Below are 48926 nucleotides of genomic sequence, written 5' to 3' on the forward strand. Positions count from 1 at the left end.
GTTTTTGACTTCACTGCCGGCAGCGGTTGCGGTCTTGCTTGGCACGTTTGTCGTCTATTTATTCTACTATATTTGGCAAGTCAGTCAGTTGATGTCGACACTTCGTGCAATCGGGCTCTTGTTGATTCAAGCGATGATGTGGGCGATTCTTTTAAGTGGGCTCGTCTGGGCGCTCCTCAGGCTGTTTAACTCGGTCGGGGATATCATCTTATGAACGGCCCTCACATAAAACTAGCCGCTTCAGAAGCTGTGATCAGCGAATGGATCAAGTCGTTTATGCCTGCTCATGATTTGTACTTTATCGATGAGCGGCTACTATCGCGGCTCGACCATTCTCCAGGCATGTTGCTCATACCAAGAGAAGAGTTCAGTCAGCATCCGACATATCGGGATATTAGCGTCGCCAACAGCTATACATACTGGACGGTCGATCCGGTCGCGACGCACGTCGTCCATGCGCCTAGGGGGTGGATAGCATCGTTACCGGACGCGTTGAGAAGCGATGTGCTCACATTTCAGGCCACGGTCGGCCGAGGTCTTGTCTTTCGGTTAACGAACGACGAATCCAGACGAGAGTGGATGCCTTATATCATCAACGTGGACGGGGCGAGATACCTCGTCTTGCAACAAAATGTATGGGCGCTGATGACGAACTTCGAGCGCCGTCAGCTAGTGCTGAACTACGCGAAAGAATGGGATGTATGGGACGCACATGATTTACCACTTGAAGCACCAAGTCATTTGAAGAGATACGCCAACATGTTCTCGACGGTGGCGGGGAGCAACTGCTTAGCGGCAACACTGTTTGCTGTGACGGGGGAAGACTGGTTGATCACGCAATGGGTCCATCCGAAGACGTTTCTACAGACACTGGCTCATGCGTCTTATACTCAAGTCGATGCGGCAGCTGAGGCAGGGGACGTTCTCACTTTTTGGGACGACGCCGGACGTTTGCAGCACGCGACGTATCGTATAGACGATGAGCTGTTCTTCAACAAGAACGGCCAGACGATGTTTAATCCGTGGAAAGTGATTGACGAAACCGAACTACGCGTAGCTTGGAGCGCATTTACCGTCAAAATATACAGACAGACGAAACAAGGCTAGAGGATGCGTCCTCTAGCCTTGTTGTTTTTTAACGGTGCGCTTCTGTCCAAATGATGGCCGGGTACGCCCGGTTGGCAAGCTCCGGGAACGGACGCGGCGTGTCGGCACCGAGCCAGATCGCCGTGATCGTTTGATCGGTCAAGCCGACATACCACATGTCCTTATGCGAGTTGGTCGTGCCGGTCTTGCCTCCGACGTAAGGGCGCTTGATCTGGCCGGCGTAACGTCCCGTTCCGTACGTTGTGACGGCAGATAACGCTTCTTGCATCGCCGAGGCCGTCTCGTCCGACCAGACGGCTTGTTTCATCATGCCCGGGCTGATTGTCGGGGCACCCGAAGCAAAGCGGATTTCTTTAATCGTCTGACCAGATACGTACACACCTTTATTGAGAAAAGGCGTATACGCGGCAGCGAGTTCCTTCGGAGATACTCCTTGTGTCAGACCGCCGAGCGCGCTCGCGAGATTGCTGTCTTTGTCGGGATCCCACTGACTGAACATCATGTCGGCCGTCTCGTACGCTCGCTCTTGGTCGATCGCCGTGAATGCGGCGAGTGCCGGGGTGTTATACGAGTAAGCGACCGTATCTTGGAGCGTGACGTCGCCCAGGACACGGTTGCCACTGTTCGTCGGGCAATACGTCCCGTAACAGACAGGTCGTCCGTCAAGCACCGTATCGAGCTTCGCTCCGGTCTCTTCGATGTAAGGCGCAAACACAAGGACAGGTTTTATAGCCGAGCCCGGCTGCCGGTACGCTTGGGTGGCCCGGTTGAATTCACCACTCTGCTTCATCTCAGAATCGACGAGGGCGACGATGCGCCCGTTCGGCGTCAATTCGGCATAGCCGCCGTTCAAGCCGTTCGGTAAGCGGCTCATCACTTGTTTCGCTTGGTTTTGACGTTCGACGGACAAATACGTTTCGACTGTCGCTTTATTGCTCGCCAAGTAGTTTTTGGCCGCCTCTTCATCGAGGTCATAACGTGTACGGACGAGGCGGACCGCGTCTTTCATGACCGTGTCCATATAGTCTGGATAGCGGACTTTGTGGCTGCGATAAGAGGCCTTGAGTTTGACGCCGTGAAACGCATCATATGCTTGCTTCGATAGGACACCCGCATCTCTCAATTGCGTTAGGATGCGATCTTTACGCTCGTAAAAGGCAGGAGATGGGTCAAGCGGATCGTAAAGGGACGGATTGTTCGGTACAGTCAGCAAGAAAGAAATCTGGTTCCAATTTAAATCGTCTAGTGGACGGGAAAAGTACGTATCGGCTGCCGACTGGATACCATAGATGTTATGACCGAAGAAAATAACATTACTGTAAGCGGTCATAATTTCTTTTTTACTATAATTTTTTTCAAGCGCTCGCGCGATCATTAATTCCTTTACTTTGCGCTCATACGTCCGTTCGTGCGTTAAATATTCATTCCGGGCCAGTTGTTGGGTAATCGTGCTCCCGCCTTGGACCGACGATTCGTTCGCGTTGTTGATGAACGCTCGGGCAATCCCTCCGAGGTCATAGCCGGGATGGGCGTTGAACTTCCGATCCTCAATGACGATGATTGCTTCACGGATGTGATTCGGAAGCCCATCGACGGAGACATCGTTGCGGCGACCGTTCAAATACAACTGTTCCGTCCCTCCTTTATAAGTCAGCATGACAGCATGTTTCGATGAGAGCGGAGCGGAGCGGACGGCCTCCTCGCCCCACGCGACAATCGTTTTCGCTTGGTCAATCTCTTCTTTTAAAGCTCCGCTGACTGTGAAGCCGACGGCAACCAATCCAGCAATAAACACAACCCCGAGCCATGCTCTCATCGTCTCACCTCTTTCTCTATTCATTATATCGTCAATCTTTCGATAAAATTCAAAATGTAAACGCTATCATATAATAATTTAAGCAGGAATACATTAGGAAACAGCGAAAAAGGGTAATAGAGGATTATATTATGAATTTAGGAGGCAGTACTATGAAGCAAGAAATGGTTGCGATGCTCCTCGCTGGCGGGGAAGGCAAGAGACTTGGGCCTCTCACACGGAAGACGGCGAAACCTGCCGTCAACTTTGGAGGGAAGTACCGGATTATCGATTTCCCACTATCGAACTGTACGAATTCGGGAATCACGACAGTCGGTGTGTTGACACAATATGAGCCGTTAGAATTAAACCGTTACCTCGGCATCGGGTCTGCCTGGGATTTGGATCGCCGCAATGGCGGATTAGCTATCCTGCCGCCATACCAAGCTCAGTCGGGGAAAAACTGGTACGAAGGTACTGCGAATGCGATTTATCGGAACTTAAGTTATATCGATGCCTACGATCCGGAGTACGTGTTGATCTTGTCGGGAGACCACATTTACAAAATGGATTACGAGAAAATGCTCGATTTCCATAAAGAAAAACAAGCCGATGTGACGATTTCAGTCATGGCCGTACCATGGGATGAAGCACCGCGTTTCGGCATCTTGAATACGGGCGATGATTTACGGATCCAAGAATTCGATGAGAAACCTGAGAAGCCGAAGAGCAACTTGGCGTCGATGGGGATCTATATCTTCAACTGGAAAGTGTTGCGGGAACACTTAATTCAAGACGCAGAAGACGAGACGTCAAGCTTTGACTTCGGGAAGAACATCATTCCAAACACGCTCCTCGACGGATTGAATGTCTTTGCCTATAAATTCAAAGGCTACTGGAAAGACGTCGGTACGATCCAGTCGCTATGGGAAGCGAACATGGACCTACTCGAAGAAGATCCACCGTTCGATTTATATGACCCAGACTTTAAAATTTACTCGGTCAACCCGAACCAAACGCCGCAATTCATCGGAAAAGATGCTTGTGTCGAGCAGTCGGTCATCAATGAAGGGTGCCGGATCGAAGGAGAAGTCCAACATTCGGTCTTGTTCTATGACGTGCGTGTCGGCGAAGGGTCGCTCGTGAAAGACTCCGTCATCATGCCAGGGGCCCGCATCGGGAAAGACGTTACAATTCATCGAGCCATTGTTGCCAGCTGTGCCGTCATTGAAGATGGCGCGACAGTTGGTGAGCCGGGGGGCGACATCGTTGTCATCGAGCCGCATGAAAATATCGAAAGTGGAACAGTCTTCAAGCAACGTGCTTGATTATAAAATAGACCGACGCAAGGAGGCGTTATTGTTGACGAATGATTTGTTAGGAATCATCAACTTAGGTACCGAAGAGGGGTTATTCCCGGAGTTAACGGGACATCGCAACTTAGCAGCTGTCCCGTTCTCGGGGCGTTATCGTCTCATCGACTTTACATTGACGAATATGATTACCCAAGGTATCGATCAAGTTGGAATTTTTACACTTGATAAGTATCGTTCTTTAATGGACCATGTGGGATCAGGAAAAGAGTGGGATCTTGACCGCTCACAAGGCGGATTGCATATCTTCCCGCCGGCGCTTAAACCGGATGGCGAAGCCTATCTCGGAGATTTAGCGAACTTCTCGATGCACAGGGAACACTTCGTGCGTAGCAAACAAGCCTACGTTGTCATCACCGGCTCGAACGTGTTGACGACAATCGATTATCAAAACATGCTCGAACATCATAAATCGATGGGGGCGGACATCACGCTCGCCTATACGGAGCATGAACAAAAATGCGGCTACTGTCGTCCGATTCGACTCGGGGAGAATGACCGTGTCGTCGGAATCGGGGAGCGCGGCTTTAGTCCGGACGATGAGCATGCATATACGGAAACAATCGTCATGTCGAAAAACTTATTCCTTCGCCTCGTCGATGAAGCGACGTCAAAAGGGGAGTATGACTTGTTAGATGGAGTTATTCTTCCCCAGCTCCACCGTCTCCACGTTCATGGATATCACTATACGGGTAAAATGCAGGTGATTCATTCGGTGCTTTCGTACTATAATGAAAGTATGCGCTTACTTCGCCAAGAAGGAATCATCTACGACTTCCCTCATATTTACACGAAGATCAAACATGAGCCGCCGACTCGCTACTTGAAAGGGTCGAAAGTGAATGAAGCGCTAGTCGCCAATGGATGTAAAATCAGTGGAGAAGTTCAAAATAGTATTTTGTTCCGAGGTGTGGTCATCAGTGAACATGCGCGCGTCAAAAATTCAATCATTTTATCCAAGTCGATCATCGAAGAAGGAGCTGTCGTCGAGAACGCCATTTTAGACAAAGAAGTGGTCGTGAAACGTGGACAGGTCATTCGTGGAACGGTCGATGAACCGATCGTCATCAGAAAACGGACAACGGTTTAAAGGAGGATATTATGAAAATATGGTATGTCGCTTCAGAAGCGGCACCGTTCATGAAAACGGGGGGGCTTGCCGATGTGATTGGCTCGCTCCCTCAAGCGGTGTCTAGCCTCGGTGAAGATGTCAGTGTCGTAATGCCGAAGTACGGCTCGATTGCGCAAGAATATGTCGATGAGATGGAATATTTATTCGATTTGATCGTCCCGGTCGGCTGGCGTAAGCAGTTCGGGGCCGTCTTGAAGTTAGAGCGCGACGGGATCACGTATTACTTTATCGATAACGAGTACTATTTTAATCGCGAAGGCGTGCTCTACGGTCATTACGATGATGCAGAACGATTCGCCTTTTTCTCCCGGGCCGTCCTTGAGATGATCGGACAGATTGAAGAAGTGCCGGACGTGTTGCACTGCCACGATTGGCAGACGGGTGTCGTTCCGGCGTTTCTACGAATCCATTATCAACACATCGAAGCGTACCAAAAGATTCGAACGGTCTTTACTATCCATAACCTGCAATACCAAGGGATTTTCCCAGAAGCTGTGCTCGGTGAACTGCTGCAGTTTGGGCACGAGCATTTCACGGCAGATGGCATCCAACATAACGGCCTCGTCAATTACATGAAGGCCGGCATCGTCCATTCCGACCAAATCACGACGGTGAGTCCGTCTTATCGCGATGAGATCATGGAACCTTACTACGGCGAAGGTTTAGATGCGGCACTACGCCACCGTGCCGTCGACGTCCGCGGCATCTTGAACGGTCTCGATTTGGCGACGAACGACCCGAGCACGGACAAACGAATCGCACAAACGTATGATCTCGACACTTTCAAAGAAGGAAAGCTTGCCAACAAACGCATGCTTCAAGAACGGTACGGTCTCGAAGTGCGTGATGATATCATGTTGATCGGATTTGTGAGTCGTCTCGTCGAGCAAAAAGGTCTCGATTTGATTCATGCGGTGAACCATGAGTTGGGGAATTTGGACTGTCAGTTCGTCTTCCTTGGATCGGGTCAACCTGAATATGAGGCGATTGTCCATGAGATGACGGCAGCCCACCCTGGGAAAATCGGTTCTTACATTGGGTTCGATATCGAACTGGCCCACTTGATTTATGCGGGATCAGACGCCTTCTTGATGCCATCTCGATTCGAACCGTGCGGCCTTAGCCAATTGATTTCGATGCGCTATGGAACACTTCCGATCGTTCGTGAGACAGGCGGACTTCGAGACACGGTCAAACCTTACAATGATTACACGCAAGAAGGGACTGGATTCGGTTTCTTGAACTACAACGCTCACGAGATGCTCGCGACGATTGAAAAATCAATTCGTGTTTTCTACGAGGATAACACTTGGAATGCGCTCGTCCATCAAGCGATGACTTCGGACTTCAGCTGGAAACAATCCGCTAAGCAATACCGTGAGTTATATCACCTATTCGCATGACTGGAAGGAGATTTACACATATATGTTTACAGATAAACAGAGCTTCGTCACTTCGTTTCAAGAAAGATTCGTCGCCTTAAATGGGAAATCGTTCGATGAAGGGACCGAGCAGGAAGTGTATCAAACGTTGGCAACGATGGTGCGTGAACAAGCGATTCCGAAATGGATCAACACACGCGACAAGCAAGAAGCCAAACAGAGCAAGCAAGTCATTTATTTCTCGCTCGAGTTTTTGTTAGGCCGTTTCCTCTATAACAACTTACTCAGTATGGACGTTTTAGAAGTTGTCCAAGAAGGGCTTGAAGAACTCGGTTTTGATTTCACGGAAATCACGGAGTTCGAGCCGGAACCTGGACTCGGTAACGGCGGCCTCGGCCGTCTAGCCGCTTGTTTCCTCGATTCACTTGCCGCGCTCAGTCTGCCCGGTCACGGTAACGGGATTCGTTATCGTTATGGTTTGTTCAAACAAAAAATCGTCGATGGCTATCAAGTCGAGTTGCCGGATAACTGGCTCCGTAATGGGAATATGTGGGAGACGCGTCGCGCCGATCGTGCCGTTGACGTTAATTTTGGGGGCTGGATCGAGATGAAGCAGATCGGAGACCGTCTCCGTGTCGTTCATCACCCAGACGAAGTCGTCCGCGCCGTTCCATACGATATGCCGGTCATCGGTTACAAGAACGACGTCGTGAACACGCTCCGGCTTTGGAACGCGGAGTCGCCATTTGATGACGAAGAGTATATGGAACGCACGAAAGGGTCGTACAAAGACTTGTTGAAACACAAACAGTCGATTGCGACAATTTCAGAGTTCCTCTATCCGGATGACACGACGTATGAAGGTAAAGTGCTCCGTTTGAAACAACAGTACTTCTTCGTGTCAGCGGGTGTCCAATCGATGATTGCGTCTTACTTGCGACACAACAAATCACTCAAACATTTAGGTGACTACTACGCAGTCCACATTAACGATACCCACCCGGTCGTCGCGATCCCTGAACTGATGCGGATTTTGATGGATGATCACGGGTATAGCTGGGATGAGGCGTGGCGCGTGACGAAGAGTGTCATGTCGTTCACAAACCATACACTTCTCGCCGAGGCGCTTGAAAAGTGGCCGGTCGAGATGTACGAGCGTCTATTACCACGAATCTATCAAATCATTAATGAGATTAATACCCGGTTCTGTAAAGACGTGCTCGTCAATTATCCACACCTTGAACCGCATATGGGTGAGATTGCAATCGTCTCGAACAATTACATTAATATGGCAAACCTTGCCGTCGTCGGATCACATTCGACGAACGGGGTCGCCCGTATTCATACAGATATTTTAAAACAACGCGAGATGCGCCACTTGTACGAAATGTTCCCGCTTCGTTTCAATAACAAGACGAACGGCATCACGCATCGACGTTGGCTCTTGAAATCAAACCCGCGGCTGTCGAACTTGATCACGGACGCAATCGGTCCGTCATGGATCGAGCACCCGAACGATCTTGAGAAGTTGATGGACGTCTCGAAAGATACGAGCTTCCAGGAGCAAGTGATGGAAGTGAAACAACAAAATAAACTCGACTTAGCGGCTTACATTCAAGATGAGACGGGGATCAGTGTCGACCCGAACTCGATTTTCGATGTTCAAGTCAAACGTCTGCATGCGTATAAGCGTCAGCTCATGAACGCGATGCATATTCACGCGCTCTATCAAAAGATTCAAACAGACCCGACGTTCACGATGGTTCCACGGACGTTCATCTTCGGAGCGAAAGCGGCGCCAGGTTATTATTACGCGAAAGAAGTCATTCGCTACATCAATGCCCTCGCGTCGATGATTAACAACGATAAACGGGCGAGTCAGTTCATCAAGATCGTGTTCCTTGAGAACTACCGCGTCTCGATGGCAGAACGGATCTTCCCGGGCTCGGATGTTAGTGAACAGATTTCGACGGCGAGCTACGAGGCGTCAGGAACCGGAAACATGAAGTTCATGATGAACGGAGCGCTCACAATCGGTACGCTTGACGGGGCGAACATCGAGATTCGCGATGCGGTCGGTGACGACCATATCTTCATTTTCGGATTGACGCCGCAAGAAGTCATGAACTATAAAAAATTCGGCGGGTATCATGCGGCCGATATTTATCATGCCAACACCGAAGTACGTAACGTCGTCGACGGTCTCGTCAATGGGACGTTCGATAAAGTCGGAGAATATCAGTTCCAAGCGATCTTTGATTCGCTTCTCGTCTATAACGATGATTTCCTCGTCTTGAAAGACTTTATGTCCTATATGCAGGCACAGCGACGCGTCGATGAAGTGTTCGCAGATAAGGCGCGTTGGGCGGAAAGTTCAATCGTCAATACGGCCAAGTCTGGTATTTTCTCGAGCGATCGCACAATCACGGAATATGCGAACGCGGTTTGGAACATCAAGCCGACGAGTGTGAAATAAAAAAATCCACCCGTTATGGGTGGACCTTATTTTCTGGATAACTGATCCAGTCAGAGTATGAGCCGGGATAGAGACGGACATCGTCTTTACCGAGCGCATGTAATGCCAAAATGTTCACGCAGGCGGTGACACCGCTGCCGCAATAAAAGATTGGGTTCGGGACATCGAGCACGTTGGCGTAAAGTTCGCGCAAATCGTGAAAGTCTTGAAGCGTCCCGAGCTCCGTGACGGCGTCTACGTATGGGCAAAGCAGGGCGTTCGGGATATGCCCGGCTTTTTTATCGATCGGTTCGTGGCTTCCGTCGTAACGGTCGGCCGTCCTTGAGTCATACAGGCCACCTGTTGTCGTTGCGGCGCGCACGTCTTCGATTGTGGCGATCATATCGTCGTTGAAATCAGGGACGTATGTCGAAGCAGGATACGTCGAAATCTCGGTCGTTGTCTCACCACAGTAAGTGATGCCGGCCTGGATTCCACCTTCGAGCACGATGACGCGCTCATGGCCGGCCCACTTGAATAACCACCAAGCGCGTGCGGCGTATGGGAAACCGTCGTCGTAAATAATGATCAAGTCGTCTTTTTGGATACCGATGCGTCGGAGCGTTTCCGTCCACGCTTCTTTTGACGGGAGCGGGTGACGTCCGCCGTGAACGGACACAGGGCCTGACAAGTCTTCCATCAAGTCGAGATGGACGGCATTCGGGAGATGTCCTTGACGATAAACGTATTTTCCGTATGAAGCGTCGTTCAATGAATAGCGGCAATCAATAAATCGGATTGAGTCCGTATGGACGATTTGTTTCAATTCTTGGGCACGCATAGTTGGAAACATAGTATCACCTCGAAGTTTCGTTACTCCCATCGTATACAAGATGGAACAAATTGGCGAGTACTTCGATTGAATTTGAACGTCGAAAGGGGAATTGACCATGGCATGGCAACAAACATATGAGCGTTGGAATCAATATGAGGAACTTGAACCTTATCTTCGGACCGAATTAGACGAGATGTCACAAAACGAGACGACACTCGAGGAGGCGTTTTATAAGACGCTTGAATTCGGGACGGGTGGTATGCGCGGTGAAATCGGACCAGGTGCCAATCGAATGAACGTCTATACGATTCGTAAAGCGGCGCAAGGATTTGCCGACTTTATTTCGGCGTCAGGCGAGGAAGCGAAACGGCACGGAGTCGTCATCGCCCATGATCCACGTCACTATTCACCTGAATTCGCGCTCGAGTCGGCACGGACGTTTGCATCGAACGGGATCAAGACTTACTTGTTCCCGAGCTTACGGGCAACGCCAGAACTGTCATTCGCCGTCAGACACCTAGGCGCGTTTGGAGGAGTCGTCATCACGGCGAGTCATAACCCGCCTGAATATAACGGCTTCAAAGTGTATGGCGCCGACGGCGGGCAATTACCGCCGGCCGAGGCGGACGAGCTCGTGTCTTACGTCAACGCGATCGAGGACGAGTTAAGCATCCCGGTCCAAGACGAAGCAACGCTCCGCGCCGACGGGACGCTCGTCAACGTCGATGCGTCTGTCGATGCGGCTTACATGGAAGCTCTTCAATCGATTCGAATCCATAAGGACGTCCAAGCAGACGCCCTCAAAATCGTCTTCTCGCCACTTCACGGGACGGGTCGCCGACCGGTCATGGAAGGGCTCAAGGCGTATGGGTTTGACCATGTCACGATCGTCGAAGAGCAAGCCGAACCTGACGGCGCTTTCCCGACGGTCAGTTCTCCGAACCCGGAAGAGCGGGCGGCGTTCAAGCTGGCGATGGAGTACGGTGACCGGGTTGATGCCGATTTGCTCATGGCGACCGACCCGGACGCTGACCGCGTCGGCTTCACCGTGCGTGACCGCGATGGGGAATGGTTCGTCTTGACCGGGAACCAGACCGGAGCGCTCTTGATGGACTACATCCTATCGCAAAAAGTCGAGACCGGCACGATGCCAGCGAACGGATTCGTCGCGAAAACAATCGTCACGTCCGAGCTCGGGGCGGCCATCGCTAAAGCGTATGGCGTGCATCTCGAAAACACGCTCACCGGCTTTAAATTCATCGGTGAGAAGATCAAACAGTACGAGGAGTCAGGCGAGTACGAGTTCTTGTTCGGCTACGAAGAGAGCTACGGCTATTTGATTGGTGACTTCTGCCGTGATAAAGACGCTGTCCAGGCGTGCGTGCTCGGCGCCGAGATGGCAGCTTTCCATAAGGAGCAGGGACGAACGTTGTATGACGCGCTCCAAGCGATTTATGAGAAGTATGGCTTTTATGAGGAATCGCTTCAATCGATGACGTTGAAAGGGAAAGCCGGGCTTGAACAGATCGGCCGGATGATGGAATCGTTCCGTGCCAACCCGCCGCAAGAAGTTGCCGGCTATGAAGTCGTCCGCTTCGAGGATTACAAGCTGCAAGTCGCGACCGACCTTCGTCAAAATACGACCGATGACATCGACTTGCCATCTTCGAACGTGCTCAAATTCGTCTTCGAGGACGGGTCGTGGTTCTGCCTCCGCCCGTCTGGCACAGAGCCGAAGATCAAGTTCTACTTCAGCGTTCACGCGGATAGTGCCGAGACGACGACGGCGAAACGTGAAGCGATTGAACGAGACGTTATGAAGCAAGCAAAAGCAATCGACTGACTAGTGTACCACCGCTCAACTGGGAGCGGTGGTTTTTGTTTGACTTCTTTTAACCTCGTCAGTATGATGAGTATATTGCTCAAAACCATGTAATCATATAAGGATTATCAGGAAGGCGGAAATCACATGAAAAAATCATTAACGGCAGTTCTCGCAATCGGCGCATCGTTCGGGGTGCTCGCAGCTTGCGGTACAGAGACGGACAGTGGATCTGAAGAAACAGTCATCACAGTCGGGACGGAAGCGACATACCCGCCATTCACATACAAAGATAAAGGTGAAATCACAGGGTATGACATCGACGTGTTGAACGAAGCGGCAGAGCGTGCCGGCTATACGGTCGAGTATGAGCCGATGGACTTCAAAGGACTTGTCCCGGCACTCGACGCGGAACGCATCGATATGATCGCGAACCAAATGAGTATCACACCGGAGCGTGAAGAGAAGTATGCGTTCTCGGATACGTACGCGGTATCAGGTGCACAAGTCATCGTCGCTTCAGATAACGAAGACATCCAAGGCATCGACGACCTTGACGGTAAAGTTGTCGGTTCGACACAAGGATCGGTTTACGCCCAGATGGCTGAAGAAGCTGGTGCTGAAGTGAAGTTCTATAAAGGCGCGAACCAAGTGCTGCAAGACCTTCAAGTCGGACGTCTCGACGCAGCACTCAACGACCGTCTCTTCATCTTGACGGAGCTCGAGAAGACAGGCTACGACGTGAAAGCGGTCGGTGACGTCTTCAACAAGAGCGAGGCGGGTTACATGACACGCCAAGACAGCGACGTGCTCGATCAGTTGAACGAGGCGCTTGCTGAAATGAAAGAAGACGGAACGATGGCTGAAATCGGTGATAAGTACTTCGGTGAGGACATCAGTCAATGAATGAACTGATCACGACCGTCATCGAGAACCGTTCGGCCTATATCGAAGCCGTACAATTGACGTTGATCGCCAGTATCCTGTCGATTATCCTCGCCTTGGTGCTCGGTCTGATCATCGCGTTACTTTACAGCAGTCCAATCAAAGTGTTGCGGTTGTTCACTCGGACGTATACCTCGTTCTTCCGGGGCACGCCACTGCTCTTGCAACTGCTCATCTTGTACGTCGGCTTGACCGGATTCGTCCAATTGAGTGGGATGCAGGCGCTCATCTTCGGATTGGGTCTGCACTTTGCGGCTTATATCTCGGAGGCGTTCCGGGCAGCCATCAATTCGGTCGATCGCGGACAAGTCGAGGCGAGTGTCGCCCTCGGGATTCCGCGGGCGAAGCGCTTTAAAGACATTATCTTCCCACAAGCGTTATCACGGGCCATCCCACCGGTGTCGAACTCGGTGATTGATATCATCAAGTCGACGTCGCTCGGGTCGGTCATCGCCGTGCAGGAGTTGACGTACGTCTCAGACCAGATTGCAGCGACGACCTATTTGGTCATGCCGCTCCTCTTGTTCTCGGCCTCGATCTATTGGATCTTGTCGACACTTATCCAAGCGGGGCAGCATCGGCTCGAACGTCGCTATGCGACCCGCTAAACGAAAAATCCCCTCGATTCCAAGAATCGAGGGGATTTTGTATTAACGGATGACGAGCTCTGTCTCAGAGTCGAAGAAGTGTGCTTTCGTCATGTCGAGCGCGAGTTCTACGTCGTCACCCATGCGGATGTTCGAGCGGCCGTCGATGCGGGCCGTGAACTGGTGTCCACCGAGCTCGGCGTAAAGGTAAGACTCGGCACCCATGAGTTCAGATACATCGATGTGTGTTTGGAACGTGTGTGTCGTCGGAGAGTCGATGTAGATCGGCTCATCGTGGATCGATTCTGGACGAATCCCGAGGATGAGTTCTTTACCGATGTAACCGCGGTCGCGAAGACCTTTCATCTTGCCTTCAGGCACGTTGATTTCTTCGCCGTTCACGACGAACTTGCCGTCTGCGAGTGTTCCGCGGAAGAAGTTCATCGAAGGCGAACCGATGAAGCCGGCAACGAAGATGTTATCTGGGTTGTCGTATACTTCTTTCGGTGAACCAACTTGTTGGATGATCCCGTCTTTCATGATGACGATACGAGTCGCGAGTGTCATCGCTTCTGTTTGGTCATGGGTAACGTAGATCGTCGTCGTATCGAGACGGTTGTGCAACTGGATGATCTCTTTACGCATTTGTACGCGAAGTTTTGCATCCAAGTTTGAGAGCGGCTCATCCATCAAGAACACTTTTGCATCACGGACGATGGCACGACCGATGGCGACACGTTGGCGCTGACCACCTGAGAGTGCCTTCGGTTTACGTTGGAGGTATTCTTCAAGTCCGAGGATACGAGCCGCATCTTGGACGCGACGGTCGATCTCTTCTTTCGGGAACTTCCGAAGCTTCAAACCGAATGCCATGTTGTCATAGACGCTCATGTGCGGGTAGAGGGCATAGTTTTGGAAGACCATCGCGATGTCGCGGTCTTTCGGCGCCACGTCGTTCATGCGTTTGCCGTCGATGATGAAGTCGCCGCTCGAGATTTCTTCGAGTCCTGCGATCATGCGAAGTGTTGTCGATTTACCGCAACCAGACGGTCCGACGAAAACGATGAACTCCCGGTCTTTAATGTGCAAGTTGAAGTCGCTGACGGCTTTCCCGTCACCACCGTCGTATATTTTATCAATATGATTCAATTGAATTTCTGCCATTGTCGTTAGCCTCCTGAGAATGTGTTCTTGTATAATAGCGCTTACAAGATTGATTATACGATGAAACCGCTTGCACGAGATATGTACACGTTGCACAAAAACAGTTACTCAGATTTGTGCAACGTGACAATCAGTTGGAGTAAACTCGCATCATAAAACTGACGAGCGTCATATCCTGTCAGTTCATAGAGCCGATCGAGCCGGTAATTGAGCGTGTTCCGATGCATGAACAGCGCCTTCGCCGTATGGGACACGTTCAGCGAGTTTGCGAACAGCGCCTCTAACAATTCGACGCTCGTCTTATCGAGTATCGAATACGCCGCCTCGGTCAATTGGAGACGTGTGGCAAAAGTCTCATGGTCTTGTAGCAAGTAATGGTATAATAATTGACTAGCAGGGTAAGTTTTAGTAGGGAGTTTCGCGAACGGGCGCAACGTCATGTGTTGATGGTAAAGCGTCCCCAACACACCGAGCGGCCGCTCACTAAAGATGACGTGCGCTTCGACGTAGCAGTCGCTCGCGCCGGCACGCAATACATCCTCGAAATCAGACAAGTCGACGAGTTGGTTCATCTCAATGATTTCAACGTGATGTCGCGTCATGACGACAATCTCCGCTTCTGGCATGAAGTCGTGTAATATCTCTAAAAATTGCTCGAGCGATTCCCTCTCTTGATAGTGGAGCGATAGCGACAACAGACGGAACGGTTGCGCGATCCGATATGAATCGGTGAGCAGGCGGTTTTGCCATTTTTCTTGACGGGGGTCGGCGGTCGTCAAAAACGGTGTCGCCGACCATTCGAGCAGTTGCCGTTCACGCTCGTTCAACTCGCTTTTTGGCAAGCCGAACACGGTCCCGTCATGTGCTTGATACCAAGCATAGTCTCCGGATGCGTCTTCCGACCGATGGACAACGGTCGGGAAAATCGATTTAATACGATCAAACGTAGTCAACACAATCACCTCTTCAACAATGTATCATATTTCAGAACGGGGGCAGGCAGTTTGGATAGTCTACTAAAAATATTCATCATGATCGCCATTGGGGCGACAATCGGGGGAGTGACGAACTTCCTCGCCATCAAAATGTTATTTCGGCCCCACGAGCCAAAGTACATCGGAAAAGTCCGAGTACCGTTCACACCGGGGTTGATTCCGAAACGCCGCGACGAATTGGCGACGAGTCTCGGCAAGACGGTCGTGAAACACTTGTTGACGCCTGAAGGGATGCGGAAGCGCCTGCTCGACGAACAAGTGAGCGGCCACATCACCTATTTCGTCCAAGAGGAAGTACGGACGATGCTCCGTTCGGACAAGACGATCCGTACACTAGTCGAACCGCTTTATCCGGACGCCGAGTCGCGTGTGTTGACGGAAGCGGACACGAAACTCCGTCAAGAGCTCCGGCTCGTACTTGCTGACGTCAAGTCACGCAAGCTGTACGAACTGCTCGGTGAGGACGGGATGGACCGTGTCCGTGACGTGATCCCGGAAATCGTCGATGCGATGCTCGTCAAATCAGAAGAGTATTTCTATTCGGCGGAAGGAGAGGCTCAGCTGCGGTATATGGTCGACTCGTTCGTCCAACGCCGGCTCGGGTTTATCGCCGGGTTCATTCAAAATATGAACTTCGTCGAGATGATTCGCCCGGAGATTGTCAACATTTTACGTGGCGGGTCGACTCGGTCTGGAATGGCGACGATGATCACGCGCGAGTTCGAACGGTTCAGTGAGCGTACGGTCGACACACTCTTAGATGAGCGATTAGAAGACCGATTGATCGATGGGGTGACGACAGAAGTCATCACCCGTCTCCCGATCGGCGAATTGCTCGACCGGACCGTCTATTCGTATACACGAGACGTCGAGACGCGCATCGTCGACGATCTCGTCCCGAACGGGGTTCAGCTCGTCATCGAGCGGTTCACCAATCAAATGGAGACGGTGATGGACCGTCTGAAAATCGATCAAATCGTGCAAGAGCAAGTCCAATCGCTCGATACGTCGTACCTCGAGGAGATCGTCTTATCGATCTCGAAACGGGAGTTCCGGGCAATAACATGGCTTGGGGCGCTGTTAGGTGGTATGATTGGTTTGATTCAAGGGTTGATTGCCATCGTTTGATCGGCCACGGCCCTAATAGTATTTAGGAGGACGTCACATGTCACAAACAAACTTGTACGATCATGCTAACCAATTGGAAAAAGCACTTCGCGAATCTGAGGAGTTCACAAATCTCTCTTCATTATACGATCGTGTCAATGCGGATGCAGAAGCGAACCAGTTGTTCGCTGACTTCCGTGATATCCAAATGACGCTTCAGCAAAAGCAAATGCAAGGCGAAGAAATCTCAGAACAAGAGATGATGGATGCTCAAACGAAAATGATGAGCGTTCAACAGAACGAATTGATCATGGAGCTCATGCAAGAAGAGCAACGCATGCATCAACTGGTCACAGAAGTGACAAAAATTATCATGAAACCACTTGAAGAGCTATACGCTCCGATGGTTAATGAAAACGAAGTTCAATAACACCTGTGCGGATGGCTTTCGAGCCATCCGTTTTTTTTGTTGACCGACTTGTCAAATTCATTATGATAGCGCTTACATATTATGGGGTATAATAACCTTGTACATCAATTCACAAGAGAGGGTGGACGTCATGGTCACCTTGTTCATATTAGCGGTCATGATCATCTTTTTCATCGGGGGCTGGTTGCGGGCCGATCTCGTCGCACTCGTCGGGCTAGTCGCGCTCGTATTGACACAGCAACTGTCGCCTGTCGAAGCGATGGCGGGTTTCTCGAATCCGGTCGTCTTGATGATCGCCGGACTATTCATCGTCGGAGCGGGCCTGTTTCATACAGGGCTCGCCGAACGGCTTGGCGCTGGGCTCATTCCTTATGCGAAAGGGAGTGAGGTGCGTCTATTTCTCGTTCTGATGGTCACCGTGACGTTTCTATCGAGTCTCATGTCGAACACGGGGACGGTCGCGCTCTTGATCCCGGTCGTTCTCGCCATGTCGAGACAAACGGGTACGAATCCGGCAAAACTGTTAATGCCGCTCGCGTTCTTTTCAAGCATCGGCGGGACGATGACACTCATCGGGACCCCACCGAACCTTGTCGCCGCCGAGGCGCTCCGTAGTGCCTCAGTCGGAACGCTCGGTTTCTTCTCGCTACTGCCAATCGGGTTCGCCGCCGCCGTCGTCGGGCTGCTCTACTTTTATGTCATCGGGAACCGGTTGCTCGATGCGGGCGAGGTTCGTTCGGTCGTCGTCGCCCGTCTGCCGATGCCCGAGTTGAACATCTACGCGCTCACGCTCACGAAAGGTCATCCGCTCGTCGGGAAAACACTCCGAGATGTGAAGTGGTCACGTGACGGTTTGATCGTCCTCGGTGAAAAGCGAAAAGGGCTCGCGCATCGACTCGTCACGGCCCGAGCCGATACGGTGCTCTATGAGGGACGTGTCCTCGTTAGCGGCGCAGAAGCGGATGTTCGACGCGTCGCCCGTCAAGAAGGGGTGGTCGTTGAACCGATGGAGCTGAAAGATGTCTACGGGAAAGAGTCAGGCGTCGCTATTTTCACCGTCCCGTCTGATAGCCCGCTCATCGGTCACTGTCTCTCGGAGAGTCGGTTGCGGAATGACTACCGCTTGAACGTGCTTCAAGTCATCCGCCCGAACGAAGAAATTGCGATGACACGGTTGAAAGATGTCCCGTTAGAGCGAGGCGATATGCTCGTGGCCCAAGGCGAGTGGGGCGATTTAGAAAAAGCGGGTGACGAGACACACTTGTTGCTCGCGAACGAGCGCGTGACCGATGTCGCTAACCGAGCTGTGTCCGAGCGCCATCAACTCGCGGCCGGTCTCATCATGCTCGTCATGATCGTGCTCCTCGTCTTCGAATGGGTCGACCCGACCGTTGCCGTTTGGCTCGCGGCCATCGCGATGGTGCTGACGGGAGCGGTCCGGCATATGGACGTTGCCTACGAGTCGGTCCAATGGTCGTCGCTCCTGTTGATCGCCGCCATGATTCCAGTCGGGACCGCACTTGAAAATGCGGGTGTCATGACCTGGCTCGTCACATGGATCAGTGAGTCGTTCGGACGTGCTGGTCCGGTCTGGGTGCTTGTCGCCATCTTCGTCGCAACGATGGTGCTCAGTCAAATCATCTCCAATACGGCGACGGCCGTCTTGTTCGCACCGCTCGCCTTATCGCTCGCCGCGTCACTTGAAGTCAGTCCGGTGCCGCTCGTCGTCGCCGTCGCGGTTGCGGCATCACTCGCGTTTATGACGCCGTTCGGCTCACCGACGAACGCTATGGTGTTCAGTATCGGCGGCTATCGCTTTTTCGATTTCGTTAAAGTTGGTTTGCCGCTACAATTGATTGTCGCGGTCGTCGCGATTTTTTCGATTTTATCTCTCTTCCCATTCTGAAAGAGGAAATTTTTGTTAGTTGACGAATAAGTTATCAACAATGAACTGATGAGGTGGACAGATGATGTGGAAACGAATCGGCATCTTGTTGGCGGTCGTCTTGCTCGCGGCCTGTTCAGATGCGAGTGGGAAGCCGGAGCCGACGCTAGGGGCGGACGCCAAAATGGCCGAAGCGTATTTAGAAGAGCAAGGTTATGAGCTCGTCTCTTATAAAGGGAATCGGACGTCGAGCTTTGAGAAATCGGATTTGCTTGAGCTGCTGACTCGTAGTACGTGGGAAGTCCAGACGACGCCTCCGGATGAATACATCGGACGCAACATTCGGCAAGAGCATTTTATCGTCCGCAACCATCCGCTCGGTCAGGCGAACGTCTTTGTGATGATGGTGGACGGTGAAATCATCGGCGGTACGTCGTTCCCGGATTCGGCCGAGCCGCTCGTCGGCAGTTCGTATTCGCTAGACGGCAAAACGTCGGAAGAGCTACATCCCGATTATTGGACGTGGCGCGAACAATGGGAGACTAAATATAGCGAATAAACAAGCGCCTCGGGTTCCCGGGGCGCTTCTGTTATGAGGCCGTGCCTTTTAGTTTTCCAGGAAGTTTGCACCGTTCGAAATAGATGAGTTGCCCTTGGCGGACGATGCGCGCTCCTTTATGGTCGTGACCGGCCTCATGGAGCATCGCTAGCCCTGTCGCTTTTCCTTCTTCGTCGTTCGTTGCCTCGAATGAATCATTAAGTAAAATCGTGCCGTCATTCTCGAACGCAGTGACTGTGTACATGTTCAAACGGATCCCCCCCTTTCTTTCCATTGTACTGAATCACCATTCATTCTTCAAGCGATGGTTTCGTTAGTTCGTCGAACGTGAGCTGACGGGCCGTCTCCGTTCGGGGAATCAAATCGGAGACGGTCATGCCGATTAGACGGACCGGCTCGTTGATTGACATCTCGTCGAACAAGCGTCGGGAAAGCCGTTTGATCTCATCATGGTCATGGGTCGGATGGTTCAGCTTGATCTGGTGACTGCGTGCTTGAAACTCGCTCGTTTTGATTTTGATCGTCACGGTTTGACAACTCAATTCACGGCGGTCGAGCTGCTGCAACACGTCTTCGATCTCAGGGATGACGCGCTCATACACTTCCTCCGGGTCGTCGAGGTCAAAGGCGAACGTCGTCTCCGAGCCGATCGACTTGCGTTCACGGGTCGGGACGACGGGACGGCTGTCACGTCCGTGTGCGAGTTCGTATAACTGGACACCACGGTCATGGCCGAGGATGGCCTTCAACTGTTCAGGTCGCGATTGCTGGATGTCGGCAATCGTTTCAAAGCCATGTTTGAAGAGGATTTGAGCAGTCACTTTCCCGACACCGTGCATCGCCGTGATTGACAGCGGGGCGAGGAACGACTCGACTTCGTCCGCGGCGACGATAGTGAGGCCGTTCGGTTTGTCGAACCCGGAGGCGATTTTGGCGACGAACTTGGACGGAGCGACTCCGGCGGAAGCGGTCAGTCCGGTCCGGCGTTTGATCTCACCGAGAATGTAGCGCGCCACGTAAGGAGCCGACGTGCTCATGAGTGAGTTCTCGGTGACGTCGAGGTACGCTTCATCGAGCGATAGCGGCTCGACAAATGGCGTCACGGACTTGAAGATCTCCATCACGTCTTGGCTCACTTGCCGATACGCCTGAAAGCGCGGCTTGACGAACGTCGCTTGCGGGCACAGGGCGAACGCCCGGCGTGACGACATGGCGCTATGCACGCCGTATTTCCTCGCCTCATACGAACAGGTGGCGACCACTCCACGGCTGTGGGGGGCGCCACCGACGACGACGGGCTTATTTCGCAAATGAGGGCGGTCTCGTTGTTCGACGGATGCATAGAACGCATCCATATCGACATGTATGATTAAACGTTCCATCGGCATCTCCTTTCTGTTTCAATCGACTCCTTTCATTATAGCGAACTTTTGTTCGTTTTTTTACTGTTTTGTTCTCTTCCTCTGTTTTTCCATTTGTTTTTGGTTACGGATTTGATTCGGGAATTGTAACAGAGAACCAATCCAATTTTTTTGTTTTAACCAAGCGTAAACTAAGCCCGTGAAGAGAACAATCATGACCCAAGCGAATAGATAGCCGAGCGGCCATTCGAGTTCTGGCATCTGTTTAAAGTTCATGCCCCAGACGGCACCGAAGGCGACGACCGGTGTCGTCAGCGCCGTGAAGACGGTCAACGCCTTCATGATCTCGTTGCCACGGAAATTTGACAGCGTCGAGGCGAGGTCGGTCAAGGCGATGACATCGCCTTGGTAGTGTTCGATCAACGTCAACAGCCGGTCGACACGGTACTCAGCAAGGCGATAAGACTTCAGCTCATTCAACTCTATGTCGAGGAACGCCTCTCGTCCCGCCATCAGTAGCTCGCGGTACGGGACGACGGTATCTGACCAGCGTTCAATCTCGCTCCGCAGCCCAAATATTTCGTTCATGAACTCAGGCGGAACTTGACCGCTCATTTGACGCTGTGCCATCATCAGACGTTCCTCGTATTCATCGATCCCGTGGAAATAATAATCCATCTTTTCGGCGAGCAGGTCATAGAACGCTTCAATCGGTGTGTCATATTGTTTCGCTGCGACGCTATCGCAATACAGATCATCAAACCCGATCGTCCATAAAAAGTCACGCGTCACGAAGTAATGACCGATTTTCTGCGGTTCGCGTTCGAGCTGCTCATAGTCGAGCGTAAGCGAACCGTACATGTAGTCCTGCTCGACGATGATTTTCGTCACTTTGGCCGTTGTCAGTTGTTCGAGCCAATACGTGTATGCTTCCATATAGTAGTCGTCAACGTGTACGATTTCCTCAGGTCGTGTGTACCAAGTCCAGTTCATCTTGTATTCCCCCAATTTTCTTCTCTCCTCAAGTATTCCCGGTTTACTGAGAAAGTTGGCATCTAAGGCGAACTTTCGTTAAGATGGAAGTACTGACAAGAAGAGAGGTGCTTTCATTGACGACTAAAATCGGTCAGCTCAAAGTGGGCGACACGTTAAACCAATATGTAATGATCAAACAATCATATCGAGGGCTCGCCGGGAACGGGAAGCCTTATCTGACGCTCGTTTTATGCGATGAGAGCGGCGAAATCGAGACGAAGGTGTGGGATAGCGCCGATACAGAGAAGTACGGGACGAAAAAGATTGTCCACGCCTCAGGAGAAGTCATGGACTATCGGGGCCGGACGCAACTCAAACTGAAGCAGATCTCGATTATCGAAGGGGAGACGGACATCGCCCCGTACGTCCGCTCTGCGCCGATTCCGAGGTCGGAGCTCGAGACGACGATCCGGGCGTATATCGACGCAATCAGTCACGAGGGTATGCGGGAACTCGTGACGACGATTGTCGACCGAAACGAAGAGACGTATTTCACGTATCCGGCGGCGGTGCGTCATCATCATGCGGTCTATTCAGGTCTCGCGTTCCATGTCATGTCGATGCTCAAGCTTGCTGGAACGATGTGTGACTTGTATCCACAGTTGAACCGTGACTTGCTCGTCTCAGGTGTCGTCTTGCACGATTTGGCGAAAGTCATCGAGCTGTCGGACGCGATCACTCCGGAATATACGCTCGAAGGCAAGCTGCTCGGTCACTTGTCGCTCATGTCGTCCGAGATTGAAGTCGTAGCCCGCGAGCTCGGGACCGACCGCGAAGTCACGACGTTGTTACAACATCTCGTCTTGAGTCATCACGGGAAGCCGGAGTGGGGCTCGGCAAACGCGCCGCAACTTCCGGAAGCGGAGATGCTGTTCTTCATCGACAACATCGATGCTCGGATGAACATGTTCGATAAGGCGTTCGAAGGTGTTGAGCCAGGAACGTTCACAGAACGGGTCATGGCGCTTGATAACCGGGCGTTTTACAAACCGAAATTATAAGAAAAGGCAGGCATCCCGCGGGACGCCTGCCTGTTGCTTATTGTTCTGTCGACTCTTCGGCCGGTGCTTCTTCTGACGTTCCTTCTTCTTCCGCTTTGAGTGCGTCTTTTACTGCGTCGAACTGTGTTGAGGCTTTCGCGTCTTTCACGTCAACGTTGTATTTTTCAATCAACTCAGCGTAGATTTTGTTGGCGTCGACTGAAGCTGCCTTTTCAGTTGCCACTTCTTCACGGATGCGGTCTTTCTCATCTTCGAGTTTGAGATCTTTCTCTTTACGGTCAACGACTTTGATGACGTGGAATCCGTATTGTGATTGGATCGGCTCTGAGACTTTACCGACGACATCTTCTTGGAACGCGTAGTTTTCGAATTCAGGAACCATGGCGCCGAGTGAGAAGTAACCGAGGTCACCGCCTTTTTCACCAGAACCGTCTGTCGATTTTTCTTTCGCGACGTCTGCGAAATCAGCGCCATCGTTGATTTCTTTGATGATCGCTTGCGCTTCTTCTTCCGTCTCGACGAGGATGTGGCTCGCCTTGACTTCAACGTTCTCTTTGGCGAATTGAGCTTCAATTTCTTCGTCCGTCACGTCGACGAGTTCAGACTTCGCAGCATCGACGAGCATCTGGCCGCGGAGCGCCTCTTTGAACTCATCCGTGTCTGTCATGCCAGCCTGTTGGATCGCTTGTTCGAACTCTTCTTTCGAGTTGAACTGCTCTTCCGTCTTGCTGAACTCTTCGTCGACTTTTTCTTGCTCGACTTTGTCGCCATACTCTTTTTCGAGAAGTGCGTTCATCGTTTCTTGGAAAGCGAGTTGTGGGACCATACGGTCGTAGCTCATGTTCGCGATTTCACCGCGCGTGATTTCGCCACCTTCGAAAGAGACAACAGTTGAGTTGTCAGAAGATCCGCCGCTCGTTGCAGCGTACGTTCCACCTGCACCGATGAGAAGCGCGATTGCCGATGCGCCGACAAGGGCACCAGTTGAAAACTTTTTGTTTTGTTTGTTTGGTTCATTCGTCATTCCGTTTGACATATATTCCACCCCTAAAAATCTATAAGTTTCTATGTTCGACTATACCACATTTTGTTAATGATGACAGCTGTTCGGTTACCTGTGTAGTATCATAGCACAGAAACGTATCGTATAATGATGAAAGAGAATGTGAAATGATGGGGTGGGAAACGTGTCGTTAGAAGAGAAAGTTAATCAGTTGTCTTTTCAGGTGGAGCTGTTGCTCGGACTAGTCGATTGGTCGAGCCGGCCATTTGAATATGAAGTCATCAAAGCAAACTTGACGAAAGAAGAAGTTGCGGACTTCTATCGCTTGCTCGACGAGATTCGCCATCAACAAAACGAGCAAAGGCGTTACGGCTTGTCGTCCGTAGAGCCTTTGCTCGTCAGTTTCGTAGGGATGTTGCATCCGTCGTTAGACCCTGGAGTCACCTTGGCGGCGTGCGTCAAACAAGGGATTGCTCTCGAAGTTACAGAGCCCCTGTATGCACACGTCAAGCTTCTTTAGTCACTTCGTCATCCTCGGGACGACGTCCGGCCTCTTCAGAAATCATTTTTGATGTTTCAGCGAAGATGTCCATAAAGTTATCGCCGTAAAGGCGGCGGACGATGGCCGTGATGTCCGTCAAGTCTGGGAACTTCCCATATAACTCCTGTAACGGGAGCGAGGCACGGAACACACCGTTCTCTTCAGGATCGAACGCATGAATCGTTTCGAGCAAGAGCGCTTCGCCTTCAGGTGTCAACTGTACATAAGTATTACGTTTGTCCGTTTCTTTTTTAGAGAACGTGAGGAGACCACGATCTTCTAATTTTTTCGAAAAGTTGAACGCGGTCGATACGTGCATCACGCCATATTTCGCAATCTCAGAGATTGAGGCGCCACCGAGCGCGTGGGCGATCCATAAAATATGATGCTCGTTTATGTTCAAATCGAAAGGCTTGATCCAGTTCTGCCAGTCTTTTTCGACCGTCTTCCACAATGCTTTACTGAGCTGAATGATTTTATGGCTATAGAGCATGGCCTCAGGGCCAGAGAATTCTTTTTCATGTTCCATCTCAATTCATCCTTTCCGGATACAAAGTGACTAAAACGACGGACGATGCCTAAAGACCGGTCAGTCGGTCTTCTTCGCTTTCGCTTCGGTCATATCTGACTGTACGTTTGAAAGCTCGTTTAGGTTTCCTTGGATCTGCTCGATTGAAGGCTGAATGTCTTGTTGATAGCGTTCGACCTCGGCTTTCACTTGATCCGTCAATTCTTTGCCTTGTAACTTACCAGCCGCCACCACTTGTGAAGCATCTTTGGCAACTTTTTGGAATTGTTCTTTCAACGTAGTGATTGTAGACGCCCGATGCTGATTCGATGCGGCATCGTTGGCTGTTCCACGAGCAATCTTTTTCACTGTCGCTACGCCTAAAAACGCTACGACAAAGCCAAAAGCAACCCACTCGCGACGATTGTGACTCGACAATACATTCCCCTCCTCAAGCACGATAATGCTAGAATACATTCTTTTCATATTATTTTACCAAAAAAGAGAGATTAAAAACCTATATCTCAAATAAAATTTTTCAGAACATTCAATTTTGACCGAAAAATCATTTTATTTTAAAATGAGGTCAAAGGAAGGTGACCTCCAGTGGACAAGCAAAAGCGTTGGTTCGATGACATGCTAGACTTGTACAACGCGGCGAAACAACTGGGAGATGACCCTTGGGCACATAAAATAATGGAAGCACTCGAGGCGGGATACGAAGCGTCAGAACAGAACGAACAGACGCGTAAACAAACTTTGCTTGAAAAGCGACTTTTTGAAATCGACACCCGTCTAAATGAATTAAGAAAAGAGTTCGAACAAGCGGAGTCTGTCAAATCTCGTCAGCAACTGTATGAGCATGCGATCAAATTGCAAATAGAACGGGCACAAATTGAAGAAGAGCGGAAGCGGCACTTCAATTCGATCAACTCGTCATGACACACAAGAAAACGGACCAGGCTCTCGGAGGAGTCTGGTCCGCTTGTTTCGTTCAAACACGTTGTTTGATTTGAGCCGCGAGCGAGCTCATTTCTTCTGGCGTGTACGCATCGTTATGGGTTTCCCATTTCGCGTCGAAGCCGTCTTCGTGGCCGTATCGCGGGAGCAAGTGAATATGGAAATGGTACACTGTCTGACCGGCGATTTGTTCGGCGTTCGAGAGGACGTTCATCCCGATCGCGCCCGTTTCGCGTTGAATCGCGCTCGCGATTCCCGGGACTGCTTTAAAGACGTCACTTGCGACGTCGCTCGGAAGTTCGTAAATGTTTTTGGCATGATGTTTCGGGATGACGAGGGTATGGCCTTTCGTCACTTGGGAAATGTCGAGAAAAGCGACGACGTCATCATCTTCGTACACTTTGTAAGAAGGGATGTCGTTGTTGACGATTTTACAAAAGATACAATTGGCATCGGTATGCATCGTATTTCCTCCATTCATGAAATGACTGATCGATTTCATCATAACACGGAAGTTCAGGCGAAAGAATGATTGTCCTCGTTCTCACGTCATCCTACAATAGAAGGACAAGAGAAAGTGATAGGAGTGGAGAGAATGGCGTATGAACGATCGAAGAAGACGACAAGGCAGCGCAAGATTCGCCTCGTCATCGTCCTAGCCGTTTTGCTCGTCTTAGCGACGGGGGCAATCTATATATGGGGCTATAAGCCGGCGGAGGCGAACGCGCAAATCCACGTTCGATTCAAAGAGGCTCTGTTGACAGAAGACGTCGCTTTCTTTGAGCAGACGGTTGAATATGAGACTGAGCCGCTTACGCGCGCTGAGGCACTCCGGTTCATGCGTTGGCTGAACGAAGAGAAATCGATTCGAGGTGAGGCGATCTCTGAGGTGGCGGCGGACCGCGCCGATGAACGTCAAGGTATGGAGTCAGTCGGGTTGTTCCGCTTGCTTGATACGGGAGACGGCCGGTTCGGTTTTGCGGATTATCGGATTGAGCTGTTACCGCAAACGTTCGTTGCGACGTCAGACGTGCCGTTGACGAACATATGGGTCGATGGGACACAAGTAGGCCGGATTGATGTGGCGGGCGACAGCTTGACGGTCGAGCGGATGCCAGGCCGGTACGACGTCAAAGCCGTCGCGGTCGTGAACGGGGAGACCGTCACGCGAACGGAGACGGTGACGCTCGTTCGGGAGGAACAGCTCGCTTTCGCGCTACAGCCCGAAGCGAACGAGACGATCGCCGGTCAGTTCGATATCGAGCGGGTCGAGCTGATCGAGATTGAAGTCGAGGCGAGGACCGGGCATTCGCTTGAAACGATTGAGTCGGTTATGAACAAGCGGGAGAAGGCGGTCGTCGAACAGCTCGGTGAACCGCTTGAACGGGACGGCGACGTGTGGCGGTATGACGGCATGGATGTGACATTTGTTAAAAAGAAAGTGAACCAAATTGACATCGATTTGGACAAACGGACGGACGATATGGTCGCCCTCCTCGGTGAACCGAATGAACGAATCGAGACAGAGCTTGGGATCGAGTGGCGTTACGATCGCTCGCTGTTCGAATCGATTTTCACGTTGCTCGGTTTAGAAACGGATAAACGCTTCATCGAACGCGACGGGGCGATGTATTTACTGTTAAGTTGAACGGAAAAACGGGACCCTCGTGTCGAGGGTCCCGTTTTTGTAGCACTGGATTAGCGCTTTTTGTTCATTGATTTCATAACGAACGATACGATCAAGATCAAGATAATCGCACCAAGAAGTGCTGGAATAATCGCGATGTCAGCGATGATTGGTCCGAAATCAGGGAAGATCAATCCACCAAGCCAAGCACCAATGATACCAGCGATGATGTTACCGATAACGCCACCTGGTACGTCTTTACCTAAAATAAGACCTGCTAACCAACCGATGATACCTCCGACGATCAAATAAAGAATAAAACCCATGCAAACATTCTCCTCTCTGTTTTGTCCATTGTTCTCAATAACAATTTTATGGAACAATGGAAGTGATGAATAAGTTTTTAAAATGCCTTACAGTAGAGAATATTCCCATGTGACAATTTTTAAAACATATATCACAAAAAAAAGTTGAAAATAAGGGGTGGAGTTTTCATGTTACACGTCGAACACTTGAACGGCGGTTATATAGGTAAACAAGTGCTACATGATGTTTCGTTTGAAGTAAAAAAAGGTGAGCTCGTTGGGCTGATAGGGCTAAACGGTGCCGGGAAATCGACGACGATCAAACATATTTTAGGATTGCTTGAACCGATTTCGGGATCAGTCGAAGTCGACGGAGAAACGTTGCAATCATCCGAAAAAAATTATCGTAAGAAAATAAGTTATATACCTGAGACACCGATTTTGTATGACACGTTGACGTTACGTGAACATTTGTTGTTGATGGGGAAAGCGTACGAGATCGACAGCCGTGACCTCGAGATGCGGACGGAACGATTGGCCCGCGACATGCGTATGGAGAAACAGTTGGACTGGTTCCCATCCGTCTTCTCGAAAGGGATGCGCCAAAAAGCGATGATTCTGAGCGCGCTCGTGACGAAGACGCCGCTCTTGATCGTCGACGAACCGTTCGTCGGTCTCGATCCGCTCGCGATACGTCAACTGCTCCGCCTATTTGATGAGTATAAACAAGATTGTGCGATTCTCATGTCGACGCATATCCTCGAGACGGCGGAACGTCACTGTGACCGGTTCGTGTTTCTCCATCAAGGAGTCGTGATCGCGACCGGTACGGCAGCGCAGTTGCGTGAAAAATATGCGCTCCGTCCTGACGCGACGCTCGATGACATTTATGTCGAGGCGATCGAGGCCGAGGAGCGGGCGCAATGAGGGTGTTTAACGCTCGGTTTAATGGTTGGATGGAAGAAGTCGTGAAGTATAGCCGCTATGTGGCGAACGGGGGTCTCTTGTTCACGCTCTACTTCACGCTCATTTACGGAGGGTTCGTCTACAATCAATTTTTAAACGAACTCGACCCGGCGTTTCCGAGCGAATGGGTCGTCGCGCTCGTGTTTTTGCTCTTGCCACTCGGGCATCGGCCGCGGACGTTGCTTCAAGAAGCGGACCAAGTGTTTTTGTTGCCAGAGCTCGGTGATATCCGTTCGTATATGAACGGGGTCCGTCTGTTCAACGTCGTGTTTGCGAGCGTTCGGGCGCTCGTCGCCATGCTCGTCGTCTTGCCGCTCATCGTCCGGACGCAAGCGCTCACGCCGGCAGAAGTAGGCGCCATCGTCGCAGCGAGCGTGTTGCTTTCGGCAGCGGGTCGCCTCGCAAAGCTCGAATTGGTCTCAAACGTGGTGCTCTTCAGTGCGCTCGCGAGTGGAGTCATCATGATTTTCGGTGTCCCGTTATTGACGCCGGTGCCGGCGCTTGTCGCGCTTGTCTTGCTTCATCTAAGACGACACGACCGCATCCCGCTCCTTGATTGGCTCACGCTCGAGCAGAAGAGCAAGGCGCAGTTCGACCGTGTCATCAGTTGGTTCGTCGACTTGCCGGCGATGCGGGAAGAAGTGAAGGAGAGAAGTGTCATCGTGCGAGCGCTCGAGCGTTCGGTGCTCAGACGCGCGGATGCCGCGCGTTATGTCTATGGCTTACGCGTCATCCGTTCGAAAGACTCGCTCGACCTCGTGTTCCGCCTTTCTGTCGTGGCGTTCATCGTCATGTGGTTGTCGGGTGGCTGGTATGTCGGCTTGGTCGTCCCGCTGTTCGTCGGTTTGACCGCACTCCAACTCGTGCCGCTCTTCAAACGGCTCGATACGATGTCGATCGCTTCATGGTTGCCAATCACGCGTCTTGAACGGTTGGCGGGTTACAAATGGTGGATGAACCGCTTACTGATTGGTCAGTTGGTCCTCCTGACGCTCGGGTCGGTCGCGTTCGGTGCTAGAGTTGACGCGGTCGCGGGAGTCGTGCTCGGCTATCTTGTCATCCGTTACTATTTAGGGCGGTTGAAATGAATAAGGGACACCCTTCCGCGTGGAGGGTGTCCCTTTGACTGCTGTTATTTTTTTGGTGACATGACCGACACGCTCGAGCCGAGAATCTTCGGCAGACGAGCCGGAGTGTCAGTTTCCGCATCGATTTCACCGTACGCCGATACACCGTGCTCGGCGATATCGAGTCCGACGTCTTCTTGCTCCTCAGTGACACGGAGACCGATCGTCATGTCGAGTAGTTTTAAGAAGGCGTAGCTTCCGCCTCCGGCGATGACCATTGCGATCAAGACACCAAGCGCCTGGACGCCGAGTTGTGACAAGCCGCCACCGTAGAAGAGGCCGGCCGAACCGATGCCGGTGATCTCGACGAGACGCGGTGATGCGAAGAACCCGAGTGCGAGTGTTCCGATGATGCCAGCGACACCGTGGACTGAGAAGGCACAGAGTGGGTCATCGATATACTTCGCCATGAGGATGCTCGTGCCGTATGTTGCGATGGAAGCGAGAGCGCCGATGACGACAGCGGCCCATGGTTCTACAAAGGCACAAGCGGCTGTGATGGCGACGAGCGCACCGAGGACACCGTTGACGACTGAAGGGATATCGGCCGTCTTCTTGTGGATCATGACGATGGCGAGCGCGCCGAGCGCACCGGCAGCCGTAGCGAGCATCGTCGTAAGTGCGACATAACCGAAGAATCCGTCAGCGACCGACATCGTCGATCCCGCGTTGAATCCGAACCAACAGAGCCAAAGGACGAGTCCGCCGACGACCGTCAAGACGTGGTTATGACCGGCGAGTGATTCTGTTTTCCGTCGTGGTTTCAAGATGATCGTCGCCATGAGGGCAGCCATCCCACCTTGAAGATGGACGACGGCTGAGCCTGCGAAGTCTTGCATCCCCATTGAGCCGAGGAGTCCACCCGCCCAAACCGAGCGAGCGACGATCGGATAGAGAATGGCGACGAAGAAGATACCGAATAAGACGTAAGCCGACAGTTTAGCCCGTTCCGCAAATCCGCCCCAAGCGATTGCGAGCGCAACGGCGACGAATGACAATTGGAACAAGAATTTAATGTCGAGCGAGACGTTGGCCCAGTCGAGGCTCGTGAACGATCCGTTCAAAAAGAATCCTTCAGTCCCGAACCAGCGGGTACCATCCCCGAATGAGAGGCCGAACCCGACGGCCCAAAAGGCGAGTGCCGCCACAGAGAGGCTGATGATTTGTTTGACAGCGACATGCCCGGCGTTTTTAGCCCGGAGCGTCCCGGTCTCGAGTAAGCCGAAACCAAGTTGCATCGTCAAGACGAGCAGTGCGGCGATGAGTACGAACAGCGTGTCCATATAATACATAATTTCTTCCATGTTGCGATTCCTCCTTTTAGCAAGTGTGATTTCAAAAGTTGGTTTCAGTTTAAGACGAAATGAACGGGTTGGATTGCAATTTGTCAGATTATCTGACATAGTTTTTTTGAGAAGGGAGATGGCGGACGATGGACTACAAGTCGAAGAAAGTGATTGGAATGGGCGTCATTACCGAACTGACCGGGCTTTCTGAACGACAAGTGCGCTATTATGAGGCGAAAGGACTCGTCTTCCCGGAGCGGACAAAGGGAGGCTCGCGTAAATATTCTTTCCATGACGTCGAGCGGTTGATCGACGTGGCGTCAAAGCTTGAGGACGGATGGCGGATTCAAGACATTAAAGAGCGCGAAAAACGTCTATCGACGAGACAGCGTGATGAATTGATCCGGGGTCAGCTCAATTCGGCGTTCCGTACGTATCCGACAAAGAAATGACACAATGAAAACACAATGAAAATGCTTCACATTAGCATTATTCTAATTAATTTCTGTATAATGTTTTTGAGTTCACATACCTATAGAAGAAGAGTGTAGGAGAATTATAGAGGGGAATGACGCGACGTATGAACGATACTATTTTGAAGGCGTTTCGAGGAGAGGCGACAGACTATGTGCCGGTCTGGTATATGCGCCAAGCCGGACGCTACCAACCAGAATATCGTGAGATCAAGAAAACGAGGACGTTGTTCGAAATCACACACGATTCAGAACTATGCGCCTACGTGACGGAACTCCCGGTCAAGCAACTCGGAGTCGACGCGGCCATTCTGTACAAAGATATTATGACGCCACTCCCGTCGATGGGCGTCAACGTAGAAATTAAGAGCGGGATTGGCCCGGTCATCGATAATCCGTATCGGACGATGGAGGACGTCGAGCGCTTAAAACCGCTGAATGTCGACGACATTTCGTACGTGCTCGAGACGATCCGTTTGCTTCGAGAGCGTCTTGAAGTTCCGCTCATCGGATTCTCGGGAGCACCGTTCACGCTTGCGAGCTATATGATTGAAGGCGGTCCATCGAAAAGCTATCATCGGACGAAAGCACTCATGTACGCTGAGCCGGACGTTTGGAACGCGCTCATGGACAAACTTGGAGACATGGTCATCACGTACGCCAAAGCACAAGCCGAGGCCGGTATCCAAGCGTTCCAATTGTTCGATTCATGGGTCGGGACGCTCAGCCGCAAAGATTATGTCCGTTACATTAAACCGACGACTGAGCGCATCTTCACTGAATTGCGCACACTCGACATCCCGCTCATCATGCACGGTGTCGGAGCGAGCCATCTTGTAGAAGAATGGCAAGATCAGCCAATCGACGTCGTCGGGCTCGACTGGCGCTTGTCGGTTCAAGAAGCGCGCGATCGCGGCATTACGAAAGCGGTGCAAGGAAACTTGGACCCGTCGTTCTTGCTTGCACCATGGCCGGTCATCGAGGAGAAAGTGAAAGAAATCCTCGATGAAGGAATGAAACAACCGGGCTACGTCTTCAACTTGGGACATGGGGTGTTCCCAGAAGTCGACCCGGCCGTACTCGTCAAATTGACAGCATTTATCCATGACTATTCACGTGAAAAAATGGGAGGCAAATCATCATGAAAACAGTCGGATTACTCGTAATGGCTTATGGAACACCATATAAACCGGAAGACATTGAACGATATTATACGCACATTCGTTACGGACGCAAGCCGGCACCGGAAGCGCTCCAAGATTTGACGGAACGCTATGAGGCGATCGGGGGCGTATCTCCGCTCGCGAAGATCACAATCGACCAAGCAGAGACGCTTCGAGACATTTTGAACGAGCGTCACGCTGGTGAAATCGACTTCAAATTATATATCGGTCTCAAGCATATCGAACCGTTCGTCGAGGATGCGGTCGCGCAAATGGCGAACGACGGCATTAAAGAAGCGGTCTCAGTCGTTCTTGCGCCACATTATTCGTCATATAGCGTCAAGTCTTACAACGGACGCGCCCATGAAGAAGCGGCGAAATACGACATCGAGATCCGTTCGGTCGAGTCGTGGTACGATGAGCCGAAATTTATCAATTGGTGGGCTGAAGCGATCAAAGAGACGTTCGCGAACTTGCCGGTCCCAGCTGAGAAGGCATGCTTGATCGTGTCGGCGCATAGCTTGCCAGAGAAGATTTTGGCCGGTGGCGACCCGTACCCGGATCAGTTGAAAGAGACGGCAGATAAGATCGCGCAAGCTGCTGGTGTCATCAACTATGAGGTCGGTTGGCAGTCTGAAGGCAACACGCCGGATCCTTGGATCGGGCCGGACGTCCAAGATTTGACGGCTGAACTTCACGAAAAACATGGCTACGAGGCGTTCGTCTATACGCCGGTCGGTTTTGTCGCTGACCACCTTGAAGTGCTCTTCGACAACGACGTGGAATGTAAAGTCGTTTGTGACCGCCTTGGCGTTCACTATGCACGTCCAAATATGCCAAACGCAGAGCGGAGCTTCATCGAAGCCGTCGCAGATCGGATGGAAAGCGTGATCGTGCATCATGCGTAATTTGACGATTGTCGGTGGTGGGATCACAGGTCTCACCGCCGCTTTTTATGCCGAGCGTTATTTGCCGGAAGACGTGTCGATCACGCTGTTAGAGGCGAATGACCGGGTGGGCGGAAAAATCGATACGTTTGAGACCGGCGAATTCGCGGTCGAGCGCGGTCCTGACTCTTACGTGTTCAGGAAGACGGCGATGACCGAGTTGATCCATGACGTCGGTCTCGGGGACGAGCTCGTCCGGAACGGGGTCGGACAAGCGTACGTCTTGCATCATGACGGGTTACATCCGATCCCGAAACAGACGGTGATGGGCATCCCGCTCGACGTCGACGCGTTCAAGCAGACGTCGCTCTTGTCAGAAGACGAGCACGCGGCATTGCGGACCATGCTGTTGTCGCCCCCAGACATCATTCCCCCAGAGACGGACGTCTCACTTGGCCTCTATCTTCGAGAACGGGTCGGGGATCCGATTGTCGACCGATTGATCGAGCCGCTATTGTCGGGTATTTATGCCGGCGATATCGACAAGATGAGTGCGCTGTCGACGTTCCCGCAGTTTATCGAAGGTGAGAAGAAGTACGGTAATCTATATGAAGGGATGCGCCATCTTCGTCCCGAACAGCGTGTCGCTGAAGTCGGCGCAAAGAAAGTCGGACAGTTCGCTTCGCTCCGGCGAGGTTTGAAGTCGCTGACGGACCGTCTCGCGGAACGGCTTGAGCGGACAGAGGTCATCTTGAACTGTTCGGTCGAACAAGTCGAGGAGATGGAGACAGGCTATCGTCTGCTCACGAATCGTGGCGATATGGATTCAGAGCGTCTCGTACTGACGGTCCCGCCGCGTCTCATTCGTCAGTTCTTACCGAAAGTCGACAGTGATTTCTTGGCCGATATGAAGCCGCATGCGACCGCGACGTGCTCACTCGTCTTTAAAGAGACGGACATCGAGCTCCCGTTCGTCGGTACGGGCTTCGTCACGAGCCAAGAAGCGGACGTGATGATCACGGCGTGTACGTTCATCGATCAAAAATGGCCACACGCCGTGCCGGACGGCTATCATGTTCTCCGTGTCTTCCTCGGCCGTCCTGGTGCTGACGAGATCGTCGATGCACCGGATGAGGACATCGTGGCGACGGCGCTCCATGACTTGGGCGGTTTGATGAACATCAAAGCCGCACCGCTCCAGGCGGTCGTCAGCCGGCTGCGGGACGGATTGCCGCCGTACGCGGTCTTCCACGCCGACCGGGTGCGAGCGCTTCGGGCCGAGATGAGCCGAGTTTATCCGGGCGTGCTGCTCGCGGGGATCGCCTACGACGGGATCGGCATGCCGGATTGTATTAAGAGCGTCCACGAGCAGATCAAACAGTTAGCAGAACTTGGTTAAGGATTTGTGAAGAGAGGTGTCGGATTTTTCCGTCGGCCTCTCTTTTTGTTATAGTTAGAAGCGAAAGAGAAAAAGAGGGAGTGGATGTTGATGACAACGTATAAACTGTTCGTATCCGATATGGATGGCACGATTCTGCACAACCACACAAAAATCGCACCGGAGACGGCTGAAATCGTCCGCGCCGCCGAAGAACAAGGGATTCGCTTTGCGATTGCGACGGGACGCAATTACTTCAACGCGAAAGAGATTCTCGATGAGGCCGGTCTCACATGCCCGATCGTCTCGTCAAACGGAGGCCGCGTCTTGACCGAAACGGGAGAAGTGCTCCATGAAATCGATTTGACGGTAGAAGAAGCGCTCGAAGTCGTGTCGGTGCTTCATCAAGACCATAAGTATTCGGACATTTTCTACGAGATGTATTCGGAAGCGGGACTTGTCGCAAGTCGCCTCGATTTGATCGATGCGACGATGGAGAACTTGAAGCAAAATGGTGACGACCGGTCGCTCGAGATGTATGAGTTCTTCCGGAAGCGTTATTACGTCAACGAAGACGTCCGTCTCGTCGAGGATATCGAGGACTTCATCAAAAACGAGGCTGGACGCGTCTATAAATTCATCGCGTTCTCAAGTCATTTTGAGAAGATGTCATCACTATGGACTGAAATCGATGAGCGTGTCGACGGGGTATACGTCACGTCATCAGGGAACGACAACATCGAAGTGATGGCGAACGGGGCCGACAAAGGTCACGGCGTCAAGAAGCTCGCTGAGCACTTCGGTGTCGATTTGTCAGAAGTCGTCGTCATCGGTGACAACTTGAACGACGTGCCGATGTTTGAAGTCGCCGGCAAAGCGATCGCGATGGGCAACAGTCACGACGACTTGATCGCGATCAGCCACCATGTCACGGAACGTCATGACGAGTACGGCGTCGCGAACGCGTTGAAACGCATCATGAGCGGTGAATGGAAGTAAACAGGTTGTAGAGTGGATGATTCGTCTCGTATAATACAACTAACGAACATCCGATTAGGAGGAAACCGACTGTGAAATTTATCTTTAACCCGGACATCCGGGACCCGAAACTCAACTTGGCGGTCGAGGAGTATATCCTCAAACATTTGAACGTCGAGCACGAGGACTACTTCTTGTTCTATATTAACGGCCCGTCGATCATCATCGGGAAAAACCAGAACACGTCAGAAGAAGTCAACTTGAAGTATATCGAAGAGAACGGGATCGACGTCGTCCGTCGCTTGTCTGGAGGCGGTGCCGTCTATCACGACGAAGGCAACTTGAACTTCAGCTTCATCACGAAAGATGACGGCAATTCGTTCAACAACTACAAGAAGTTCACACAGCCGATCGTCGATGCGCTCAAACAACTCGGTGTCGAAGCGGAATTGACCGGTCGTAACGATATTCAAGTCGGCGAACGGAAAATCAGCGGGAACGCTCAATTCACGACGCGCGGTCGCATGTTCAGCCACGGGACGCTCATGTTCAACTCGAACATCGAGGAAGTCGTCAACTCGCTCAACGTCTCGGAAGAGAAGATGCGCTCAAAAGGCATCAAGTCGGTCCGGAGCCGGGTCGCCAACATTACGGAATTTTTAGAGGAAGAGATGGAGATGGACCGGTTCGTCGAGGCCCTTCTCCATTCGATCTATGATGGTCAAGACCCGGAACGTTACGTGCTCCGTGACGAGGACTGGGAAATCGTTCAAGATATCTCGAAAGAACGCTACGCGAACTGGGACTGGAACTTCGGGAAGTCACCGAAGTTCGACGTCGAATCGAAGCGTCGCTTCCCGATCGGCACGATTGACGTTCGTTTGAACGTCAATAAAGGGACGATCACAGAAGCGAAAATCTACGGCGACTTCTTCGGCGTCGGTGATATCCACGACGTCGAGCAAGCACTCGTCGGGACGCGATTCGAACGAGCCGCGATTCGGGAACAATTGTCACACCTCGACGTCAAGCATTATTTCGGTAACGTCGACTTAGAAGAACTGGTCGATCTCATTAGCTGAGGCGATTTTGCAGGAGGATGGTCTGTTTCAGAGACCATCCTTTTTGGCGTTTTCGTGAAACCTTGTGTGTAGCATTGCGAGTCGTTGTGGGAAGGCGTATCATAATCAGTGCAAGCGTTTTCTTTAATGGAGATGAGCCAATAGGAGGAATGAAGATGTGCCGTTTCATCACAGAATGGATGGACACGAATTGGATGTGGGTGACCGATCAACCGACGTTCGAGCGAGCCGTGCTCGCGATTGGTCTCGAGCTAGAAGGAAAAGGGATTGTCGATGATACGTTCGCGCAAGTCATCATCGAGCAGGAGCACACGATCCCGTCCGGAGTGACGGACGTCGCCATCCCGGTCGCTGTCATCGACGTGCCGAACCGGATCTCAAAGCGCGATGGCATCACGCTGCTCCACTTGAACCGTCCGTTCGACATGCGGACGATCGCCGGAGAATTGGTCTGTGCAGAAATGATCTTTATCATCACAGCGACGACTGACGAGAAGAAGCAGACGTTCCATAAGTTGATCGACGATCTGCTCATGGATGACGAGTCGCTGCAAGCGCTCGTACATGTGCAAAGTCGGACTGGGTTGTATCATTTGCAGACGATGGATTTGAAAGCGTTTTCTTCATGAGGCGTTTCATGTACAATAGAGATAACTGAAAAAGGGCGCGGTTGCCGTGCTCTTTTTTACGGCTCAAGAGTGAATCGTCATTCATTTCTAAAGGGGGATTACTATGGCAAACTTAGTAACAGCGTTACAAGGGGTTGTGGCCGCGCATCCAAATAAGGCGGCCTACGTGTTCGGGGAGGACACGGTCAGCTACGAGCAGTTTTTCGGACAAGTCCAAGCGATGGCATCGACGCTTGAACAGAAGGGGATCGACAGAGGGGACCACGTCGCGCTCGTCCTCGGGAATAGCCCGGCGTTCTTGATTTCTTATTTTGCGGTCCTCGCGCGAGGGGGAATCGTCATTCCGATCAACCCTACATATACGCCGGACGAGATGGCTTATATTTTACTCGATGGAGACGTGAAAGCGATCGTCGCCTTGTCGCCGCTCGTCGCGCAAGCCGAAACGGCGCTCACGAACTTGCCGCAGTTGAAACTTGTCATCTCGGTACCGTATGCGGATGTGCCCGCAATCGAGCGCACAGGGGATATCGAATTTATGGCGTTTTCAAAAGCGTTCGCCTCGGGCGTGACGGCGCTAGTCGAGGTCGATGAACAAGACGTCGCCGTCATCTTATATACGAGCGGGACGACAGGTAAGCCGAAGGGGGCGCTGTTGACCCACCTCAACTTGTTCTCGAACGCGCACTCGATCGGAGAATATCTCGAGATCACACCGGACGATAAGGCACTCGCGGCGCTGCCGATGTTCCACGTCTTCTGTTTGACAGTCATCGTCAACGCACCGCTCCTGCGCGGGGCGACGATCATTATCTTACCGAAGTTCTCGCCGCAAGACGTATTCGATCTCATTCCGAAGCACCAGGTCAGCATTTTTGCCGGTGTGCCGACGATGTACAACTTCTTGTTGCAAACGGCGCTGAAAGTACCGGCTTACGCGTCGGCGCTCAAGCACGTCCGCGTCTTCGTCTCGGGCGGGGCGAGCTTACCGGTCCAACTGCTCGAATCGTTTGAACAAAAGTTTGAGTGTAAGATCCTTGAAGGGTATGGCTTGTCAGAGGCATCGCCGGTCACTTGTTTCAACCCGCTCCACGGAGAACGGAAAGCGGGATCGATCGGTCCGTCGATCGTCCACGTCGAGAATAAAATCGTCGACGAGCTCGGTGAAGAAGTCGGCGTCGGCGAAGTCGGGGAACTGATCGTCCGCGGTCCGAACGTCATGAAAGGCTATTACAAACTGCCTGAGGAGACGTCGATGACGCTTCGGGACGGATGGCTCTATACGGGCGACTTGGCGAAACGTGACGAGGACGGATATTTTTACATCGTCGACCGGAAAAAGGACATGGTCATCGTCGGTGGTTATAACGTCTACCCGCGAGAAGTCGAAGAAGTGTTATACCAACACCCGGGCATCGTCGAGGCTGCCGTCATCGGCGTGCCGGATGCCGAGCAAGGTGAAGCGGTGAAGGCGTTCATCGTCACCCGCGATGAACTTTCGGTCGACGAGATCCGCGCGTTCGCGGCAACGAAACTTGCCAAGTATAAACAGCCGAGCCACATCGAGATCATCGATGAGTTACCGCGAAATACGACTGGTAAGATTTTGCGGACCGTTTTGAAAAGCGAGGCGTTTCAACGCAACTGAATCAAGCAAGGGCGACACATAATTGTCGCTCTTTTTTTATTTCGTACGTTTGACACCGTTACGGGGTAGGGGTATATTAGACGTGAGGTGATAACAATGGATGAATTCTTGCACGAACAACCGCTCGTCCCACGCGAAGACGCCGAGCGAGTTGCGCTCAGTAAACGGCTGCGCCGGATCGAAGGACAAGTCCGTGGGATTCAAAAGATGGTCGAGAGCGACCGATATTGCGTCGATATCTTGACGCAGACGTCGGCTATTCAAGCCGCGTTAAAGCAAGTCGAGATGCAGCTGCTTGAACGTCATATGCGCAAATGCTTGGTCCATGCGAGTGAAACGGAAGACATGGATCCATACATTGATGAATTGATGACAATTGTCAGCCGCATTAAAAAGTAAGGAGGTGCCCGTATGAAGACCGTCGAACTGTCGATTCAAGGAATGACATGCGCCGCATGCTCGGCCCGAATCGAGAAAGTGTTGAATAAGATGGACGGGGTCGAGGCGACCGTCAACTTGCCGCTCGAGACGGCGACAATTCGCGTCGAGGACGGCATCACCGAAGAGGAGCTGATCGCCCGAATCGAGAAGATCGGCTACGGGGCGGAACGGAAAGTCGAGCTTACACCGAAACATGACCTCCGCCCACTAGAACGGAAAGTGCTCATTTCGGCGCTTCTTTCGGCGCCGCTCTTACTCGTCATGATTACCCATATCCCTGGGTTAATGTTCCATGCCGATTGGCTCATGAACCCGTGGTGGCAATTCGCGCTCGCGACACCGGTCCAGTTTTGGATCGGGGCCCAGTTTTATCAAGGGGCGTATAAGAGCCTGAAGAGCGGGGCGGCCAATATGGACGTCCTCGTCGCGACGGGGACGTCCGCCGCCTACTTCTATTCCGTGTTCGAAATGCTCATCCATCCGATGAATCCGTCCCTTTACTTCGAGACGAGCGCTGTGTTGATCACGCTCGTATTGCTCGGGAAATGGTTGGAGGCACGGGCGAAAGAAAAAACGACAGATGCGCTCAAATCGCTTCTGTCATTGCAGGCGAAAGAAGCAATCTTACTCGTCGACGGGGAAGAACGGTCGGTGGCGATCGACCTCGTCAACGTCGGCGACGTGATCGTCGTCCGTCCAGGTGAGAAAGTGCCGGTCGACGGTAAGATCATTGAAGGTGAAACGGTCATCGATGAATCGATGTTGACCGGAGAATCGATCCCGTCGGAAAAAGGTGTCGGTTTTGATGTCGTCGGTGGAACGATCAATCGATCGCATCGCTTCTTGATGGCGGCAGAGCGTGTCGGTAGCGAGACGATGCTTGCGCAAATCGTCCGTGTCGTCGAACAGGCGCAAACGGACAAAGCGCCAATTCAACGACAGGCCGACCGAATCTCCGGCGTGTTCGTGCCGATTGTCGTCGCCATCAGTGCCGTCACGTTCGTCGTTTGGTTGTTCGGGTTTAATGATCTCGATATGGCGATTCGGTCTTCGATCGCCGTCCTCGTCATCGCTTGTCCGTGTGCGCTCGGACTTGCGACCCCGACCTCGATCATGGTCGGGACCGGCCGTGCGGCTGAACAAGGCGTCCTCTTTAAAGGGGGCGGTCAACTCGAATCATTGAACGGTGTCGATATCGTCGTGTTCGATAAGACGGGAACGCTCACGAACGGGACGCCTGAAGTCGTGGCGACGTTCGGTGACGAGTCGTTCTTACAACGGGCGGTCATGGCCGAGCGTCAGTCGACGCATCCACTTGCGGAAGCGATCGGTCGTGGCGCCGGCGTCGGGCACGTAGAACGGGTCGAAGAGTTATCGGGCCGAGGATTGAAAGCGGTCGTCGATGGGAAAGAGCTTCTTATCGGTTCAAGTCGAATGATGCGCGAGGTCGGATTCGCTCTGCCTGATTGGGACATGCAAGCGATGACGCCGGTTTACGTGGCGAGTGAATCTGAAGTCGTGGCGGCGTTCGGTCTTCAAGACCGGTTGAAGGAAGGTAGCCGCGCCGTCGTGCAACGACTTGCGACGACGAGACAAGTGTACGTTTTGACGGGGGACCGAAAAGAAGTCGCGCTCGACGTGGCGCGTGAACTAGGCATCGCTGAAGCGAATGTTATTGCCGAAGTGTTGCCCGTCGAGAAGGCAGATCACATCGAGGCACTGAAACAGCGTGGCCGCGTTGCCATGGTCGGTGACGGGATGAACGATGCGCCTGCGCTCGCCGTCGCGGACGTCGGTATCGCCTTTGGCAGCGGGACGGACGTCGCTTTAGAAGCGGCGGACGTGACGATCATGGGTCGAGACATCGGAGGCGTGGATCGGGCGATCGAGATGAGTGCACTCACGATGCGAAACATCCGTCAAAACCTGTTTTGGGCACTCGCCTATAATAGCTTTGGTATACCGATTGCCGCGGCCGGTTTGCTCGCTCCATGGATTGCCGGGGCGGCGATGGCGTTCAGTTCGGTTTCGGTCGTATTGAACGCACTGCGATTAAAAAAACAAGGAGGACATCAAAAATGAATGAGACAGTCTTGAAAGTAGAAGGTATGACATGTAACCATTGCAAGGCAGCGGTTGAAGGGGCTTTGACCGAGTTAGAAGGCGTCGAGTCGGCCATCGTCTCGTTGCAAGATCACCGGGTCGATGTCATCCATAACGATACGATTTCCGTCAAAGCGATGATCGAAGCTATCGAAGAACAAGGTTACGACGTCAACGCATAACGACCGAATCCCGCCTGTGAGGCGGGATTTTTTTGTGATGTTCTCATGCTAGAAACTATGATATAGTATAGATGATAATGAGAATCGGTATCAACGGGAAGGTGGGGTTACGATGGAACTCGTCATGATCAGCGGTGTGTTGGCGTTACTTAGCGGGGGGACGGCCTTCCTCGCTCAACAATTGCGGACACGGCCGACACGGTGAGGAGGGGAAACCCTTCTTTTTTTTCGTTAACTTACGCGATTGACGGTACATCCAGACGGTTCAAAACGAGTGATTTCCCATCATTCGTCGACAATTGTTTGATATGATGTTAAAAAATGCTGCAGAGGTGACTAAAATGTACACAATCTATTTAGTCGATGATGAGGTCAATTTAAACAAAATGCTCGTCACGTATTTAGAGCAAGAAGGCTACCATGTCCGTTCGTTCACAGATGGTGTATCAGCGCAAGCCGCGATTCAAGACGAACCTGACTTATGGGTGCTCGATATTATGCTGCCGGACCTCGATGGCTTTCAGTTGTTGAAGCAAATCAAGGCGACGAACGCCAATACACCGACGATCTTCATTTCGGCCCGTGATGAGGATATCGATAAAATCATCGGACTGGAGATGGGTTCGGATGACTACATCGCGAAACCGTTCTTACCGCGCGAGCTCGTCATCCGGGTCAAAAAATTGATCGATCGGGTGTACGGGTCGAAATCGAACGAACATATCGAGTATGGGGAATACACGATTTATCCGGACAAACGACTGATCAAGCATGCTGCGGATGATATCGATTTGACGTCCAAAGAGTTCGATTTGTTGTTGCTCTTCCTCGAACATCCGGGCTCGGCGCTGTCGCGTGAGCAAATATTAGAAGGTGTTTGGGGTCGCGACTATTTCGGCTCAGACCGTGTCGTCGATGACTTGGTCCGACGCTTACGGAAGAAGTTGCACCGACTCGAACTTGAGACGCTGTATGGGATCGGTTATCGACTCGTTAAGCCATGAGACTTCACGAACTTAAGCCAAAACGGCTCATGTGGAAAATCTGGGTATTGATTTTGCTCATCATCGTCACCTTGGCGTTGATGATCTTGTTGACGGTCCGCTCCTCGATCACGCAGTTCATCGATGAACAAGTGTATGAGACGCTTCAAGATGTCGATTATTACCTCGGAAATACGAACGAGCTCGAAAATATTCCGAGCAACCCGATCGAGTACGATCGGCGTCAGCAAGAATCACGTTCGGTCAATCAGCTTATCTTTTTGCCGAACGGACGCATCATTTACGGCTCGGCCCCGCTCGAGCTGACGAATCGGATGTATCAAGAGGCGCTCGAACAGACGAGCGAGGTCGCCAAATATCAGACGACGATCGATGGGGAAGACGTCTACTATACGATTCGTCAAAACGAATATGACGGTGCCCTCATCTACCAGGCGTCATACGCCTGGGACGCTTATCGCCGTGAGCTCGTCTCGACATTGTTCTGGCGTATCTCGATTTTAATTGGTGTCATCAGCCTCCTGTCACTCATCCCGGCCCTTTGGATGTCGAGAGAGTTGACGAAGCCGATCGTCGAGATGGAACGGGCCGTTGAGAAAATTTCGAACCGCCAATGGGAGACGGTGTTACCACTCGCCAGGGAAGACGAGCTCGGACAATTGGCGCGGTCAATCGACGCGATGCGCCAAGAACTGCAAGAGCAAGATTTGGCGCAACAGGCGCTCTTACAAAACATCTCTCACGATTTGAAGACGCCGATCATGGTCATTCGCGGCTATGCCCAGTCAATCGGGGACGGCATCTATCCGACCGGAGACTTGAAAGGGTCGGCCGAAGTCATTGATGAAGAAGCATCGCGTCTCGAGAAAAAAGTGGTCGACTTGTTATACGTCACCAAGTTGGAGTATTTTAAAGGTCAAGAGATGAAGCTCGATCCGATCAACCTCGATAAGTTGGTCGAACTGCTCATCGACCGCTTCAAACTCCGAGGCAATCTCGAGTGGACGTTGACCGGCCACGCAGGCGAGATGCTCGGTGACGGGGAACAGGTTCGGGTCGCGCTCGAAAACGTGCTCGACAATGCGATTCGTTACGCCGAGTCGACGATTCAGGTCGAGCTCGAACGAACGGATGCAGGAATCGACATCGTCATTAAAAATGACGGCCCGTCGGTCGATGAGAACCTTGACCTGTTCCATCAATTTTCCCGTGGGAAACAAGGCAAGTTCGGTCTCGGCTTATTTATCGTCCAGCGCATCGTGACCCTCCATGGCGGAACCGTTACCTTGGGTAATACGAACGATGGAGTTGCTGTCCAATTCCACTTCCCACACCTGAAAGACACACAAAAATTAAAAACAGATGACAGATTTTAAAAACCAGCCTGCGAACGGCTGGTTTTTTTAGTGGGAAATGTCGACGAGCCGTTTGCACACGTTTAAGGAACTTGTTATGAATAACGTGTAAGTCATATCATACGTTTTGGAGGAAGAACAGATGACACAGTTGACGAATGATACAAGAGCGTTGGTTCCGGTATTTAATGAGTACGGTGAGGCCGAGACACTCGTCTATCAGCCCGATGGCGTTCACCGTCTAAAAGGCTCTCCGATTCACTTGCTCGAATCGGCTTGTCTCTATTATGGATCAAGTATTCAAGGGCGAATCGAAGCGGCCCGTCACGTGCTTGGTCCTCATCGAAAAACCCCTGTCGTCATGGATTGGCATGCCGATGCCGTCTTTTTCCCGACGATCGCCAAAGAGAGTCCTGATTGTGCGTGGATCAATTTTCAACATGTCACGGGCATCAAAAAGTTTGGTAACGGGACCCGGATTCAATTTCTGACCGGGGAATCGATTCAAGTCTCTGTCTCCGATCATACGGTCCAACGGCAGAAGCAGCGGTCGATTGAATTATCTTATGCGTTCCAAAAACGTTTCCATAGTAGCACATTGCATCACGTTTAAGGATTGAAAACTGATTCAAACCCCTCTATGATGAAGAAGAATAGTTCATATGTGTATTTGCACACCATCCGAAAGCGAGGGGTCAATATGTTTTTTCAGAAAATGATTGAGCGAGGAAAATTGATTATTGTATTTTTACTCGTTGCAATCGTCGTCGGGGTACTCACGTTTTTCCAGCTCCCGAAACGTGAAATCCCAGAGACTAGCGTCAATATCATTCTCATTCAGACCCCATATCCAGGGGCGACCGCTGAAACGGTCGAACGGAACGTCACAAACATCCTTGAAACCGAGCTAAGAGGGCTTGAAGGGGTTGAGAACGTATCGTCGCTGTCGGCGTCGGAGTTCTCGAATATCACCGTCGAGTATGAAGACGGATTTGATCAAGGCGAACTGCAAGCGAACGTGAGACAGGCGATCTCAGACGCGGCGCCTCGGTTACCTGACAACGCCTTAGCACCGACGGTCAACGATTCGATCGGTCAGCTTCCGGTCGCTTCCTATTTGTTGACGTCGAGCGATCGCGAGTCACTTGAAGCGGTTCGAGAACAAGTCGAACGGCTAGAAGACCGTTTGTTACGAACAGATGGTGTGACCGGGTTCACGATCAAAGGGCTCCCGGAAACAGAATTTGTCGTCTCGCTGGATTCCGAAGCGCTTGGGGAACGCCAACTCGCATTCCCAGACGTCTTGACGGCAATCAACGAAGAATATAAGACGACACCGCTCGGCCGTCAATCGACGGACGACGGTATTTATCAATTGGCGATCGATAACTTGACGAACGTCAACGACATGAATCAAGTCATCGTCGGGTCTGTCGACGGTGAACCGGTCCGCCTTGCCGATGTCGGTACGGTCGAAGAGACGACGAAAGCAGTCACCGACCTCGTCTCACTCGACGGCGAACCGGCAATCTCGCTCACAGTATCAATCGAGTCAGGTCAAGACATCCCGACGTTGCAACAACGCGTCGACGAAGTCGTCGCTTCTGAAGTGGGAGACCTAGACGGGGTCGAACTCGTCACTTATTACGATCAAGCGAAAGCGGTCGATGCAATCTTCTCGTCACTTACGAAAGAATTCATCATCGCCATGATCGCAGTTATCGTCGTCACGACGATCGGGTTGACGTTCACAGGGTCACTCATCGTCAGCTTGGCGATTCCATTGTCATTCTTGATCGCACTCATCCCACTACGCTTCACGGGAGTCGATTTGAACCAAATCTCGATCATCGGGGCAATCATCGCGCTCGGTATTCTCGTCGATGACGCGATCGTCGTCAACGACAACATTTTGCGTCGCTACCGGAAAGGCGATACAGCCATGGTCGGTGCCGTTCGCGGAACGAAAGAGGTATGGGGATCGATCGTCACGTCGACGCTCGCCGTCGTCTTCGCGTTCTTACCGCTGACACTCTTGTCAGGCGCGAACGGGAACTTTATCCGAGCGTTACCGACAGTGCTCGCGTTGTCGGTGCTCGCATCGATGGTCATCAGTTTGACACTCGTGCCGATCGCACAGTATTGGTTGAACCGGAAGAAAGTGAAAGTGTCGAAGCGGGAGCCAGGCTGGCTCGGCGGACCGCTCAACCGTCTCAGTAATTTTTATGCGGATCGGTTGCTCCCGTTCGTCGCTAAACGGCCGTGGACGTTCGGAGTGGTCGGGTTTGTCATCACGACAGCACTATACGGGCTGATTTTGTTGACACCGTTCGAGTTCTTCCCGGCTGCAAACCGACCAGAAGTCGTGACGAGCGTCACGTTCCCGGTCCAAACCGACTTAGAAGAGACAGAACGTCGCCTCCAACAGATTGAAGCCGAATTTCAACAGATTGACGGTGTTACCGAAACCGCCATTTTCGCTGGCGGCGGGCTTCCGAGCTTGTTCACCGGTGGACTCGACCAGTCAGGTGACAATGCAGGACAAGTCGTCGTCCGAGTCGACAACGAACAAATCGATGCGATTCAGTTGATTGATGAGTACACGTCGCAAATACGCGAAAACTATCCCGACGCTGAAATCTTCTTAGATACGCAGCAGCAGGGACCACCGACGTCTGCCCCGGTAGAGTTCACAATGCGCGGTGAAACGATCGAAGAACTTGTCGAGGCACGGGATACGGTCAAGGCTGACCTCGAAGACATCGATGGTGCGCTCGTGCTCGACAACATTAAAGAACCGTTCCAGACACTCACGTACGAATTGAACCGAGAAGCGATGGCTGCTTCTGGAGTGACCGCGAAAGCAATTAGCGATCAAATCCGGTTAGTCACAGACGGCATCCCGATCGGTACGTTCGACGATGGTGTCGAACAACGTGAGGTGAAAATCGTCGTCGATGCGGCCGCAAACCGCGAGGCGCTCGCCCTTGACGAGATTCTCGTCCCGGTCGACACGGAAGCCGGTCCGCCGGTCGCACCGCTCAGTACGTTCGTCACCGAAACGACGACTGAACAGATCCAACAGATTCCGCGTGAGAACGGGGAGCGGATCGTCACGCTTCAAATCTATGCGACTGAAGGGATGGACGAAGATGCGTTCAAACAAGACGTTGAACAGATCCTTGATGACGCAAAATCAGACTTGACGAGCGATGGCATCTCGTTCGAACAGTCAGGAGCGAGCGATACACAAAACGAGTTCTTCGTTGAACTCGCGACGTTGTTCATCGTCGTCTTGTTCTTGATTTTCTTGATCATCGCATTCCAGTTCAATTCACTCTCATTGCCGCTTCTCGTCTTGTTCACGATTTACTTGGCGATTGCCGGTGCGGTCGTCGGGCTGTTCATCACGCAGACGCCGTTTAGCTTCATGGCATCGATGGGGATGGTCTCACTCGCCGGAATCGTCGTCCGGAACGCGGTCGTCTTGTTCGAATTCATCGAGCAAGGAATTCGCAGTGGAATGTCCGTCACGACAGCGGTATACGAGGCAGGACGTGCTCGTATCCGTCCGATTCTCCTGACGGCCTTGACGGCGGTCGTCGCGTTACTACCGGTCGCGTTCGGTGAAGACCCGCTCTTCAAACCGCTCGCCATCTGTATCGTGTCGGGAATTCTGTTCTCGACCGTACTGACACTCGTCCTTGTTCCGGCTTATTACTTGATCTTGGCGAAACGTCGCCATCGGGATAAACCGTTCACGGATTGATCAGCAAGCGAATCGGCGCCCGGTCCAAATTAGGACCGGGCGCCTGTTTGTTTGTCTCGTCAAGACTGATGTTTTCGTCAGATGTTGTATGGGTATAATATGAAGAGATACTTCAGCATATTGGAGGGAATATAGATGAACGATTCATACACTTGGTTAAATCGTCGTAAGATCCGTCCGGCCTATAGTGCGACCGGGGCTCGTACATATACGAGCGAACGTGTCGTCCGACCGGATGCCGCACGTGGGAAGCGAGTGACAGACGTCAAGCGGGTTCGCCGGCCTTACACGGATGAATATGGAAACCGCCGCTATACGACAGGACGCGTCGTCGTGACGGACGCGGCCCGTAAAGCACGGGCGAACGGTCACGGTGAGACGGCCGTTCAACTTGAATTGTCGGTTCCGACACCGTACGAACGTGTCAAAAAGATGATTCCGACGAAGAAAATCCTCGTGCCTGCGATGGCTGGGATCGCCGTCGCCGGAGGAATCGCCGGAGTGATTTACGCGCTTCGCAAGAAAAAACGAAACAAGAAAC

At 51.9% G+C, this 48926-nt stretch carries 48 protein-coding genes; 35 read left to right on the forward strand and 13 right to left on the reverse strand.

Features of this window, described 5'->3' with window-relative positions:
- Window positions 1–214, forward strand: a 214-nt coding sequence (locus tag A6395_RS12040) for a DUF5366 family protein (protein WP_173647395.1), incomplete at its 5' end; no start/stop codon positions are given.
- Complete coding sequence (locus A6395_RS12045; RefSeq protein ID WP_071399199.1) at window positions 211–1107, forward strand: hypothetical protein; 897 nt, start codon at window positions 211–213, stop codon at window positions 1105–1107. The genes A6395_RS12040 and A6395_RS12045, both read left to right, overlap by 4 nt.
- Window positions 1108–1135: 28 nt before the next feature.
- Here the strand turns inward: A6395_RS12045 and A6395_RS12050 are convergent, their stop codons facing one another.
- Window positions 1136–2923 (reverse strand): transglycosylase domain-containing protein, encoded by a 1788-nt coding sequence (locus A6395_RS12050; RefSeq protein WP_071399200.1) that lies wholly within the window; start codon window positions 2921–2923, stop codon window positions 1136–1138.
- A 152-nt stretch (window positions 2924–3075) separates the two neighbouring features.
- Here A6395_RS12050 and A6395_RS12055 point away from each other — a divergent pair, with 152 nt between their 5' ends.
- Genes A6395_RS12055 through A6395_RS12070 form a run of 4 tightly spaced genes read left to right on the forward strand, consistent with a single transcriptional unit; the run spans window position 3076 to window position 9265 of the window.
- Complete coding sequence (locus A6395_RS12055; RefSeq protein ID WP_071399201.1) at window positions 3076–4230, forward strand: glucose-1-phosphate adenylyltransferase; 1155 nt, start codon at window positions 3076–3078, stop codon at window positions 4228–4230.
- 34 nt (window positions 4231–4264) lie between these two features.
- On the forward strand, window positions 4265–5365 hold the full coding sequence (gene glgD, locus A6395_RS12060; protein WP_131441613.1) for a glucose-1-phosphate adenylyltransferase subunit GlgD: 1101 nt from the start codon (window positions 4265–4267) through the stop codon (window positions 5363–5365).
- A gap of 11 nt (window positions 5366–5376) precedes the next feature.
- Window positions 5377–6810, forward strand: coding sequence for a glycogen synthase GlgA (glgA, locus tag A6395_RS12065; protein ID WP_071399202.1), 1434 nt, complete (start codon window positions 5377–5379; stop codon window positions 6808–6810).
- Between the two features lie 22 nt (window positions 6811–6832).
- Window positions 6833–9265 carry a glycogen/starch/alpha-glucan phosphorylase gene (locus tag A6395_RS12070; RefSeq protein ID WP_071399203.1) on the forward strand — a complete coding sequence of 811 codons (2433 nt, stop codon included), beginning with the start codon at window positions 6833–6835 and terminating at the stop codon, window positions 9263–9265.
- A 13-nt stretch (window positions 9266–9278) separates the two neighbouring features.
- Here A6395_RS12070 and A6395_RS12075 read toward each other — a convergent pair whose 3' ends face one another.
- Window positions 9279–10097, reverse strand: coding sequence for a sulfurtransferase (locus tag A6395_RS12075; RefSeq protein ID WP_233589630.1), 819 nt, complete (start codon window positions 10095–10097; stop codon window positions 9279–9281).
- 97 nt (window positions 10098–10194) lie between these two features.
- Between A6395_RS12075 and A6395_RS12080 the strand changes: the two genes are divergently transcribed.
- From A6395_RS12080 to A6395_RS12090, 3 genes are all read left to right on the forward strand, one after another.
- Window positions 10195–11922 (forward strand): phospho-sugar mutase, encoded by a 1728-nt coding sequence (locus A6395_RS12080; protein WP_071399205.1) that lies wholly within the window; start codon window positions 10195–10197, stop codon window positions 11920–11922.
- Between the two features lie 126 nt (window positions 11923–12048).
- The gene (locus A6395_RS12085) at window positions 12049–12807 is read left to right on the forward strand and encodes a transporter substrate-binding domain-containing protein (protein WP_071399206.1); all 759 of its coding nucleotides are present in this window, start codon (window positions 12049–12051) and stop codon (window positions 12805–12807) included.
- Window positions 12804–13454, forward strand: coding sequence for an amino acid ABC transporter permease (locus A6395_RS12090; RefSeq protein ID WP_016510211.1), 651 nt, complete (start codon window positions 12804–12806; stop codon window positions 13452–13454). Before A6395_RS12085 ends, A6395_RS12090 begins: the two co-directional genes overlap by 4 nt.
- Before the next feature lie 42 nt (window positions 13455–13496).
- Here the strand turns inward: A6395_RS12090 and A6395_RS12095 are convergent, their stop codons facing one another.
- Window positions 13497–14597 (reverse strand): ABC transporter ATP-binding protein, encoded by a 1101-nt coding sequence (locus A6395_RS12095; protein WP_070327880.1) that lies wholly within the window; start codon window positions 14595–14597, stop codon window positions 13497–13499.
- 104 nt (window positions 14598–14701) lie between these two features.
- Window positions 14702–15553, reverse strand: coding sequence for a PucR family transcriptional regulator (locus tag A6395_RS12100; protein WP_071399207.1), 852 nt, complete (start codon window positions 15551–15553; stop codon window positions 14702–14704).
- 48 nt (window positions 15554–15601) lie between these two features.
- Here A6395_RS12100 and A6395_RS12105 point away from each other — a divergent pair, with 48 nt between their 5' ends.
- From A6395_RS12105 to A6395_RS12120, 4 genes are all read left to right on the forward strand, one after another.
- Entirely contained in the window at window positions 15602–16720 is a 1119-nt protein-coding gene (locus tag A6395_RS12105; protein WP_233589629.1) for a DUF445 domain-containing protein, read from the forward strand.
- Between the two features lie 37 nt (window positions 16721–16757).
- Complete coding sequence (locus A6395_RS12110) at window positions 16758–17129, forward strand: YlbF/YmcA family competence regulator (RefSeq protein WP_016510204.1); 372 nt, start codon at window positions 16758–16760, stop codon at window positions 17127–17129.
- A 130-nt stretch (window positions 17130–17259) separates the two neighbouring features.
- Complete coding sequence (locus A6395_RS12115) at window positions 17260–19035, forward strand: SLC13 family permease (RefSeq protein ID WP_071399208.1); 1776 nt, start codon at window positions 17260–17262, stop codon at window positions 19033–19035.
- Window positions 19036–19096: 61 nt separating this feature from the next.
- Entirely contained in the window at window positions 19097–19573 is a 477-nt protein-coding gene (locus tag A6395_RS12120; protein WP_071399209.1) for a hypothetical protein, read from the forward strand.
- Between the two features lie 31 nt (window positions 19574–19604).
- On the opposite strand, the gene A6395_RS12125 is transcribed toward A6395_RS12120, so the two are convergent.
- Genes A6395_RS12125 through A6395_RS12135 form a run of 3 tightly spaced genes read right to left on the reverse strand, consistent with a single transcriptional unit; the run spans window position 19605 to window position 21927 of the window.
- Entirely contained in the window at window positions 19605–19817 is a 213-nt protein-coding gene (locus tag A6395_RS12125; RefSeq protein WP_233589627.1) for a YhzD family protein, read from the reverse strand.
- 46 nt (window positions 19818–19863) lie between these two features.
- Entirely contained in the window at window positions 19864–20955 is a 1092-nt protein-coding gene (dinB, locus tag A6395_RS12130; RefSeq protein WP_233589626.1) for a DNA polymerase IV, read from the reverse strand.
- Between the two features lie 60 nt (window positions 20956–21015).
- The gene (locus A6395_RS12135; RefSeq protein ID WP_071399236.1) at window positions 21016–21927 is read right to left on the reverse strand and encodes a magnesium transporter CorA family protein; all 912 of its coding nucleotides are present in this window, start codon (window positions 21925–21927) and stop codon (window positions 21016–21018) included.
- A gap of 83 nt (window positions 21928–22010) precedes the next feature.
- Between A6395_RS12135 and A6395_RS12140 the strand changes: the two genes are divergently transcribed.
- Window positions 22011–22970, forward strand: coding sequence for an HD domain-containing protein (locus A6395_RS12140; protein ID WP_071399212.1), 960 nt, complete (start codon window positions 22011–22013; stop codon window positions 22968–22970).
- A gap of 37 nt (window positions 22971–23007) precedes the next feature.
- Here the strand turns inward: A6395_RS12140 and A6395_RS12145 are convergent, their stop codons facing one another.
- On the reverse strand, window positions 23008–24006 hold the full coding sequence (locus A6395_RS12145; protein ID WP_071399213.1) for a peptidylprolyl isomerase: 999 nt from the start codon (window positions 24004–24006) through the stop codon (window positions 23008–23010).
- Window positions 24007–24157: 151 nt separating this feature from the next.
- Between A6395_RS12145 and A6395_RS12150 the strand changes: the two genes are divergently transcribed.
- Window positions 24158–24493, forward strand: a complete 336-nt coding sequence (locus tag A6395_RS12150; protein WP_071399214.1) for a DUF1878 family protein — start codon at window positions 24158–24160, stop codon at window positions 24491–24493.
- Here the strand turns inward: A6395_RS12150 and A6395_RS12155 are convergent.
- Together A6395_RS12155 and A6395_RS12160 are read right to left on the reverse strand one after the other, a co-directional pair.
- Window positions 24480–25043, reverse strand: a complete 564-nt coding sequence (locus A6395_RS12155; protein ID WP_071399215.1) for an HTH-type transcriptional regulator Hpr — start codon at window positions 25041–25043, stop codon at window positions 24480–24482. The genes A6395_RS12150 and A6395_RS12155 overlap by 14 nt on opposite strands.
- A gap of 60 nt (window positions 25044–25103) precedes the next feature.
- The gene (locus A6395_RS12160; RefSeq protein WP_233589624.1) at window positions 25104–25460 is read right to left on the reverse strand and encodes a hypothetical protein; all 357 of its coding nucleotides are present in this window, start codon (window positions 25458–25460) and stop codon (window positions 25104–25106) included.
- Between the two features lie 168 nt (window positions 25461–25628).
- Here A6395_RS12160 and A6395_RS12165 point away from each other — a divergent pair, with 168 nt between their 5' ends.
- Complete coding sequence (locus A6395_RS12165; protein WP_071399216.1) at window positions 25629–25964, forward strand: hypothetical protein; 336 nt, start codon at window positions 25629–25631, stop codon at window positions 25962–25964.
- A 52-nt stretch (window positions 25965–26016) separates the two neighbouring features.
- Here the strand turns inward: A6395_RS12165 and A6395_RS12170 are convergent, their stop codons facing one another.
- Entirely contained in the window at window positions 26017–26445 is a 429-nt protein-coding gene (locus tag A6395_RS12170) for an HIT family protein (RefSeq protein WP_071399217.1), read from the reverse strand.
- Window positions 26446–26577: 132 nt separating this feature from the next.
- On the opposite strand from A6395_RS12170, the gene A6395_RS12175 reads away from it, so the two are divergent.
- Window positions 26578–27630 (forward strand): hypothetical protein, encoded by a 1053-nt coding sequence (locus A6395_RS12175; RefSeq protein ID WP_071399218.1) that lies wholly within the window; start codon window positions 26578–26580, stop codon window positions 27628–27630.
- Window positions 27631–27680: 50 nt separating this feature from the next.
- Here A6395_RS12175 and A6395_RS12180 read toward each other — a convergent pair whose 3' ends face one another.
- The gene (locus A6395_RS12180) at window positions 27681–27935 is read right to left on the reverse strand and encodes a GlsB/YeaQ/YmgE family stress response membrane protein (protein ID WP_070327866.1); all 255 of its coding nucleotides are present in this window, start codon (window positions 27933–27935) and stop codon (window positions 27681–27683) included.
- A 168-nt stretch (window positions 27936–28103) separates the two neighbouring features.
- On the opposite strand from A6395_RS12180, the gene A6395_RS12185 reads away from it, so the two are divergent.
- Complete coding sequence (locus A6395_RS12185) at window positions 28104–28841, forward strand: ABC transporter ATP-binding protein (protein WP_071399219.1); 738 nt, start codon at window positions 28104–28106, stop codon at window positions 28839–28841.
- Window positions 28838–29968 (forward strand): ABC transporter permease, encoded by a 1131-nt coding sequence (locus A6395_RS12190; protein ID WP_084813060.1) that lies wholly within the window; start codon window positions 28838–28840, stop codon window positions 29966–29968. The genes A6395_RS12185 and A6395_RS12190 overlap by 4 nt, the downstream gene beginning before the upstream one ends.
- Before the next feature lie 44 nt (window positions 29969–30012).
- On the opposite strand, the gene A6395_RS12195 is transcribed toward A6395_RS12190, so the two are convergent.
- Entirely contained in the window at window positions 30013–31311 is a 1299-nt protein-coding gene (locus A6395_RS12195) for an ammonium transporter (protein ID WP_071399221.1), read from the reverse strand.
- Window positions 31312–31439: 128 nt separating this feature from the next.
- Here A6395_RS12195 and A6395_RS12200 point away from each other — a divergent pair, with 128 nt between their 5' ends.
- The 16 genes from A6395_RS12200 to A6395_RS12275 form a co-directional block, all read left to right on the forward strand.
- Entirely contained in the window at window positions 31440–31745 is a 306-nt protein-coding gene (locus A6395_RS12200; RefSeq protein ID WP_071399222.1) for a MerR family transcriptional regulator, read from the forward strand.
- A 116-nt stretch (window positions 31746–31861) separates the two neighbouring features.
- Window positions 31862–32911 carry a uroporphyrinogen decarboxylase gene (hemE, locus tag A6395_RS12205; protein ID WP_070327861.1) on the forward strand — a complete coding sequence of 350 codons (1050 nt, stop codon included), beginning with the start codon at window positions 31862–31864 and terminating at the stop codon, window positions 32909–32911.
- The gene (hemH, locus tag A6395_RS12210) at window positions 32908–33837 is read left to right on the forward strand and encodes a ferrochelatase (RefSeq protein WP_070327860.1); all 930 of its coding nucleotides are present in this window, start codon (window positions 32908–32910) and stop codon (window positions 33835–33837) included. Before hemE ends, hemH begins: the two co-directional genes overlap by 4 nt.
- A complete protein-coding gene (gene hemG / locus A6395_RS12215) occupies window positions 33830–35215 on the forward strand; it encodes a protoporphyrinogen oxidase (RefSeq protein ID WP_071399223.1) in 1386 nt (461 codons plus the stop codon). Before hemH ends, hemG begins: the two co-directional genes overlap by 8 nt.
- 90 nt (window positions 35216–35305) lie before the next feature.
- On the forward strand, window positions 35306–36193 hold the full coding sequence (locus A6395_RS12220; RefSeq protein ID WP_251139037.1) for a Cof-type HAD-IIB family hydrolase: 888 nt from the start codon (window positions 35306–35308) through the stop codon (window positions 36191–36193).
- Window positions 36194–36264: 71 nt separating this feature from the next.
- Window positions 36265–37254 (forward strand): lipoate--protein ligase, encoded by a 990-nt coding sequence (gene lplA, locus A6395_RS12225; protein WP_071399225.1) that lies wholly within the window; start codon window positions 36265–36267, stop codon window positions 37252–37254.
- A 155-nt stretch (window positions 37255–37409) separates the two neighbouring features.
- Window positions 37410–37883: a PTS sugar transporter subunit IIA gene (locus A6395_RS12230; RefSeq protein WP_233589623.1), complete on the forward strand. Its 474-nt coding sequence runs from the start codon at window positions 37410–37412 to the stop codon at window positions 37881–37883.
- Window positions 37884–37986: 103 nt separating this feature from the next.
- Window positions 37987–39531, forward strand: a complete 1545-nt coding sequence (locus tag A6395_RS12235; RefSeq protein ID WP_071399227.1) for a long-chain-fatty-acid--CoA ligase — start codon at window positions 37987–37989, stop codon at window positions 39529–39531.
- Between the two features lie 96 nt (window positions 39532–39627).
- Window positions 39628–39930 (forward strand): metal-sensitive transcriptional regulator, encoded by a 303-nt coding sequence (locus A6395_RS12240; protein WP_070327854.1) that lies wholly within the window; start codon window positions 39628–39630, stop codon window positions 39928–39930.
- A 12-nt stretch (window positions 39931–39942) separates the two neighbouring features.
- The gene (locus A6395_RS12245; protein ID WP_071399228.1) at window positions 39943–42054 is read left to right on the forward strand and encodes a heavy metal translocating P-type ATPase; all 2112 of its coding nucleotides are present in this window, start codon (window positions 39943–39945) and stop codon (window positions 42052–42054) included.
- The gene (locus tag A6395_RS12250) at window positions 42051–42257 is read left to right on the forward strand and encodes a cation transporter (RefSeq protein WP_071399229.1); all 207 of its coding nucleotides are present in this window, start codon (window positions 42051–42053) and stop codon (window positions 42255–42257) included. Before A6395_RS12245 ends, A6395_RS12250 begins: the two co-directional genes overlap by 4 nt.
- 341 nt (window positions 42258–42598) lie before the next feature.
- Window positions 42599–43261 (forward strand): response regulator transcription factor, encoded by a 663-nt coding sequence (locus tag A6395_RS12255; RefSeq protein ID WP_071399230.1) that lies wholly within the window; start codon window positions 42599–42601, stop codon window positions 43259–43261.
- A gap of 29 nt (window positions 43262–43290) precedes the next feature.
- A complete protein-coding gene (locus A6395_RS12260) occupies window positions 43291–44637 on the forward strand; it encodes a sensor histidine kinase (protein WP_233589622.1) in 1347 nt (448 codons plus the stop codon).
- A 121-nt stretch (window positions 44638–44758) separates the two neighbouring features.
- Window positions 44759–45229, forward strand: coding sequence for a competence protein ComK (locus A6395_RS12265; protein WP_071399232.1), 471 nt, complete (start codon window positions 44759–44761; stop codon window positions 45227–45229).
- An 87-nt stretch (window positions 45230–45316) separates the two neighbouring features.
- The gene (locus A6395_RS12270) at window positions 45317–48385 is read left to right on the forward strand and encodes an efflux RND transporter permease subunit (protein WP_071399233.1); all 3069 of its coding nucleotides are present in this window, start codon (window positions 45317–45319) and stop codon (window positions 48383–48385) included.
- A 135-nt stretch (window positions 48386–48520) separates the two neighbouring features.
- The coding region (locus A6395_RS12275; RefSeq protein ID WP_071399234.1) for a hypothetical protein at window positions 48521–48926 on the forward strand (406 nt) is incomplete at its 3' end.

This window comes from Exiguobacterium sp. SH31 (genome assembly GCF_001816105.1).
Lineage (GTDB): Bacteria > Bacillota > Bacilli > Exiguobacteriales > Exiguobacteriaceae > Exiguobacterium > Exiguobacterium aurantiacum_A.

Coding starts and splice junctions, on each gene's coding strand:
- A6395_RS12045 (WP_071399199.1), top strand. CDS start 211: ATGAACGGCCCTCACATAAAACTAGCCGCTTCAGAAGCTGTGATCAGC.
- A6395_RS12050 (WP_071399200.1), bottom strand. CDS start 2,923: ATGAGAGCATGGCTCGGGGTTGTGTTTATTGCTGGATTGGTTGCCGTC.
- A6395_RS12055 (WP_071399201.1), top strand. CDS start 3,076: ATGAAGCAAGAAATGGTTGCGATGCTCCTCGCTGGCGGGGAAGGCAAG.
- glgA (WP_071399202.1), top strand. CDS start 5,377: ATGAAAATATGGTATGTCGCTTCAGAAGCGGCACCGTTCATGAAAACG.
- A6395_RS12070 (WP_071399203.1), top strand. CDS start 6,833: ATGTTTACAGATAAACAGAGCTTCGTCACTTCGTTTCAAGAAAGATTC.
- A6395_RS12075 (WP_233589630.1), bottom strand. CDS start 10,097: ATGTTTCCAACTATGCGTGCCCAAGAATTGAAACAAATCGTCCATACG.
- A6395_RS12080 (WP_071399205.1), top strand. CDS start 10,195: ATGGCATGGCAACAAACATATGAGCGTTGGAATCAATATGAGGAACTT.
- A6395_RS12085 (WP_071399206.1), top strand. CDS start 12,049: ATGAAAAAATCATTAACGGCAGTTCTCGCAATCGGCGCATCGTTCGGG.
- A6395_RS12090 (WP_016510211.1), top strand. CDS start 12,804: ATGAATGAACTGATCACGACCGTCATCGAGAACCGTTCGGCCTATATC.
- A6395_RS12095 (WP_070327880.1), bottom strand. CDS start 14,597: ATGGCAGAAATTCAATTGAATCATATTGATAAAATATACGACGGTGGT.
- A6395_RS12110 (WP_016510204.1), top strand. CDS start 16,758: ATGTCACAAACAAACTTGTACGATCATGCTAACCAATTGGAAAAAGCA.
- A6395_RS12115 (WP_071399208.1), top strand. CDS start 17,260: ATGGTCACCTTGTTCATATTAGCGGTCATGATCATCTTTTTCATCGGG.
- A6395_RS12120 (WP_071399209.1), top strand. CDS start 19,097: ATGATGTGGAAACGAATCGGCATCTTGTTGGCGGTCGTCTTGCTCGCG.
- A6395_RS12125 (WP_233589627.1), bottom strand. CDS start 19,817: ATGTACACAGTCACTGCGTTCGAGAATGACGGCACGATTTTACTTAAT.
- dinB (WP_233589626.1), bottom strand. CDS start 20,955: ATGGAACGTTTAATCATACATGTCGATATGGATGCGTTCTATGCATCC.
- A6395_RS12135 (WP_071399236.1), bottom strand. CDS start 21,927: ATGAACTGGACTTGGTACACACGACCTGAGGAAATCGTACACGTTGAC.
- A6395_RS12140 (WP_071399212.1), top strand. CDS start 22,011: ATGGAAGTACTGACAAGAAGAGAGGTGCTTTCATTGACGACTAAAATC.
- A6395_RS12145 (WP_071399213.1), bottom strand. CDS start 24,006: ATGTCAAACGGAATGACGAATGAACCAAACAAACAAAACAAAAAGTTT.
- A6395_RS12155 (WP_071399215.1), bottom strand. CDS start 25,043: ATGGAACATGAAAAAGAATTCTCTGGCCCTGAGGCCATGCTCTATAGC.
- A6395_RS12170 (WP_071399217.1), bottom strand. CDS start 26,445: ATGCATACCGATGCCAATTGTATCTTTTGTAAAATCGTCAACAACGAC.
- A6395_RS12175 (WP_071399218.1), top strand. CDS start 26,578: ATGGCGTATGAACGATCGAAGAAGACGACAAGGCAGCGCAAGATTCGC.
- A6395_RS12180 (WP_070327866.1), bottom strand. CDS start 27,935: ATGGGTTTTATTCTTTATTTGATCGTCGGAGGTATCATCGGTTGGTTA.
- A6395_RS12185 (WP_071399219.1), top strand. CDS start 28,104: ATGTTACACGTCGAACACTTGAACGGCGGTTATATAGGTAAACAAGTG.
- A6395_RS12190 (WP_084813060.1), top strand. CDS start 28,838: ATGAGGGTGTTTAACGCTCGGTTTAATGGTTGGATGGAAGAAGTCGTG.
- A6395_RS12195 (WP_071399221.1), bottom strand. CDS start 31,311: ATGGAAGAAATTATGTATTATATGGACACGCTGTTCGTACTCATCGCC.
- A6395_RS12200 (WP_071399222.1), top strand. CDS start 31,440: ATGGACTACAAGTCGAAGAAAGTGATTGGAATGGGCGTCATTACCGAA.
- hemE (WP_070327861.1), top strand. CDS start 31,862: ATGACGCGACGTATGAACGATACTATTTTGAAGGCGTTTCGAGGAGAG.
- hemH (WP_070327860.1), top strand. CDS start 32,908: ATGAAAACAGTCGGATTACTCGTAATGGCTTATGGAACACCATATAAA.
- hemG (WP_071399223.1), top strand. CDS start 33,830: ATGCGTAATTTGACGATTGTCGGTGGTGGGATCACAGGTCTCACCGCC.
- A6395_RS12220 (WP_251139037.1), top strand. CDS start 35,306: ATGACAACGTATAAACTGTTCGTATCCGATATGGATGGCACGATTCTG.
- A6395_RS12230 (WP_233589623.1), top strand. CDS start 37,410: ATGTGCCGTTTCATCACAGAATGGATGGACACGAATTGGATGTGGGTG.
- A6395_RS12235 (WP_071399227.1), top strand. CDS start 37,987: ATGGCAAACTTAGTAACAGCGTTACAAGGGGTTGTGGCCGCGCATCCA.
- A6395_RS12240 (WP_070327854.1), top strand. CDS start 39,628: ATGGATGAATTCTTGCACGAACAACCGCTCGTCCCACGCGAAGACGCC.
- A6395_RS12245 (WP_071399228.1), top strand. CDS start 39,943: ATGAAGACCGTCGAACTGTCGATTCAAGGAATGACATGCGCCGCATGC.
- A6395_RS12250 (WP_071399229.1), top strand. CDS start 42,051: ATGAATGAGACAGTCTTGAAAGTAGAAGGTATGACATGTAACCATTGC.
- A6395_RS12255 (WP_071399230.1), top strand. CDS start 42,599: ATGTACACAATCTATTTAGTCGATGATGAGGTCAATTTAAACAAAATG.
- A6395_RS12260 (WP_233589622.1), top strand. CDS start 43,291: ATGTGGAAAATCTGGGTATTGATTTTGCTCATCATCGTCACCTTGGCG.
- A6395_RS12265 (WP_071399232.1), top strand. CDS start 44,759: ATGACACAGTTGACGAATGATACAAGAGCGTTGGTTCCGGTATTTAAT.
- A6395_RS12270 (WP_071399233.1), top strand. CDS start 45,317: ATGTTTTTTCAGAAAATGATTGAGCGAGGAAAATTGATTATTGTATTT.